At 59.2% G+C, this 57671-nt stretch carries 45 protein-coding genes (2 of these 45 running past the window's edge); 25 read left to right on the top strand and 20 right to left on the bottom strand.

Features of this window, described 5'->3' with window-relative positions:
- From gatC to BK660_RS23420, 6 genes are all read left to right on the top strand, one after another.
- A protein-coding gene (gene gatC, locus BK660_RS23445) for an Asp-tRNA(Asn)/Glu-tRNA(Gln) amidotransferase subunit GatC (protein ID WP_007901429.1) crosses the window boundary here: on the top strand, window positions 1–219 show its 3' portion. It extends 69 nt beyond the left edge of the window; 219 of the gene's 288 nt are visible here — the last part of the coding sequence; its start codon lies beyond the left edge, outside the window; it ends in the stop codon at window positions 217–219.
- Window positions 220–235: 16 nt separating this feature from the next.
- On the top strand, window positions 236–1687 hold the full coding sequence (gatA, locus tag BK660_RS23440; RefSeq protein ID WP_123435304.1) for an Asp-tRNA(Asn)/Glu-tRNA(Gln) amidotransferase subunit GatA: 1452 nt from the start codon (window positions 236–238) through the stop codon (window positions 1685–1687).
- Between the two features lie 10 nt (window positions 1688–1697).
- Window positions 1698–3143, top strand: a complete 1446-nt coding sequence (gene gatB, locus BK660_RS23435; RefSeq protein ID WP_123435303.1) for an Asp-tRNA(Asn)/Glu-tRNA(Gln) amidotransferase subunit GatB — start codon at window positions 1698–1700, stop codon at window positions 3141–3143.
- A gap of 262 nt (window positions 3144–3405) precedes the next feature.
- On the top strand, window positions 3406–3780 hold the full coding sequence (locus BK660_RS23430) for a septal ring lytic transglycosylase RlpA family protein (RefSeq protein ID WP_027924515.1): 375 nt from the start codon (window positions 3406–3408) through the stop codon (window positions 3778–3780).
- Between the two features lie 50 nt (window positions 3781–3830).
- On the top strand, window positions 3831–4892 hold the full coding sequence (locus BK660_RS23425; protein ID WP_123435302.1) for a calcium/sodium antiporter: 1062 nt from the start codon (window positions 3831–3833) through the stop codon (window positions 4890–4892).
- Window positions 4889–5269: a carboxymuconolactone decarboxylase family protein gene (locus tag BK660_RS23420; protein ID WP_123435301.1), complete on the top strand. Its 381-nt coding sequence runs from the start codon at window positions 4889–4891 to the stop codon at window positions 5267–5269. Before BK660_RS23425 ends, BK660_RS23420 begins: the two co-directional genes overlap by 4 nt.
- Window positions 5270–5424: 155 nt before the next feature.
- Here BK660_RS23420 and BK660_RS23415 read toward each other — a convergent pair whose 3' ends face one another.
- The 5 genes from BK660_RS23415 to kdgD form a co-directional block, all read right to left on the bottom strand.
- Window positions 5425–6366 (bottom strand): AEC family transporter, encoded by a 942-nt coding sequence (locus BK660_RS23415; RefSeq protein WP_123435300.1) that lies wholly within the window; start codon window positions 6364–6366, stop codon window positions 5425–5427.
- Between the two features lie 200 nt (window positions 6367–6566).
- Window positions 6567–8120 (bottom strand): galactarate dehydratase, encoded by a 1554-nt coding sequence (garD, locus tag BK660_RS23410; protein WP_123435299.1) that lies wholly within the window; start codon window positions 8118–8120, stop codon window positions 6567–6569.
- Between the two features lie 11 nt (window positions 8121–8131).
- Complete coding sequence (locus tag BK660_RS23405; protein ID WP_123435298.1) at window positions 8132–9511, bottom strand: MFS transporter; 1380 nt, start codon at window positions 9509–9511, stop codon at window positions 8132–8134.
- A gap of 152 nt (window positions 9512–9663) precedes the next feature.
- Complete coding sequence (locus tag BK660_RS23400) at window positions 9664–11109, bottom strand: aldehyde dehydrogenase family protein (RefSeq protein WP_123435297.1); 1446 nt, start codon at window positions 11107–11109, stop codon at window positions 9664–9666.
- Window positions 11110–11169: 60 nt separating this feature from the next.
- Complete coding sequence (gene kdgD, locus BK660_RS23395) at window positions 11170–12081, bottom strand: 5-dehydro-4-deoxyglucarate dehydratase (protein WP_027924508.1); 912 nt, start codon at window positions 12079–12081, stop codon at window positions 11170–11172.
- Between the two features lie 236 nt (window positions 12082–12317).
- Here kdgD and BK660_RS23390 point away from each other — a divergent pair, with 236 nt between their 5' ends.
- Together BK660_RS23390 and BK660_RS23385 are read left to right on the top strand one after the other, a co-directional pair.
- Window positions 12318–13622, top strand: coding sequence for a phospholipase (locus BK660_RS23390; RefSeq protein WP_123435296.1), 1305 nt, complete (start codon window positions 12318–12320; stop codon window positions 13620–13622).
- A 14-nt stretch (window positions 13623–13636) separates the two neighbouring features.
- On the top strand, window positions 13637–13828 hold the full coding sequence (locus tag BK660_RS23385; RefSeq protein WP_123435295.1) for a hypothetical protein: 192 nt from the start codon (window positions 13637–13639) through the stop codon (window positions 13826–13828).
- A 158-nt stretch (window positions 13829–13986) separates the two neighbouring features.
- Here the strand turns inward: BK660_RS23385 and BK660_RS23380 are convergent, their stop codons facing one another.
- The 4 genes from BK660_RS23380 to BK660_RS23365 all read right to left on the bottom strand — a co-directional run bounded on the left by BK660_RS23380 (window position 13987) and on the right by BK660_RS23365 (window position 18479).
- Window positions 13987–14736: a FadR/GntR family transcriptional regulator gene (locus tag BK660_RS23380; protein WP_185045201.1), complete on the bottom strand. Its 750-nt coding sequence runs from the start codon at window positions 14734–14736 to the stop codon at window positions 13987–13989.
- 103 nt (window positions 14737–14839) lie between these two features.
- Window positions 14840–16567, bottom strand: coding sequence for an ABC transporter ATP-binding protein/permease (locus BK660_RS23375; RefSeq protein WP_123435293.1), 1728 nt, complete (start codon window positions 16565–16567; stop codon window positions 14840–14842).
- 96 nt (window positions 16568–16663) lie between these two features.
- Entirely contained in the window at window positions 16664–17224 is a 561-nt protein-coding gene (locus BK660_RS23370; RefSeq protein ID WP_027924503.1) for a response regulator transcription factor, read from the bottom strand.
- On the bottom strand, window positions 17217–18479 hold the full coding sequence (locus tag BK660_RS23365; protein ID WP_027924502.1) for an ATP-binding protein: 1263 nt from the start codon (window positions 18477–18479) through the stop codon (window positions 17217–17219). The genes BK660_RS23370 and BK660_RS23365 overlap by 8 nt, the downstream gene beginning before the upstream one ends.
- Window positions 18480–18740: 261 nt before the next feature.
- Between BK660_RS23365 and BK660_RS23360 the strand changes: the two genes are divergently transcribed.
- Window positions 18741–19457, top strand: coding sequence for an SIMPL domain-containing protein (locus tag BK660_RS23360; protein WP_123435292.1), 717 nt, complete (start codon window positions 18741–18743; stop codon window positions 19455–19457).
- 232 nt (window positions 19458–19689) lie between these two features.
- Here the strand turns inward: BK660_RS23360 and BK660_RS23355 are convergent, their stop codons facing one another.
- Window positions 19690–20061, bottom strand: a complete 372-nt coding sequence (locus BK660_RS23355) for a DUF6124 family protein (RefSeq protein ID WP_123435291.1) — start codon at window positions 20059–20061, stop codon at window positions 19690–19692.
- 1447 nt (window positions 20062–21508) lie between these two features.
- Between BK660_RS23355 and BK660_RS23345 the strand changes: the two genes are divergently transcribed.
- From BK660_RS23345 to BK660_RS23310, 8 genes are all read left to right on the top strand, one after another.
- On the top strand, window positions 21509–23134 hold the full coding sequence (locus BK660_RS23345; RefSeq protein WP_123435290.1) for an ABC transporter substrate-binding protein: 1626 nt from the start codon (window positions 21509–21511) through the stop codon (window positions 23132–23134).
- Window positions 23135–23441: 307 nt separating this feature from the next.
- On the top strand, window positions 23442–25043 hold the full coding sequence (locus BK660_RS23340; RefSeq protein ID WP_123435289.1) for an ABC transporter substrate-binding protein: 1602 nt from the start codon (window positions 23442–23444) through the stop codon (window positions 25041–25043).
- Between the two features lie 172 nt (window positions 25044–25215).
- A complete protein-coding gene (locus BK660_RS23335) occupies window positions 25216–26628 on the top strand; it encodes an OprD family porin (RefSeq protein ID WP_123435288.1) in 1413 nt (470 codons plus the stop codon).
- A 78-nt stretch (window positions 26629–26706) separates the two neighbouring features.
- A complete protein-coding gene (locus BK660_RS23330; RefSeq protein ID WP_123435287.1) occupies window positions 26707–28302 on the top strand; it encodes an ABC transporter substrate-binding protein in 1596 nt (531 codons plus the stop codon).
- Between the two features lie 74 nt (window positions 28303–28376).
- Window positions 28377–29387 (top strand): ABC transporter permease subunit, encoded by a 1011-nt coding sequence (locus BK660_RS23325; RefSeq protein WP_123435286.1) that lies wholly within the window; start codon window positions 28377–28379, stop codon window positions 29385–29387.
- A 10-nt stretch (window positions 29388–29397) separates the two neighbouring features.
- Entirely contained in the window at window positions 29398–30309 is a 912-nt protein-coding gene (locus tag BK660_RS23320) for an ABC transporter permease subunit (protein WP_123435381.1), read from the top strand.
- A gap of 10 nt (window positions 30310–30319) precedes the next feature.
- A complete protein-coding gene (locus BK660_RS23315) occupies window positions 30320–31288 on the top strand; it encodes an ABC transporter ATP-binding protein (protein WP_027924492.1) in 969 nt (322 codons plus the stop codon).
- On the top strand, window positions 31288–32268 hold the full coding sequence (locus tag BK660_RS23310; protein ID WP_123435285.1) for a peptide ABC transporter ATP-binding protein: 981 nt from the start codon (window positions 31288–31290) through the stop codon (window positions 32266–32268). Before BK660_RS23315 ends, BK660_RS23310 begins: the two co-directional genes overlap by 1 nt.
- Before the next feature lie 99 nt (window positions 32269–32367).
- Here the strand turns inward: BK660_RS23310 and BK660_RS23305 are convergent, their stop codons facing one another.
- Both BK660_RS23305 and BK660_RS23295 read right to left on the bottom strand, forming a co-directional pair.
- Entirely contained in the window at window positions 32368–32622 is a 255-nt protein-coding gene (locus BK660_RS23305; RefSeq protein ID WP_123435284.1) for a hypothetical protein, read from the bottom strand.
- 342 nt (window positions 32623–32964) lie between these two features.
- The gene (locus BK660_RS23295) at window positions 32965–34548 is read right to left on the bottom strand and encodes a peptide chain release factor 3 (protein WP_123435283.1); all 1584 of its coding nucleotides are present in this window, start codon (window positions 34546–34548) and stop codon (window positions 32965–32967) included.
- 365 nt (window positions 34549–34913) lie between these two features.
- Here BK660_RS23295 and BK660_RS23290 point away from each other — a divergent pair, with 365 nt between their 5' ends.
- The 5 genes from BK660_RS23290 (at window position 34914) to BK660_RS23270 (ending at window position 40024) form a co-directional block, all read left to right on the top strand.
- Window positions 34914–35630, top strand: a complete 717-nt coding sequence (locus BK660_RS23290; protein WP_123435282.1) for an ABC transporter permease — start codon at window positions 34914–34916, stop codon at window positions 35628–35630.
- 20 nt (window positions 35631–35650) lie between these two features.
- On the top strand, window positions 35651–36544 hold the full coding sequence (locus BK660_RS23285) for a glycine betaine ABC transporter substrate-binding protein (protein ID WP_123435281.1): 894 nt from the start codon (window positions 35651–35653) through the stop codon (window positions 36542–36544).
- A gap of 12 nt (window positions 36545–36556) precedes the next feature.
- Window positions 36557–37210 (top strand): ABC transporter permease, encoded by a 654-nt coding sequence (locus BK660_RS23280; RefSeq protein ID WP_123435280.1) that lies wholly within the window; start codon window positions 36557–36559, stop codon window positions 37208–37210.
- Window positions 37207–38364: an osmoprotectant ABC transporter ATP-binding protein OsmV gene (locus BK660_RS23275; RefSeq protein ID WP_123435279.1), complete on the top strand. Its 1158-nt coding sequence runs from the start codon at window positions 37207–37209 to the stop codon at window positions 38362–38364. The genes BK660_RS23280 and BK660_RS23275 overlap by 4 nt, the downstream gene beginning before the upstream one ends.
- Window positions 38365–38860: 496 nt before the next feature.
- Window positions 38861–40024 carry a type III PLP-dependent enzyme gene (locus tag BK660_RS23270; protein ID WP_027924486.1) on the top strand — a complete coding sequence of 388 codons (1164 nt, stop codon included), beginning with the start codon at window positions 38861–38863 and terminating at the stop codon, window positions 40022–40024.
- Window positions 40025–40068: 44 nt separating this feature from the next.
- Here BK660_RS23270 and BK660_RS23265 read toward each other — a convergent pair whose 3' ends face one another.
- The 4 genes from BK660_RS23265 to BK660_RS23250 all read right to left on the bottom strand — a co-directional run bounded on the left by BK660_RS23265 (window position 40069) and on the right by BK660_RS23250 (window position 44900).
- Window positions 40069–40947 carry a hypothetical protein gene (locus BK660_RS23265; RefSeq protein ID WP_123435278.1) on the bottom strand — a complete coding sequence of 293 codons (879 nt, stop codon included), beginning with the start codon at window positions 40945–40947 and terminating at the stop codon, window positions 40069–40071.
- Window positions 40948–40993: 46 nt separating this feature from the next.
- Window positions 40994–43213, bottom strand: coding sequence for an alpha-xenorhabdolysin family binary toxin subunit A (locus BK660_RS23260; RefSeq protein WP_123435277.1), 2220 nt, complete (start codon window positions 43211–43213; stop codon window positions 40994–40996).
- Between the two features lie 254 nt (window positions 43214–43467).
- Complete coding sequence (locus BK660_RS23255; protein WP_123435276.1) at window positions 43468–44223, bottom strand: tetratricopeptide repeat protein; 756 nt, start codon at window positions 44221–44223, stop codon at window positions 43468–43470.
- Complete coding sequence (locus BK660_RS23250) at window positions 44220–44900, bottom strand: Fe2+-dependent dioxygenase (RefSeq protein ID WP_123435275.1); 681 nt, start codon at window positions 44898–44900, stop codon at window positions 44220–44222. Before BK660_RS23250 ends, BK660_RS23255 begins: the two co-directional genes overlap by 4 nt.
- Window positions 44901–45107: 207 nt before the next feature.
- On the opposite strand from BK660_RS23250, the gene BK660_RS23245 reads away from it, so the two are divergent.
- The gene (locus BK660_RS23245; protein ID WP_123435274.1) at window positions 45108–47426 is read left to right on the top strand and encodes a TonB-dependent receptor; all 2319 of its coding nucleotides are present in this window, start codon (window positions 45108–45110) and stop codon (window positions 47424–47426) included.
- Between the two features lie 129 nt (window positions 47427–47555).
- Window positions 47556–50084, top strand: a complete 2529-nt coding sequence (locus BK660_RS23240) for a PepSY domain-containing protein (protein ID WP_123435273.1) — start codon at window positions 47556–47558, stop codon at window positions 50082–50084.
- 141 nt (window positions 50085–50225) lie between these two features.
- Here BK660_RS23240 and BK660_RS23235 read toward each other — a convergent pair whose 3' ends face one another.
- From BK660_RS23235 to ptsP, 4 genes are all read right to left on the bottom strand, one after another.
- On the bottom strand, window positions 50226–51767 hold the full coding sequence (locus tag BK660_RS23235) for an alkaline phosphatase D family protein (RefSeq protein ID WP_123435272.1): 1542 nt from the start codon (window positions 51765–51767) through the stop codon (window positions 50226–50228).
- 164 nt (window positions 51768–51931) lie between these two features.
- The gene (locus BK660_RS23230; protein WP_123435271.1) at window positions 51932–53671 is read right to left on the bottom strand and encodes a PTS fructose-like transporter subunit IIB; all 1740 of its coding nucleotides are present in this window, start codon (window positions 53669–53671) and stop codon (window positions 51932–51934) included.
- 11 nt (window positions 53672–53682) lie between these two features.
- The gene (gene pfkB, locus BK660_RS23225) at window positions 53683–54624 is read right to left on the bottom strand and encodes a 1-phosphofructokinase (protein ID WP_123435270.1); all 942 of its coding nucleotides are present in this window, start codon (window positions 54622–54624) and stop codon (window positions 53683–53685) included.
- On the bottom strand, window positions 54624–57485 hold the full coding sequence (ptsP, locus tag BK660_RS23220; protein ID WP_123435269.1) for a phosphoenolpyruvate--protein phosphotransferase: 2862 nt from the start codon (window positions 57483–57485) through the stop codon (window positions 54624–54626). Before ptsP ends, pfkB begins: the two co-directional genes overlap by 1 nt.
- Window positions 57486–57529: 44 nt before the next feature.
- Between ptsP and BK660_RS32685 the strand changes: the two genes are divergently transcribed.
- A protein-coding gene (locus tag BK660_RS32685) for a hypothetical protein (RefSeq protein ID WP_185045199.1) crosses the window boundary here: on the top strand, window positions 57530–57671 show its 5' portion. It continues 2 nt past the right edge of the window; the window shows 142 of its 144 coding nt (coding positions 1–142); its start codon is at window positions 57530–57532; its stop codon straddles the right edge of the window (only 1 of its three bases is visible, at window position 57671).

Below are 57671 nucleotides of genomic sequence, written 5' to 3'. Positions count from 1 at the left end.
CTTCCACACATCACTTCGGCCCTGAACAGCATTCTGGGCCTGGTCGACGAAATGCAGGCGGTCAATACCGACGGTATCGAGCCGCTGGCCCACCCATTGGAAGCCAGCCAGCGCCTGCGTGCAGACGTCGTGACCGAGACCAATCATCGCGAGGCCTATCAGTCCATCGCACCAGCGGTCGAAAACGGCCTGTACCTGGTTCCGAAAGTCATCGACTAAAGGGAAAGAGCCTGCAATGCATCAAATGACTCTGGCCGAGATCGCCCGCGGACTCGCCGATAAAAAGTTTTCTTCCGAAGAGCTGACCAAGACCCTGCTGGCGCGTATTGCCCTGCTTGATCCTCAGCTCAACAGTTTCATCAGCCTCACCGAAGACCTGGCGCTCCAGCAGGCGAAAGCCGCTGACGCACGCCGGGCCAATGGTGAGAGCGGCGCCCTGCTCGGCGCGCCGATTGCGCACAAAGACCTGTTCTGCACCCAAGGCATTCGCACCAGCTGCGGCTCGAAGATGCTCGACAACTTTAAAGCGCCGTACGACGCCACCGTCGTCGCCAAGCTGGCCGCTGCCGGCACCGTGACCCTGGGCAAGACCAACATGGACGAATTCGCCATGGGTTCGGCCAACGAGTCGAGCTACTACGGCCCGGTGAAAAACCCGTGGAACCTGGAACACGTGCCTGGCGGTTCGTCGGGCGGTTCGGCGGCCGCGGTTGCCGCGCGCCTGCTGCCTGCGGCCACCGGCACTGACACGGGCGGCTCGATTCGTCAGCCTGCGGCTCTGACCAACCTCACCGGCCTGAAACCGACGTACGGTCGCGTTTCGCGCTGGGGCATGATTGCCTACGCCTCCAGCCTCGATCAGGGCGGCCCGATGGCGCGCACTGCCGAAGACTGCGCGATCCTGCTGCAAGGCATGGCCGGTTTCGACCCGCAAGACTCCACCAGCATCGACGAGCCTGTGCCGGATTACAGCGCCGGCCTCAACGGTTCGCTGCAAGGCCTGCGCATCGGCGTGCCGAAAGAGTATTTCAGCGCCGGTCTCGACCCACGCATTGCCGAGCTGATCCACAACAGCGTCAAGGAGCTGGAAAAGCTCGGCGCGGTGATCAAGGAAATCAGCCTGCCGAACATGCAGCACGCGATTCCTGCGTACTACGTGATCGCTCCGGCAGAAGCCTCGTCCAACCTGTCGCGTTTCGACGGCGTGCGTTTCGGCCATCGCTGCGAGAACCCGAAAGACCTGATCGACCTGTACAAGCGTTCCCGTGGCGAAGGTTTCGGCCCGGAAGTGCAGCGCCGGATCATGGTCGGTGCCTACGCACTTTCGGCCGGTTACTACGACGCCTACTACCTGAAGGCCCAGAAGATTCGTCGCTTGATCAAGAACGACTTCATGGCTGCCTTCAATGAGGTCGACATCATCCTCGGCCCAACCACGCCGAACCCGGCCTGGAAGCTCGGCGCCAAGAACAGCGACCCGGTCGCTGCCTATCTGGAAGACGTCTACACCATCACCGCCAACCTCGCTGGCCTGCCGGGCTTGTCCATGCCCGCCGGTTTCGTCGATGGCCTGCCGGTGGGCGTGCAGCTGCTCGCGCCGTATTTCCAGGAAGGTCGCCTGTTGAACGTTGCCCACCAGTATCAGTTGAACACTGACTGGCACACCCGCACCCCAACCGGCTTCTGAGGAGAAACACATGCAATGGGAAGTCGTGATCGGGCTGGAGATTCATACCCAGCTCACCACCCGGTCGAAAATCTTTTCCGGTAGTTCCACCACCTTCGGTTCCGAGCCGAACACCCAGGCCAGCCTGGTAGACCTGGGCATGCCCGGCGTGCTGCCGGTGCTGAACCAGGAAGCGGTGCGCATGGCGGTGATGTTCGGCCTGGCGATTGACGCCGAGATCGGCCAGCACAACGTGTTCGCCCGTAAAAACTATTTCTACCCGGACTTGCCGAAGGGCTACCAGATCAGCCAGATGGAATTGCCGATCGTCGGCAAGGGCCACCTGGACATCGCCATGGAAGACGGCACGATCAAACGTGTCGGCGTGACCCGTGCACACCTGGAAGAAGACGCTGGCAAAAGCCTGCACGAAGAGTTCAACGGTGCCACCGGCATCGACCTGAACCGTGCCGGCACGCCGCTGCTGGAAATCGTTTCCGAGCCGGACATGCGCAGCGCCAAGGAAGCCGTGGCTTACGTCAAGACCATCCACGCGCTGGTGCGTTACCTGGGCATCTGCGACGGCAACATGGCCGAAGGCTCGCTGCGTTGCGACTGCAACGTGTCGATCCGTCCGAAAGGCCAGGTTGAGTTCGGTACTCGCTGCGAAATCAAGAACGTCAACTCGTTCCGCTTCATCGAGAAGGCGATCAACAGCGAAGTGCAGCGCCAGATCGAGCTGATCGAAGACGGCGGCAAAGTGATCCAGCAAACCCGTCTGTACGATCCGAACAAGGACGAAACCCGTCCGATGCGCAGCAAAGAGGAAGCCAACGACTACCGTTACTTCCCCGATCCGGACCTGCTGCCCGTGGTCATCGAAGACTCGTTCCTCGACGACGTGCGCGCGACCCTGCCGGAATTGCCACCGCAAAAACGCGAGCGCTTCCAGGAACAATTCGGTCTGTCGGTCTACGACGCCAGCGTGCTGGCGACCAGCCGCGAGCAAGCCGATTACTTCGAGAAAGTCGCGAGCATCGGCGGCGACGCCAAACTGGCGGCAAACTGGGTGATGGTCGAGTTGGGCAGCCTGCTCAACAAGCAAGGGCTGGACATCGAAGCCTCGCCGGTGTCGGCCGAGCAACTGGGCGGCATGCTGCTGCGCATCAAGGACAACACCATCTCCGGCAAGATCGCCAAGGTCGTGTTTGAAGCGATGGCCAACGGCGAAGGCAGCGCGGACGAGATCATCGACAAGCGCGGCCTCAAGCAAGTGACCGACACCGGCGCGATCTCGGCGGTGCTGGACGAAATGCTCGCGGCCAATGCCGAACAGGTTGAACAGTACCGCGCAGCAGACGAAGCCAAACGCGGCAAGATGTTCGGCTTCTTCGTCGGCCAGGCCATGAAAGCCTCCAAAGGCAAGGCCAACCCGCAACAGGTCAACGAACTGCTGAAAAGCAAGCTCGAAGGCTGATGAGAATGGAGCCAGTTTCAAAGCCTGGCTCCCCCCCCTGTGGGAGCGGGCTTGTTATGACTGCAGGGCTTCTGTGGCGAGGGGGCTTGCCCCCGTTGGACTGCGCAGCGGTCCCAAATCCTGATAACTCGATGTGTCAGTTGCATCCGGAATTCAGATATTGGGGTCGCTTCGCGCCCCGACGGGGGCAAGCCCCCTCGCCACAAAAAGCCCCGCTATCTACAGCAAGCCCGCTCCCACATTTGTTTGTGGAAACCCTTAAATGAAGCGTCTACTCGGTGCCTGCGCCCTGCTCGCCCTGCTGGCCGGTTGCGCCAGTAACGATGTCATCGATCCACACGGCTACGACAAGACCGGTACGGCGTCCTATTACGGCGCCAAACACCAAGGTAAACGCACCGCCAGTGGCGAACGTTTCGACAAGAATTCCATGACCGCCGCCCACCGCCAGTTGCCCTTCGGCACGCGGGTGAAGGTCACCAACCTGAACAACGACAAGTCCTGCGTGGTCCGCATCAACGACCGTGGGCCGCATACCCGTGGGCGCCTGATTGATCTGTCCCATGCAGCCGCCGAACGCCTGGGCATGATCAGCAGCGGCACCGCCAAGGTTCGCGTGCAAGCCCTCGACGACTGACAGACGGAGCACCGACCATTTTCGGACTTGCCGATTTACCCCTGATCAGCGTGATTGAACTGCTCAGCGGCCTGGTTCTACTGATCATCGGCGCGGAGCTGATGGTGCGTGCCGCCGTGCGCCTGGCGGCGCGGCTGCATGTGCGGCCACTGATCATCGGCCTGACCATCGTCGCCCTCGGCAGCAGTGCGCCGCAGATGGCCGTCAGCCTGCAAGCCACCCTCGCGGAAAACGCCGACATCGCCGTCGGCAGCGTGATCGGCAGCAGCATCTTCAACATTCTCGTCACCCTCGGGCTCTCGGCGCTGATCATTCCGCTGCGGGTTTCACGGCAACTGGTGCGCCTGGATATTCCGCTGATGATCGGCGCCAGCCTGCTGGTGTTCGTCCTGGCCTGGAATGAACAACTGACCCGCAGCGATGGCATGATCCTGCTGGCGGCGCTGGCGCTGTACCTGGGCTTGCTGCTGCGCCAGTCGCGGCACTCCGCCCGTCCGCCGTCGAGCGATCCGCACAGTCAGGCCGCGCCCTGGTTCAGCAGCCTGCTGATGATCGTGGCGGGGCTGGGAATGCTGGTCTACGCGGGACATCTGCTACTGGGGGCGGCCGTGGTGGTGGCAACCGACCTTGGATTGTCGGAGCGAATCATCGGCCTGACCATCGTTGCCATCAGCACCTCCCTGCCGGAACTGGCCACCTCCTTGATCGCCGCCCTGCGTGGTCAGCGTGACATCGCCGTGGGCAACGTGATCGGCAGCAACCTGTTCAACCTGTTGGGCGTGCTCGGCGTGACGGCGTTGATCGCGCCGTCGCCGCTGTCGGTCTCACCCAACGCCCTGGATTTCGACTTGCCGGTGATGCTCGGCGTCGCGGTGTTGTGTCTGCCGCTGTTCTACACCGGCTACCGGGTGACCCGGGCCGAAGGTTTGTTGTGCCTGGGTTTGTACCTGGCGTACGGGCTGCACGTGGTGTCGTTCACCACCGGCATGCCGTTGGCCGGCAAGCTCGAACACCTGATGCTGTTTTTCGTTCTGCCGACGCTGGTGGCGTTTCTGCTGTTCACGTCGCTGCTCGCCTGGCGTCGCCAACACCACAAGAGGGATGTGCCATGACTGACAATAAAAAACCTGGCGTTGAAGTCCGCCGCCAAGTGATGGGCGACGCTTTCGTCGACCGCGCACTGGGCAATGCCACCGAGTTCACCCAGCCGTTGCAGGATTTCGTCAATGAACACGCATGGGGCGCTGTGTGGAACCGCGAGGGTCTGGCGTTGAGAACCCGCAGCCTGATCACCCTCGCCGCACTGACGGCGCTGAAGTGCCCGCAGGAATTGAAAGGCCATGTGCGCGGTGCATTGAACAACGGCTGCACGGTGGAAGAGATTCGTGAAACGCTGCTGCATTGCGCGGTATATGCCGGTGCGCCGGCGGCGATTGATGCGTTTCGGGCGGCGCAGGAAGTGATTGAGAGTTATCAGAAGCCGGAGTAAATCCGGCATTTGTGGTGACTGTTTAGCCGTCTTCGCGAGCAAGCCCGCTCCCACACTGACTCGGCGTAGAACACAAAATAGGGGACGGGTGCCAATCTAATGTGGGAGCGGGCTTGCTCGCGAAGAGGCCCTATAAACCACTGCAGATCTTAAAGTCAGATCCACCCGCCCCACTGCAACAAAAAGATCCCGATGTTGGTGGTCACCGCCGCCATCAGCGTGGTGATGACGATAATTGCCGCCGCCAGCTCATGATTCCCCTCAGCCTGACGGGCCATCACAAAACTCGCCGCCGCCGTCGGGCTGCCGAAGTACAAAAACAGAATCCCCAACTCCGCCCCACGAAAGCCCCACAGCCACGCCCCAAGGGTCGTCAACACCGGCAGGCCGATCATCTTCACCAGGCTGGAACTGAGCGCCATATCGCCGCTCTTGCGCAACGCCGCCAGCGACAGTGTGCCGCCAATACAGATCAGCGCCAGCGGCAACGTGGTCTGCGCCAAGTACTGCCCGGACGTCTCCAGCCATCCCGGCAAGCCGATCTTGAAATAGGCAAACGGCGCCGCCGCGAACACGCTGATGATCAGCGGATTGCCCATCACGCTTTTGCAGATGCTCCACGGATCGGACTTGATCACCGGGCTGTACACCGCCAGCACAATGGTCGACAGCGTGTTGTAGAACAGGATCACCAACGCCGCGAGAATCGCCCCGAGGGAAATCCCGTAGGCGCCGTACATGCTCGCCGCCAGCGCCAGGCCGATGACCCCGTTGTTGCCGCGAAACGCGCCTTGGGTATAAATCCCCCGGTCTTCACGCGGACACTTCCAGATCGCCCAGACCCAGGCGATGGCGAAGCTCACCAGCGTGGCAATCGAGAAGTAGATCAGCAGCGACGGTTGTAGCGCGGCGTGCAGGTCGGCATGCAGGATGCCCAGAAACAGCAACGCCGGCATGGTGACGTTGAACACCAGGGCCGACGCCGTGTGGATGAAGTTGTCGTTGATCCAGCCAATGCGCTTGAGCAACACCCCCAGAAACAGCATGGCAAACACCGGCGCGGTGATGTTCAGGGTTTCGAGGAAGATTGCCAGCATGCCGGGGGGAACCTTGGGTGAGCGTCGTTAGGGGCTAATGATAAGCCACTGGAGACTCTGGCGTCTGGTAGACCGCCTTCGCGAGCAAGTCGAATCGTCGCACCGCCGCTCCCACATTTATCCGGCGTCGATCACAAAATATTTGGCCGACGCCAATCCAGTGTGGGAGCGGGCTTGCTCGCGAAGCAGGCGACTCGGTCTTAAGTGATCGGCGCGGGGTTAAACAGGGTGATGTCGTTATGCAGCTTGTGCTGCTCGGCCCACGTCTGTTTCTTGCCGCTGGCCACGTCCAGGTAGTAGTGGAACAACTCCCAGCCAAGGTCCTCGATCGACGCCCGTCCGGTGGCAATCCGCCCGGCATCGATGTCGATCAGATCCGGCCAGCGCTGCGCCAGTTCCGTACGGGTCGACACCTTGACCACCGGCGCCATCGCCAGGCCATACGGCGTACCACGCCCTGTGGTGAACACATGCAGGTTCATCCCCGCCGCCAATTGCAACGTCCCGCAGACAAAGTCACTGGCCGGGGTCGCGCAGAAGATCAGGCCCTTGCGCTTGAAACGCTCGCCAGGGCCAAGCACCCCGTTGATCGCGCTGCTGCCGGACTTGACGATCGACCCCAGGGATTTCTCGACAATGTTCGACAACCCGCCCTTCTTGTTGCCCGGCGTGGTATTGGCGCTGCGATCCGCTTCGCCCTTGGCCAGGTAGCGGTCGTACCAGTCCATTTCCCGCACCAGTTCCTGAGCGACTTCCTGGGTTTGCGCACGCGACGTCAGCAAGTAGATGGCGTCGCGCACTTCAGTCACTTCGGAAAACATCACCGTCGCACCGGCACGCAGCAACAGGTCCGAGGCGAACCCCAGCGCCGGGTTGGCGGTGATGCCGGAGAACGCATCGCTGCCGCCACACTGCATGCCGAGGATCAGCTCGGACGCCGGCACGGTTTCCCGGCGACGCTGATCGAGCTTCTTCAAACGGGTTTCGGCCAACGCCATGATCTGCTCGATCATCTCGGTGAAACCGTGACTCGAATCCTGCAAGCGGTACAACCACGGCTCGCTCAAATCCACCGAACTGTCGTTCTCGTGCATCACCTGCCCGGCCTGCAATTTCTCGCAGCCCAGGCTGATCACCAACGCTTCGCCACCCAGGTTCGGGTTGCGCGCCAGGTTGCGCACGGTGCGGATCGGGATGTACGCGTCAGCCGCCGTAATCGCCACACCACAGCCGTAGCTGTGAGTCAGCGCGACCACGTCGTCGACGTTCGGGTACTTGGCCAGCAACTCGTCCTTGATGCGCTTGACCGCATGATCCAGCACACCGGTGACGCACTGAACAGTCGTGGTAATCCCCAGAATATTGCGCGTGCCGACGGTGCCGTCGGCGTTGCGATAACCCTCGAAGGTATAGCCATCGAGCGGGGCCTGCGCCGCCGGCACTTCGGTGGACAGCGGCAGGCTGTCCAGCGGTGGCGCGGTGGGCATGCGCAGTTGATCTTCCTTGACCCAGCTGCCGCGCGGAATCGGCTGCAAGGCGTAGCCAATGGTCTGGCCGTAACGAATCACCTGGCCGCCTTCGGGAATGTCTTCCAGCGTGACTTTGTGGCTCTGTGGCACGAAGTCCACGGTCACCAGGCCATCGGGAAACTCGGTGCCGGCCGGCACGCCCTGGTCATTGACCACGATCACTACGTTGTCCCGCTCGTGCAGGCGGATGTAGCGCGGCGAGTCGGAATGTTCAATCAACTGCATGACGCCGCTCCTCAGGAATGCGCTTGTGACAATTTGTTGTTTATTTCAGGACCGCTGACTGGCGGCTCCTTGAGTACCACGCGTTTGATCGGACCGACGATCACCAGGTAGCTGAACACCGCGACCAGTGCGTTGCAACCGACAAACACCAGCGCCCATTTGAACGAGCCGGTGGAGCTGATGATGTAGCCGATCACGATCGGGGTGGTGATCGACGCAATGTTGCCGAACATGTTGAACAGGCCGCCACTCAAACCGGCGATCTGTTTTGGCGAGGTGTCGGACACCACCGCCCAGCCCAACGCGCCCACGCCTTTGCCGAAGAATGCCAAAGCCATGAAGCCCACGACCATCCATTCGATGTCAACGTAGTTGCACGCCACGATGCTGCTGGACACCAGCAAGCCCGCGATGATCGGCGCCTTGCGGGCGAAGGTCAGGGAGTGGCCTTTGCGCAACAGGTAATCGGAAATCACACCGCCCAACACGCCACCGATGAAGCCGCAGATCGCCGGCAACGAGGCAATGAAACCGGCCTTGAGGATGGTCATGCCGCGTTCTTGCACCAGGTACACCGGGAACCAGGTCAGGAAGAAGTAGGTAATGGCGTTGATGCAGTACTGGCTCAGGTAGACACCGAGCATCATGCGATTGGTCAACAGCTGACGCACGTAGTCCCATTTCGGACCTTCAGCCGGTTTGCCGGCGGCTTGCCCTTTGCCTTTGTCCTGGTCCATGTCGACCATGCCGCCGTTCTCGGCGATGTGCTTGAACTCGGCCTCGTTGATCATCGGGTGTTGACGCGGACTGTGGATAACTTTCAGCCAGATCAGCGAGAACACGATGCCGATGCTGCCCATCACTACAAACACATGCTGCCAGCCGAACGTGTAGACGATCCAGCCCATCAGCGGTGCGAACAGCACGGTGGCGAAGTATTGCGCCGAGTTGAAGATCGCAGACGCGGTACCGCGTTCAGCGGTCGGGAACCAGGCCGCCACGATGCGTGCGTTACCGGGGAAGGATGGCGCTTCGGCAAGGCCGACGAGGAAGCGCAGCATGAACAGCGCAACGATCGCCGTGGACATGCCGAACTCACCGACGTAGCCCTGGAGCACGGTGAACAGCGACCAGGTGAAGATGCTCAGTGCGTAGACTTTTTTCGAACCGAAACGGTCCAGCAACCAGCCACCGGGAATTTGCCCGGCCACGTAGGCCCAACCGAATGCAGAGAAGATGTAGCCGAGGGTGACCGCGTCGATGCCGAGGTCTTTTTGCAGGCTGGAGCCCGCGATGGCGATGGTCGCACGGTCGGCGTAGTTGATCGTGGTCACCAGGAAAAGCATGAGCAGGATCAAATAGCGGACATGGGTCGGCTTGGTCGCTTGCATGTAGATGTACTCCCACTGATTATTTTTATGCGGGTAATAACGGTGTCGTTTTTGTGGGAGCTGGCCTGCCAGCGATGCGGGCACCTCGGTATGTCAGTCACACCGCGGTGATGCCATCGCTGGCAGGCCAGCTCCCACAGGTATTGCGTGTATCAGGAACCGATGTAGCTGGTCTTCACGACCGTGTAGAACTCTTGCGCGTAGCGACCTTGCTCGCGGGAGCCATAGGATGAGCCTTTACGCCCGCCGAATGGAACGTGGTAATCCACACCAGCGGTCGGCAGGTTGACCATCACCATCCCGGCCTGGGAGTGGCGCTTGAAGTGGTTGGCGTACTTCAGCGAGGTAGTAGCGATGCCCGCCGACAGACCGAACTCGGTGTCGTTGGCCATGGCCAGTGCCGCTTCGTAATCCGCGACGCGAACCACGTTGGCCACCGGGCCGAAGATCTCTTCGCGGCTGATGCGCATCGCGGCTTCGCTGTCGGCAAACAGGGTTGGCGCGAGGTAGTAGCCTTCAGTGTCGCAAGTCACCAGACCACCGCCGCTGACCAGACGCGCACCTTCGGACTGGCCGATGTCGATGTACTTCATGTCTTGTTCAAGCTGAGCCTGGGAAACCACCGGACCAATGTCGGTGCCGGTTTTCAACGCGTGACCTACCTTGATCGACTTCATACGTTCGGCCACGGCTTCGACGAATTTGTCGTGGATGCCGGCGGTCACGATGAAACGGCTGGAGGCGGTGCAACGCTGACCGGTGGAGTAGAACGCGCTTTGTACCGACAGCTCGACCGCTTGCTTGAGATCAGCGTCGTCGAGAATGATCTGCGGGTTCTTGCCACCCATTTCCAGCTGAACCTTGGCCTGACGCGACACGCAGCTGACGGCGATCTGACGACCGACACCGACGGAACCGGTGAAGCTGATGCCGTCGACTTTCGGGCTCTGCACCAGCGCATCGCCAACCACACGACCGCTGCCCATCACCAGGTTGAACACGCCAGCCGGGAAGCCTGCACGGGAGATGATTTCCGCCAAGGCCCAGGCGCAACCCGGTACCAGATCGGCTGGCTTCAGCACGACGCAGTTACCGTAGGCCAGTGCCGGGGCGATTTTCCACGCCGGGATGGCGATCGGAAAGTTCCACGGGGTGATCAGGCCAACCACGCCCAACGCTTCGCGAGTCACTTCAACGTTTACACCCGGGCGTACCGACGGCAAATAGTCGCCGGACAGACGCAGGGTTTCACCGGCGAAGAACTTGAAAATGTTACCGGCGCGAGTCACTTCGCCGATGGCTTCAGGCAGGGTCTTGCCTTCTTCACGGGCCAGCAAGGTGCCAAGTTCTTCGCGACGGGCGAGGATTTCAGTACCGACTTTATCCAGCGAATCGTGACGCGCCTGAATGCCCGAAGTCGACCAGGCCGGGAACGCGGCGCGAGCGGCGTCAATGGCGGCGTGGACTTGAGCCAGATCGGCTTTGGCGTAGTGACCGATGGTGTCGGTCAGTTCGGACGGGTTGATGTTGGCGCAGTAATCACTGCCCGCCACCCATTCACCGTTGATGTAGTTATCGAAACGCTTTGCATCTGCCACGGAATATCTCCTCACGCAAAAGGCCGCTGATCACTCAGCGGCCTTGTTTAATCGGGTGTGTTACTGCGCACCTTGCTTGTCGATCAGCGCGGCGAGCATTTCGTACTCTTCGGCCGTCAGATCGGTCAGCGGTGCACGCACAGGGCCTGCGTCATAACCGGCAATTTTTGCCCCGGCCTTGACGATGCTCACCGCGTAGCCGGCTTTACGGTTACGGATGTCCAGGTACGGCAGGAAGAAGTCGTCGATGATCTTGCCAACGGTGGCGTGATCTTCGCGGGCGATGGCGTGGTAGAAATCCATCGCGGTTTTCGGGATGAAGTTGAACACCGCCGAGGAGTAAACCGGCACGCCCAGCGCTTTATAAGCAGCGGCGTAGACTTCGGCGGTCGGCAAACCACCCAGGTAGCTGAAGCGATCGCCGAGGCGACGACGGATCGACACCATCAGTTCGATATCGCCCAGGCCATCCTTGTAGCCGATCAGGTTCGGGCAGCGCTCGGCCAGACGTTCCAGCAACGGAGCGGTCAGGCGGCAGACGTTACGGTTGTAGACCACTACGCCGATTTTCACCGATTTGCACACGGCTTCAACGTGGGCGGCAACGCCGTCCTGGCTGGCTTCGGTCAGGTAGTGCGGCAGCAGCAACAGGCCTTTGGCGCCCAGACGCTCGGCTTCCTGTGCGTACTCGATGGCTTGACGGGTCGAACCGCCCACGCCGGCCAGAATCGGCACGCTGGTTTCGCAGGTGTCGACGGCAGTCTTGATGATTTCCGAATATTCGCTGGCCGCCAGAGAGAAGAACTCACCGGTGCCGCCCGCGGCGAACAACGCCGTGGCGCCGTATGGGGCCAGCCATTCGAGACGCTTGATGTAGCCCGCGCGATGGAAATCGCCCTGAGCATTGAAATCGGTAACCGGGAAAGACAGCAGGCCGGAAGAGAGGATGGACTTCAGTTCTTGTGGATTCATTATTCGAACACCCTGGGTAGCAACGTATGTGTGTGAGGAAACCGTTCAGCTTTCGCCGAGTTGTAGGTCATCGTACAACTTAAATAATAACCGTCAACTGCATTTCATCGCCGTCTGCATTTTTATGTAGGAGAGGTTCTTTCCTTGACGTAGGAAATTTCTCGGCTAAGATCGATTTAACTGTATATACATACAGTTAATTTGAAATCCGCCTACGACATATCAAGGAGCTAGAAATGTCAGGTCTACACACTCAATCCCAGGAAAAACCCAAGCAGGTCATTGCCGTTTTTGATGATCTTTTCAGTGAGCACGGCATTGCGATCAGCGGCCATGAATCGCTGGTGCTGCACCTGGGCACACTTCACAACCACGCACCGCAACCGTCCGCCTCCCCTTCCGGCAAAGCCTTGAATGGCATGCCGCAACTGAGGTTCGAGGGTGGTGAACACACCGCTATCGGCGATAGCACGCTGCTGCGTTTCATCAAGGATGCCCCCGCGATCCCGGCCTCACAGGTCGAACTGCATTTGCCCAACGGGCTCGCGCTGACCTATGGCGAGGTCGTTGCACTGGGCGGTGATTTCTACGGGATTCCCGAGCAACCAATCAGCGAAGGCGCCACCGCGCCGGACCGAATCCAGCGCTTCTCCAACGCGTTCAACTCGCTGGCGGTGCTGCCGGCCGCGAATGCCGAGGCCAAGCTGATCCTCGGGGTCATGCAAAAGGAAATCGCCGCCGTGAAGCAGGCGATCCTGGACGGCAAACAGCCCCATGAAGCCTACGACGCCCTCGGAGATACGTTGTCGGAAGAGTGGAACAAGATCACCGGCGGCGGCAGTTTCGTCTCGGCGCTGTTCCCGTTGGGACGTTATCTGAAGCTGGCCGCCAACAATACCGACCACTTTGCCGAAGGGGCCGTGGCGGCCTATATCGCAGGCCACACGGCGGCGGTGCAGCAAGCCGTGCTGGCGAAAAACAGTGGTGATGAAAAACAGCTGGAAATCGCCTACGCGATGAATGCTTTTGCTGATCACTACCTGACTGACCTGTTTTCCGCGGGTCACCTGCGTGTACCGCGCAAGCAGTTGGCAGCCGTGGTCACACCCACCGACCTGGGCTCGTTGATCACCCGCTTCATGCATGACGAAGACAGCAAGTTCGGCCTAAATGTACGTAATGGCATCGGCGATCAATGGCGCGCGTATGGCGACAAACGCTACTTCGACGCGATCGACAGCGCCAATCGGGTGCAGGTCAATCAAGCGGTTCAACTGTCTGCGGATGAAATCTTCGCGGCATACCTCAGCGGAGTCGCTCCATCGCCGAGCAATTTCAGCGCCTTGAAAAAGTTGCCGGACCTGCAAGCCGTGCTGAACCCGGCGGGCAATTTTTCGCCATTGTTCAGGGTCGAGGGCAGCAAGGTGCTGCGACGCAAGGACGTCAATAACCTGAACGACACTGCCACCGTCGACGACTGGTGGGGCTGGAGTACTTACTTGCTGCTCAAGGACTACACACCCACCGGCAACGTTGCCTGATAAGGAGATCGATGATGACTATTAAATTGAAACTGGAACTGGCTTCGGGGCAATCAATGAAGGGGGCGCCGTTGGAGTTGTTGTCCAAGGGTGTGGTGATTGCTCGGGCAGTAGTGGATGGGCGTGGGGATGTTGTGTTTGAGGCCAAGCCTGGGGTGGCTGGATTGGCGGTGAGGGTGGATCGGTCGATACTGCGCTTAGTCTGACCATTTAGTAACAAGGCTACTGGCCCCTTCGCGAGCAAGCCCGCTCCCACATTTGATTGAGGTGAACACCAATAGTGTGTTCGCCGAAGATCCCTTGTGGGAGCGGGCTTGCTCGCGAAGGCATTCCAGCAGGCGGCAGAAAATTCCGAACCGGAAAACTAAACCCGCTGCGCCTCAGCCTCTTCATGCGCATGACGCAACCGCTCGCGGCTGTTGGTCAGGTGCAAGCGCATCGCGGCCCGTGCCGCATCGGAATCCTGGCGGGCGATGGCGTCGTAAATCTCTTCGTGTTCACGACTCAGGCGATTCATGTAGTGCTGCTGGTCGTCATGGGCCAGGCGCGCCGAGTTCAGCCGCGTACGCGGAATGATGCTGGTACCGAGGTGAGTCATGATGTCGGTGAAGTAGCGGTTACCGGTCGCCAGTGCAATTTGCAGGTGGAACTGGAAGTCCGAGGCCACCGCATCGCTGGCATGGGAAGCGCTTTCGTTGAGAGCGTCCAGCGCAGCTCTCATCAAACCAAGTTGCTCGTCGCTGCGACGTTGCGCGGCGAGGCCCGCGGACTCCACTTCGAGGCTGATGCGCAATTCGAGAATCGCCAACACGTCACGCAGAGTGACCACCGTCGCCGGGTCGATGCGGAAACCGCTCGGGCTCGGGGTATCGAGCACGAAGGTGCCGATGCCGTGACGGGTTTCAACCTGCCCTGCCGCCTGCAAACGGGAAATCGCTTCGCGCACCACCGTGCGGCTGACGCCATGGGCATCCATGATCGCCGACTCGGTGGGCAATTTGTCGCCGCGCTTGAGGTGACCGTCGCGGATCTGCTCGGACAGCACCGTCACCAATTCCTGTGCGAGGCTGCGGCGCTTGCGAGGGAGGCGTGGTGTGTCGATCGGGTTTTCCATGGTGAACATCTGTCTCGAAAATTCGGCTGAAACCGCATCATAGCTCAACGCGGTTGTACGATCACCGTCGGGTTGAACACCGCTCCCACAGGGGCGGCGGTGTTTACGCGGTTACTGTCTGGTCCACCAAGTGGCCGTTCTCGATTCGAACATGCCGTGGATGGAAACGTTTCAAGCTACTACGGTGCCCGACGCTGATAATGCTCAGCCCCGGCAACTCATCGATCAACGCTTGATACAGTGACGCTTCGTCCTCTTCATCCATCGCCGAGGTCGCTTCGTCCATGTACAGCCATTGCGGTGCATACAGCAGCGCTCGGGCAAACGCCAACCGTTGCTGCTCACCCGGCGAGAGCATGCGCTGCCAGTGGTTCGCCTCATCCAGACGTGCAACAAGATGCGGCAAACGGCAGGTTTCCAGTACGTGGACGTAGCGTTCCTGCGGGTAGGTATCGCCAGCCTGTGGATAACTCAGCGCCTCACGCAAGGTGCCAATCGGCAAGTACGGCTTTTGCGGCAGGAACAGGTAGCGCGCCGACGGCAGACGGATACTGCCGTGGCCGGCGGGCCAAAGGTGCCCCATCGCGCGCAACAAGGTGGATTTGCCGCTGCCGGAACGACCGCTGAGCATCACGCGATCACCCTCTTCCACCGCCATGTTGGCGTTGGTCAGCAGATGACGACCGTCCGCCAGATCGAGGCCCAAGTTGTGGATGTTCAGTTCATCACCCTGATTCTGTACGTCGATGGCCGGTTGGCGCTCTTCGTTGTCGGTCATGGCCTGGCGGAAGCTCAGCAGACGATCACAGGTAGCACGCCATGCAGCGAGGTCCTGATACGCGCTGATAAACCAGCTGAAACTCTCTTGAACGTTGCCGAACGCCGAGCTGATTTGCATCAGTTCACCGAGTTCGATTTTGCCGGCGAAGTAACGCGGTGCGGCGACCATAAACGGGAAAATAATGGCGATCTGGCTGTAACCGGAAGTAAAGAAGGTCAGGCGCTTGGACACCTTCATGATGTCCCAGAAGTTATGCCAAACCATGCCGAAGCGACTGCTCAGACGACGGTTCTCGTTGGGCTCACCGTTGTACAGCGCGATGCTTTCAGCGTTCTCGCGTACCCGCACCATCGAAAAACGCAAATCAGCTTCAAAGCGTTGTTGTTGGTTGTTCAGGCCAATCAAGCGCCGACCGATCAAATGCGTCAGCCAACTGCCCACCACCGCGTAAAAGAGCGCACACCAGAACATGTACCCTGGAACAGTGAAGCCGAACACCTCAATGCTGCCTGACACCCCCCACAAAATGATCGAAAACGTGACCACATTGACAACGTTGCGCAGCAGCCCGATCCCGAGCGCCAGGGTATTTAAAGTAAAACTGTTAAGGTCTTCGGAAATCCGCTGGTCCGGGTTATCGGTATAACCGCCCTGCTCCAACTGGTAGTAATTTTTGTCTGCGAGCCATCGGGCAAAATGCTTCTCAGTGAGCCAGGCCCGCCAGCGGATGGTCAGCATCTGAGTCAAATACTGTCGATACACCCCGCAGACAATCGCCACGGCGGCAATCGCGCAGAAGTACAGGATCAAACTCCAGAACGACGCCTCGTCCTTTTTTTGCAGGGCGTTGTAGAAATCCTTGTTCCAGTTGTTGAACCACACCGCGATCCAGACGCTGATCAGCGACAAGGCAATCACGGCTATCAGCAACGTCCAGGCCTTGACCTTCTCTTCACTGCGCCAGTAAGGCGTGATCATCGCCCAGACCTTGCGGAAAAACTGCTCGCGCACGGCATCGTTGACCGCGGAATATTCAGCGTTCTGATTCATGGATAAGGCTCGATAGAGAAAAGAACACACACGAACCGATCATAGTAGATCGGCTCGCGTTATCGCGAGGGTTGGCGATGATCGTTCAGCGCCCGTTCAGCGGCGCACAGGACGTTTCTGCAGTTTGCGCTGCAGGGTTCGGCGGTGCATGCCCAGGGCGCGGGCCGTGGCCGAGATGTTGCCTTCGTGCTCGGTCAGCACACGCTGGATGTGCTCCCACTGCAAACGGTCCACCGACATCGGGTTTTCCGGCACCAGGGTGTCGAGGTCGGCGTGTTCGGACAGCAGCGCTGCCAGCACGTCGTCGGCGTCGGCCGGTTTGCACAGGTAATTGCAGGCGCCGCGCTTGATCGCCTCGACGGCGGTGGCGATGCTCGAGTAACCGGTGAGGATCACCACGCGCATTTCCGGGTCCAGCTCCAGCAGCTTGGGCAGCAAGACCAGGCCTGAGTCGCCGTCCATTTTCAGGTCCAGCGCGGCGTAATCCGGCAGGTCGGCCTGGGCGATGGTCAGGCCTTCTTCGGCAGAGCCGGCGGTGCTGACGCGAAAACCACGGCGGGCCATGGCACGGGCCATTACGCGGGTAAAGGTTGCATCGTCGTCGACCAACAGCAAATGCGGCAGTTCTTCGCCTTCAACCTGGATATCGTCACTCATGTTCGTCTCCTCGGGCGACACGGGGCAGGCGCAGCTCGGTGAGCGTGCCGCCTTCCTCATGACTGTAGAGTTTCACTGAGCCGCCGGCGCGTGTCACGCTGGCCTTGCTCAAAAACAGGCCCAGGCCGAAACCTTTGCCCTTGGTGGTAAAAAACGGTTTGCCGATCTGTTCGGCGATGGCCAGCGGCACACCGGCACCGTGGTCGCGGATGCTGATGGTCAGGTCTTCGGCGTTCCAGTCCAGCGTCACTTGCAGCCCTTCGGGGCACGCATCGGCGGCGTTGTTCAGCAAATTCAGCAGCGCCTGGGTCAGGTCCGGAGGCGGCGCCATGCGCGGCACGGTACCTTGGCCCAGGCGTTGAAAGCGGTAACTGGCTTCCGGGCGCATCAGGTGCCAGCGGTTCAGCGCTTCGTCGAGCCAGTCGGTGACGTCCTGCATCTCCACCGCCAAACGGCGATTGGCCTCGGCGGCGCGCACCAGTTGCTGCAAGGTTTCCTTGCACAGCTTGACCTGATCCTGCAGCACGCTCAAATCGTCCTGCAACAACGGGTCGTGATGGTCCTGGCGCATTTCCTTGAGCAACACGCTCATGGTCGCCAGCGGCGTGCCCAATTCATGCGCCGCGCCGGCCGCTTGCGTCGCTACCGCCAGCAATTGCTGGTCACGCAGGCCTTCTTCACGCCGAATCGCCCGCAGCTCTTCCTGACGGCGCAGCTCTTCGGCCATGCGCGCGGCAAAAAAGGTAATCACCGCCGCCGCCAGCGCGAAGCTCAGCCACATGCCATAGACCTGCAGGTTTTCCCGGGCGATCGGGAAAGTTTGCAGCGGGTAGAACCGCGCGAGCAGCAAGGTGTACATCGTCAACGCGATACCCGAGAGGATCACCGAATAACGCCATGGCAACGTCACCGCGGCGATAGTCAGCGGCACCAGGTAATAAGAGACGAACGGGTTGGTCGAGCCGCCGGAGAAATACAACAGGGCACTGTGGATAAACAGGTCACAGGCCAATTGCAACGCATATTCCAGCTCGGTGACCGGCCACGTCGTGCGCAGTCGTACCGCGGTGAATGCGCACAGCAGCGTCGAGCAACCGAGGGTCATTGCCAGTTGCACCCACGGCAGCGGCAGCAGGTCGAGCCAATAGGCCAACCCGACGGAACCGGCCTGAGCGGCGAGCACTAACGTGCGGATGAACGTCAGCCGCCAGAGGTTCTGGCGAGTGGCAGAAGTGATTTGAACGGGGGCGAGCATGAGCTCTCCTGATGAGCGCTCCAGGCGGATCGCACGGAGTATAACCAAGCACGGGGGCTGACAGGCAAAAGTGCGGCAAAGCGCCACAGCCTGGGCACCCTGTATTTCCCTGTGGCGAGGGGGCTTGCCCCCTCGCCACAGGGTCACCTTCCTTCTATCTGTATAGAAGTTGTAACTGTGCGAACCGGATCATTAAAGCTAGAGTCTGATGGTTTCACGCAGGCTCGGACCTGACACCTGCGCATCGCCCAAGGAGCTTTCATGCACACATTGCGCCGCTGCACCGCCCTCCTCGCCCTGAGTGCCGGCACCCTCGCCAGCCTCCCGGCCCTGGCCGCCGACGAGCTGCATTACAACCAGATTTCCCTGCGCGCCGAAGTCAGCCAGGAAGTGGCTCGCGACCTGATGATCGTGACCCTTTACACCGAAGACCAAAACACCGACCCGGCCAAACTCGCCGCCGACGTCAGCACCACCATGAACAAAGCACTGGCCCAGGCCAAACAGGTCAAAGACATCACCCTGCGCCAGGGCAGCCGCAACAGCTACCCGATCTACGACACCAAGGGCCAGAAAATCACCGGCTGGCGTGAACGCGCCGAACTGCGCCTGGAAAGCCCGGACTTCGCCGCCCTGTCGAAACTGACCGGCGAACTGCTCACCGACCTGAAAATGGGCGGCATGGACTTCGCCATCGCCACACCAACCCGCAAGGCCAGCGAAGATGCACTGCTTAAAGAAGCGGTGACCGCCTTCAAGGCGCGCGCACAACTGGCGACCGATGCGCTGGGTGGCAAGAGCTACAAGATTGTTAACCTGAACCTGAACAGCAATGGTTATCCACAACCGTACATGCGCGGCCCGATGATGATGAAAGCTGCCGCAATGGATGCCGCGCCGGTGACACCGGATGTTGAAGCGGGCACCAGTCAGGTCAGCATGACGGCGGATGGGGCGATTGAAGTGTTGATGCCTTGATTCGATAGTCCGTACATAAAAACGGCGATCACTGGAGTGATCGCCGTTTTTTGTTGCCTGCCAAAAGTCGGGGTGGACCCTTCAGGTTATGTAGTGACTGGCCCACCGCCTTCGCGAGCAGGCTCGCTCCCACATTCGACCGCCTTCTTATGCAGGATCTCGGTTAAATGTGGGAGCGGCGGTGCGACGATTCGACTTGCTCGCGAAGGACGATAACGCGGTCTTTGAACTACTACGCCGGATCGACGTTATCCAAGGCGCGATTCACCGCCAACTCCGCCAGCATGATGATCTGCTGAATCGCCAACACCGTATTACGCTGCGGGCCGATCAGGTTGGCGGCGAAATCACTGGTCATGACGCTGGCAGAGGCCAATGACTCGCAGGCCTGGGCCAGCAGGCTTTCGGTGTCCATGTTCGGGGCGATCATATACATCGTGCTGGGGCGGCGGGGTTTTTCGGTGTATTGGTCGGGGGGATCGAGGTAGTAATCGAGGGCGCGTTTTATGGCTTCGCGGTCTTTTAGTAGCGTCTCGGCGCGTAAGTCTTCGGCTTCGGTTTCAGCTTCGGGGGTGATGGGTGGATCGGGAATTAACTTATCCATGGAATGCTCCTACTTATAAATGGGAGCCATCCAATGTCGTTTCCACACGACAATTAGGTGGCGGCTGCACGCAGGGTGGAAATACCGGTTAGTAGGACCCGGCCAGACCGAAGTCTGCCCACGCACAGCCGCCATGACGCAGTTTGCAGACGAAAGAAGACGTCGGCAACGATTACGATGGTCCAGCTATGCGGCTACTAAAAGATCCAGGTTTCCACACCCGGTCGCTGAAATCGCAGCGACAGCCAGAGGTTAGGGGCACTGCTTCCTACCCGGCAACCTGAAAAATGCGTGGGAAAGCTCTGTGTTTTTTACACATCGTTCAACACAAAACGGAACGCGGAGCGTCCCTGGCGGCATTCCCACACGGGAGCGTGGGAATGAGCAGTGGGGGGGTGGCAGAAAGAAATTTAGCTGTTGTGAGGCCGTCTTCGCGAGCAGGCTCGCTCCCACATTTTGATCTACGTACATCAGATAGAGATTGGTCGGCTTTCAGGCCGCCATCGCGAGCAGGCTCACTCCTTCAGTAAATCGTCGTACAGCCGTTGCTCCTCACCACTCATCAGGCCGAGCGTTAGCTCGCCTGCAGCTTTTGATCTGCCCGCCCCTTCGGGAGGCTGAGTGGAGGTGTTCATCCGGGGAGTGGCGCGCAGCGCCGTTCGACGCAGTCGAACACGCTGCATGTAGGTCGTAGCGAAGCAGACCGGAGGGCAGTGTCCCCGGATGGATACCGGAGCGAAGGAACGCCGAGCCTAGGCGAGGGGCCGGACGCTCGGGGCGAGCCTTTTTTTGCTTACTTTTTTTTGGCGTTTGAAAAAAAAGTGAGTCGCCGTAAGGGCGAAACCCTAAGTGGCCGTAACCGCAGGAATGGATATGTACACCGCCATCGACAAAGGCGCCACCAACAAAAAGCCAAGGTTGCACCCAGTACCACCTATAAATGCATAGCCCACGACCGTGCGCCAACCGTCGCCACAAATGTACTGATTAGATCAACAACCAAGATGTCCACTGACAAACACCTGCCAGTCAAACTGCACCCACCGCCACAACAAATCCTTTAAACAACAAATACCTACCACACGCCCCCAAACTCAACAGCAACCCACCGCGGCGCAAAACATTCTCAATCCCAAACAGTCCCCCCACCCAACACATTCAGCCCCCAAAGCGTGGGTATAAATAAGTAACACCACGCTCCAACCGGGTGCGCAAGCCCCGCCAACTGCCCCGCTGCGGTGCGCCGGTTGCACCGAAAAAAACCCGCGCAAACGGTCAAATGCGCGTGAATTTATACAAATGCGACATTAAGGTACGTACGTGCCACTGTTTAACGCCTGTGGTCGCTCTGCATCTTGCATTGGGTACGGCCCCTGCATAAGTATCCGCAGGTCGACTCACGAGGTCGTCCTCTAATTCCAAAAATGACAACAAACATGAGGCCACCATGCTTAAAAACGCGGTCATTCCGTTTTTACTCGGCGCCAGCTTGTTAGCTAGCGCACCCTTCGCCCAAGCCGCGACTAACCTGGTGTTCTGCTCCGAAGGGAGCCCGGCCGGTTTCGATCCGGGTCAATACACCACCGGAACCGACTTCGACGCCTCTGCAGAAACCATGTTCAACCGCCTGACCCAGTTCGAGCGCGGCGGCACCGCCGTGATTCCTGGCCTGGCGACCAGCTGGGACATTACCCCGGACGGCCTGACGTACACCTTCCACCTGCGTGATGGCGTCAAGTTCCACACCACCCCGTACTTCAAGCCGACTCGTGACTTCAATGCCGATGACGTGCTGTTCACCTTTAATCGCATGATTAACAAGGATGACCCGTTCCGTAAGGCGTACCCGACTGAATTCCCGTACTTCACCGACATGGGGATGGACACCAACATCACCAAGATCGATAAAGTCGACGACAAAACCGTCAAGTTCACTTTGAAAGAAGTGGATGCCGCGTTCATCCAGAACATGGCCATGAGCTTCGCCTCGGTGCAGTCCGCCGAGTACGCAGCCCAGCTGCTGAAAGAAGGCAAAGCGGCGGACATCAACCAGAAGCCGGTCGGCACTGGTCCGTTCGTGTTCAAGAGCTATCAGAAAGACTCCAACATCCGCTACACCGGGAACAAAGACTACTGGAAGCCTGACGACGTCAAGATCGACAACCTGATCTTCGCCATCACCACCGACCCGTCGGTGCGTATCCAGAAGCTGAAGAAGGGCGAGTGCCAGATCACTCTGTTCCCGCGTCCAGCCGACTTGAAGGCGCTCAAAGAAGACAAGACCCTGAAAGTGCCTGATCAGGCAGGTTTCAACCTGGGTTACATCGCCTACAACGTGATGCCTAAAGTCAAAGGGCAAACGGATGCAAACCCGTTGGCCGAACTGAAGGTTCGCCAGGCACTGGACATGGCCGTCAACAAGCAACAGATCATTGACTCCGTGTACCAAGGCGCCGGCCAACTGGCCGTCAACGCCATGCCTCCGACCCAGTGGTCCTACGACACCACCATCAAGGATGCGCCGTACAACCCTGAGAAAGCCAAAGAGCTGCTCAAGGAAGCCGGCGTGAAAGAGGGCACCGAAATCGTTCTCTGGGCGATGCCGGTACAGCGTCCATACAACCCGAACGCCAAGCTGATGGCAGAAATGCTGCAGTCTGACTGGTCCAAGATCGGCCTCAAGGTCAAGATCCAGAGCTACGAGTGGGGCGAGTACATCAAGCGCTCCAAAGGTGGCGAGAACCAGGCCATGCTGATTGGCTGGAGCGGCGACAATGGTGATCCGGACAACTGGCTGAACGTGCTGTTCGGCTGTGATTCGCTGGAAGGCAACAACTTCTCCAAGTGGTGCGACAAGAAGTTCGACGGCATCGTAAAAGAAGCCAAGCGCACGACCGACCAGGCCAAGCGCACCGAACTGTACAAACAGGCGCAACACGTCCTCAAAGATGCAGTTCCAATGACACCTATCGCTCACTCGACGGTGTTCCAACCAATGCGCAACGAAGTGCAGGATTTCAAGATCAGCCCGTTTGGCTTGAACTCCTTCTACGGCGTCAGCGTCAGCAAATAAGGTTTTGCAACGGCGACGTTTTTGACGTCGCCGTTGCTTTATCTGCCGAGAAAGTAGGAAAACTCTTACATCCAATTCCGCCACGTACTACGGCCGCGGGGTCGGACGTGTTGCCATTTCCTACGAGTCTTTAGGACTCTACGCATTTACTGCCAGATCCACGGGTCATACCGTCGGGTTCTGACCAGCTCATGTGTGGGCACTCGGTTATTGCTGAAAAGCATGGTTTGAAGTCAATGATCCTCCACGTTCCAGGACGGGACGGCGGCTCATTGTCAAAACACTCGTGATTACAAGAGGGAGCGTCATGCGCCATTCCTTGGTTTTATCCGCATTACTGGGCACCGGCCTGTTGGCCGCCACTTCCATCAGCCAGGCCGCCAATAACAGCCTGGTGTTCTGCTCTGAAGGCAGCCCCGCCGGTTTCGATACGGCGCAGTACACCACTGCGACCGATAACGACGCCGCCGAGCCGCTGTACAACCGTTTGGCAGAGTTTGAAAAAGGCGCGACCAATGTCGTACCGGGCCTGGCCACCAGTTGGGATATTTCCGAAGACGGCCTCAAGTACACCTTTCACCTGCGCGAAGGGGTGAAGTTTCATACCACTCCCTACTTCACGCCGACCCGTGACTTCAACGCCGATGACGTGCTGTTCACGTTTAATCGCATGCTCGATCCGCAACTTCCTTTCCGTAAGGCTTATCCGACCGAGTTCCCGTATTTCAACGGGATGAGCCTGAACAAGAACATCGCCAAGGTCGAAAAGACCGGGCCGCTGACCGTGGTCATGACGCTCAACAGCGTCGACGCCGCGTTCATCCAGAACATCGCCATGAGCTTTGCCGCCATCCTGTCCGCCGAATACGCCGACAAGCTGCTGGCGGGCGGCAAACCGAGCGACATCAACCAGAAGCCGATCGGCACTGGGCCGTTTGTGTTCAAGAGTTATCAGAAAGACTCCAACATCCGTTACACCGGCAACAAGCAGTACTGGGACCCGAGCCGGGTCAAGCTCGACAACCTGATTTTCGCCATCAACACCGACGCTTCGGTGCGAGTACAGAAACTCAAGGCCAACGAGTGCCAGATCACCCTGCACCCTCGCCCTGCCGATGTAACTGCGCTGAAGAACGACGAAAAACTCAAGCTCATCGAGAAGCCTGGTTTCAACCTCGGTTACATCGCCTACAACGTTCGGCACAAGCCTTTCGACCAGCTCGAAGTGCGTCAGGCGCTGGACATGGCGGTGAACAAGCAAAGCATTCTCAACGCCGTCTACCAAGGCGCCGGGCAGTTGGCCGTCAACGCCATGCCGCCGACCCAATGGTCGTACGACGAAACGATCAAGGACGCCGCCTACAACCCGGAAAAAGCCAAGGAATTGCTCAAGGCTGCCGGCGTGAAGGAAGGCACCGAAATCACCCTGTGGGCGATGCCCGTTCAGCGCCCTTACAACCCGAACGCCAAGTTGATGGCCGAAATGCTCCAGGCTGACTGGGCAAAAATCGGTCTCAAAGTGAAGATCGTCAGCTATGAATGGGGCGAGTACATCAAGCGCACCAAGAATGGCGAACACGACATCAGCCTGATCGGCTGGACCGGGGACAATGGAGACCCGGACAACTGGCTCGGCACGCTTTACAGCTGCGACGCCATTGGCGGCAACAACTACTCCATGTGGTGTGATCCGGCTTACGACAAGCTGGTCAAGCAGGCCAAGGTCGTCACCGACCGCGACCAACGCACCGTGCTGTACAAACAGGCGCAGCAGTACCTCAAACAGCAGGTGCCAATCACGCCAGTCGCCCACTCGACGGTTAACCAGCCGTTAAGCGCCAAAGTCGAAGGGTTCAAAGTCAGCCCCTTCGGCCGCAACGTGTTCTCGGGCGTCAGTATCGACCAATAACCGATTAGCCAGAACGCTGGGGGCGTAGCACGCCCTCACGCAAGCGTATTGCCGTAATTCGTCAATTCGGCTTACAGCAAACGTTTGCGATGCCATGTATGAGTTCTAAACCAAATAGCCGGATCACCCAATAAGACCGGCATCAAAAAAAAGAAAGTAAGGAGCTTCACCCATGAAACTGAGCAGCACCGCGTTATTGGCCTTGGCCATCAGCAGCGTAACCGCCTCGGCGTACGCAGAAACCCAGAGCCAGGAATTCACCCCGGTGACGGTCAACACCAAAAGTGCACAAGCTGATGCAACGGGCTTCGTCGAAGGTCAATCCATCTCCGGCACCACACGCAACTGGTACGCCAACGAACAACTGAAACGTGGCAGCAAGTTCACTTACCGCAAAGACGGTGTAGCCACCCCGACTGATCGTCGTATCAACTGGGTTCAAGGCACCATCGTCAAGTACAACTCCGGCTTCACCGAAGGCACTGTAGGTTTCAGCACCGAAGTGGCCGCCTACAACGCTGTTGCTCTGGAACGCGATCGCGAGAACCTGGCTTCCAACAACGGTGGCGCACCGGGCTCCCGTCCAGGCGCGGGCAACAACCGTACCCTGACCAAAGAAGGCGGCGACGCTCAAGGTCAGTGGAGCAAGCTAGGCCTGGCCAACGTCAAGGCGCGCATCTCCAACACCACCCTGACCGCCGGCCGCATGAACTTCAGCAGCCCGCAGGTCGATGTGATCGGTAACCGTCCACTGCCTTCGAGCTTCCAGGGCGTCGCGGTCCACAGCGAAGAGCTGAACAACCTGGCTTTCGACCTGGGGACCTTTGACCGCGTTTCGCCGCGTACCGAAGAAAGCCTGAGCAAGTTCCGCTCCGAATACCAAAACATTACGGCTGAAACCGATCACGTCAATACGGCAGGTCTCACCTATACCCCTTTCGCCAGCCTGACCACCAGCCTGTGGGCGACCCAGGCCGAAGACTTCTGGAACCAGTACTACTTTGGCGCCAGCCACGTGTTGGGTGACAGTTCGGTACTGAGCCTGACCACCGGTCTGAACTACTACAAGACCGTCGACGAAGGTAAAAGACTGCTGGGCGGAATCGACAACCAGGCTGGCTCCCTGTCGTTCGGCCTGACTCACCAGGCTCACACCCTGACCTTCTCGTACCAGGAAATTAACGGTAACGAGTACTTCGACTACCTGCACGAAACCAACGGCATCTACCTGGCCAACTCCCTGCTGTCGGACTTCAACGGCCCGAACGAGAAATCCTTCCAGGTTGCCTACGGTCTGAACATGGCTGAATACGGCGTGCCAGGCCTGAAGTTCAACATCTATCAGGCTCGCGGCTGGGGCATCGACGGTACTCACTACACCGGCACTGCCTACGACGTTAAGAACATGGACGGCGAGCATCATTACGAATACGGCATCGGTTCTACGTACGCCATTCAGAGCGGCCCGCTCAAGGCCACCACTGTTCGCGCGACCTACACCGCTCACCGCGCCAGTGAAAACCAGGGTGATGGCAGCATCAACGAGTTCCGCCTCGTGACCACCATTCCTTTCAACATCCTGTAATGCACCTGCCCAACGGCTGATTCAGTGACGAATCAACCGTTGGGCATTAGTCCTTTAACTGATTGCAGAGGGTTCTTGATGAAAATGCTTCCCCTACGTGCGGCCATCGCTGCCGCGTTGCTGAGTGTCGCTGTTGGCGTCGCCGCCAAACCCCTGGTGGTCTGCACCGAAGCCAGTCCGGAAGGCTTCGATATGGTCCAGTACACGACTGCAGTCACAGCCGACGCCGTGGCTGAAACGATCTTCAACCGTCTGGCGGACTTCAAGCCGGGCACCACGGAAGTGATTCCGGCACTGGCCGATTCCTGGGACATCAGCGAAGACGGTCTGAGCTACACGTTCCACCTGCGCAAAGGCGTCAAGTTTCACACCACCGATTACTTCAAGCCGACGCGCGACATGAACGCCGACGACGTGGTCTGGAGCTTCCAGCGTCAGCTGGACCCGAACCACCCATGGCACAAACTGTCGAGCGTGGGTTTCCCGTACTTTGAAAGCATGGGCTTCAAGGAACTGCTCAAAAGCGTCGAGAAAGTCGACGACAACACGGTCAAGTTCACCCTGACCCGTCGTGAAGCGCCGTTCCTGGCCGACATCGCCATGGCCTTCTCCTCGATCTACTCGGCCGAATACGCCGACCAGTTGCTCAAGGCGAACAAGGCCGGCGACCTGAACAACAAGCCGATCGGCACCGGCCCGTTCGTGTTCCAGCGCTACAACAAGGACGCTCAGGTTCGCTTCAAGGCCAACCCGGAGTACTTCCGTGGCAAGCCACCGGCTGACGCGTTGATCCTGGCGATTGCCACTGACAACAATGTGCGCCTGCAAAAGCTCAAGGCCAACGAGTGCCAGATCGCGCTGTACCCGAAACCGGATGACATCCCGAGCATCAAGAAAGACACCAACCTCAAGGTTGATGAGCTGAACGCGATGACCGTTTCCTACATCGCGATGAACACCTCGCACAAATACATGAGCGATGTGCGCGTGCGCAAAGCCATCGACATCGCGTTCGACAAGGCCGCTTATGTCAACGCGCTGTTCGGCAAAGGCAATGCGACGGTGGCGGTCAACCCGTACCCGGACACCCTGCTGGGCTACAACCACAAACTGACCAACCCGCCGCGTGACCTCGACAAGGCCCGCGCCTTGCTCAAGGAAGCAGGCGTACCGGAAGGCACAACGTTTACACTGTTCACCCGTAACGGCGGCGGGCCGACCAACCCGAACCCGATGCTCGGTGCGCAGATGATGCAGGCTGACCTGGCCAAGGTCGGCATCAAGATCGACATTCGCGTCATGGAATGGGGCGAAATGCTCAAACGTGCGAAAAACGGCGAGCACGACATGGTTTCCGCCGGATGGGCGGGTGATAACGGCGATCCGGATAACTTCCTGACGCCTATGCTGAGTTGCGAAGCAGCCAAGAACGGCGAAAACTACGCGCGCTGGTGCAACGAGAAATTCCAGACGCTGATCGATGAAGCCCGAGCTAAAGTGAACCCGACGGAACGTGCAGCGCTCTACGAGCAAGCCCAGGAGGTTTTCAATCAGGACCAGCCATGGATCAGCATGGCGCACACCCGTATGTTTACTGCAATGCGCAACAACGTAGAGGGCTATCACATTAGCCCGCTTACCACGAATAACTTCGCCACCACCCAGGTGAAGTAAATAAGAAAACTCCCGGTGTCCCTGACTCCAGGGACACCAGGCACGCCTAACCGGCTGATGAGGTACACCACAAGATGTTTAGTTTTATTGCCCGCCGATTGGGGTTATTGATCCCCACGTTCTTCGGCATCACCTTGCTGACTTTCGCGTTGATTCGCATGATTCCAGGCGACCCCGTGGAAGTAATGATGGGCGAACGTCGAGTCGACCCCGAAATGCATGCTCAGGCAATGGAACGCCTTGGTCTGAACAAGCCGTTGTATGCCCAATACATTGACTACATCGGCAAACTGGCTCACGGCGACCTCGGCGAATCGCTGCGTACCCGTGAAAGCGTGTGGAGCGAATTCACCTCTCTATTCCCCGCGACCCTGGAACTGTCCATGGCCGCCCTGCTGTTCGCCGGCATCCTGGGCCTCTTGGCCGGGGTGATTGCGGCACTCAAGCGAGGATCCCTGTTCGACCATGGGGTGATGGGCATCTCCCTGGCGGGATATTCGATGCCGATCTTCTGGTGGGGCCTGATCCTGATCATGTTCTTCTCGGTGAGCCTGGGCTGGACCCCGGTGTCCGGGCGGATCGACCTGCTCTATGACATCGAGCCGCGCACCGGCTTCATGCTCATCGACACGCTGCTGGCCGATGACGTCGGTGCGTTCCTCGATGCCCTGCATCACCTGATCCTGCCGGCCATCGTGCTGGGTACCATCCCGCTGGCCGTTATTGCGCGGATGACCCGTTCTTCGATGCTGGAAGTGCTGCGTGAAGACTACATCCGTACCGCCCGCGCCAAAGGCCTGTCGCCTTCTCGCGTGGTGTTCGTGCACGGCCTGCGCAACGCGCTGATTCCGGTCCTGACCGTGGTCGGCCTGCAAGTCGGTACATTGCTGGCCGGTGCGGTCCTGACCGAAACCATCTTCTCGTGGCCCGGCATCGGCAAATGGCTGATCGAAGCCATTGGCGCCCGAGACTATCCAGTCGTGCAAAACGGCATCCTGTTAATCGCCTGCCTGGTGATTGTGGTCAACTTCGTAGTGGACATCCTCTACGGCTTTGCCAACCCACGCATCCGTCACCAGCGCTGAGATCATGACCATGACCACTCCAATTCCAGCGGCCGCAGTCGATCAAAGTCTGCTGTATCCGTCCCCGTACAAAGAATTCTGGCACGCGTTTTCCCGCAACAAGGGCGCCGTCGCCGGCCTGATGTTCATGTTGCTGGTGATTTTCTGCGCGATCTTCGCGCCGTGGGTTGCCCCGCATAACCCGAGCGAGCAATACCGTGACTTCCTGCTGACCCCGCCAGCCTGGCTGGAAGGTGGGCAGATCCAGTTCCTGCTCGGCACCGATGAACTGGGTCGCGACCTGCTGTCGCGCCTGATCACCGGTTCGCGCCTGTCCTTGATGATCGGCTTGTCGTCGGTGGTGATGTCGCTGATTCCGGGGATCCTCCTGGGCCTGTTCGCCGGTTTCTTCCCGCGCCTGCTCGGCCCGACCATCATGCGTCTGATGGACATCATGCTGGCCCTGCCGTCCCTGCTGCTGGCCGTGGCGATTGTCGCCATCCTCGGCCCTGGCCTGATCAACACCGTGATCGCGATCGCCGTGGTGTCCCTTCCGTCCTATGTTCGTCTGACCCGCGCCGCGGTGATGGGCGAGCTGAACCGCGACTACGTGACCGCTGCGCGCCTGGCCGGTGCCACGCTGCCGCGCCTGATGTTCATCACCGTGCTGCCAAACTGCATGGCGCCGCTGATCGTTCAGGCCACCTTGAGCTTCTCCTCGGCGATTCTCGATGCCGCCGCACTGGGCTTCCTCGGCCTTGGCGTTCAACCGCCAACCCCTGAGTGGGGCACCATGCTGGCTTCGGCTCGCGACTACATCGAACGCGCCTGGTGGGTGGTAAGCCTGCCTGGTTTGACCATTTTGCTCAGCGTGCTGGCAATCAACTTGATGGGCGACGGCCTGCGCGATGCGCTGGACCCGAAACTCAAGAACGCCGCCTGAGGAGATTCAAATGTCACTGTTAGAAATCAAGAATCTCAACGTTCGCTTCGGCGACAAGAACGCCGTTCCGGTGGTCGACGGGCTCGACATTACCGTGGAAAAAGGCGAAGTCCTGGCCATCGTTGGCGAGTCGGGCTCGGGTAAATCCGTGACCATGATGGCGCTGATGGGCCTGATCGAACATCCGGGGATCGTCACTGCCGACGCCCTGAATTTCGACGGCAAGAACATGCTCAAGCTCAGCAACCGTCAGCGTCGACAAATCGTCGGCAAAGACCTGGCCATGGTCTTCCAGGACCCGATGACCGCGCTGAACCCGAGCTACACCGTCGGTTTCCAGATCGAAGAAGTGCTGCGCCTGCACCTGAAAATGTCCGGCAAGCAAGCGCGCAAGCGTGCCATCGAGCTGCTGGAAAAAGTCGAAATCCCGGGCGCCGCGAGCCGTATGGACGCCTACCCGCACCAACTGTCCGGCGGTATGAGCCAGCGTGTTGCGATCGCCATGGCGATTGCCGGCGAACCGAAACTGCTGATCGCTGACGAACCGACCACGGCACTGGACGTAACGATTCAGGCGCAGATCATGGACCTGCTGCTGGCGTTGCAGAAAGAGCAGAACATGGGCCTGGTGCTGATCACTCACGACCTCGCGGTCGTGGCTGAAACCGCCCAGCGCGTGTGCGTGATGTACGCCGGTCAAGCGGTTGAAGTCGGTCAGGTGCCGCAGCTGTTCGACATTCCGGCGCACCCGTACAGCGAAGCATTGCTCAAGGCGATCCCGGAACACAGCCTGGGCGCCACACGCCTGTCGACCCTGCCGGGCATCGTTCCCGGTCGCTACGACCGTCCGCAGGGTTGCCTGCTGTCGCCGCGTTGCCCGTATGTGCAAGACAGCTGCCGCGCCACGCGCCCGGCCCTGGACCCGAAAAGCCACAGCCTCGCCCGCTGCTTCTACCCGCTTAATCAGGAGGTGGCGTAATGGCCGTCGTACTTACCGCCCGCGACCTGACTCGTCACTACGAAGTGTCCCGCGGCCTGTTCAAGGGTCACGCGACCGTGCGTGCCCTCAACGGTGTGTCGTTTGAACTGCACGCCGGCAAGACCCTCGCCGTCGTCGGTGAATCGGGCTGCGGCAAATCCACCCTGGCCCGTGCGTTGACCCTGATCGAAGAGCCGTCCTCGGGCTCCTTGAAAATCGCCGGCCAGGAAGTCGCCGGTGCCGACAAGGCCCAGCGCAAGCAACTGCGCAAAGACGTGCAGATGGTGTTCCAGAGCCCGTACGCTTCGCTCAACCCTCGGCAGAAAGTCGGTGATCAGCTCGGCGAACCGCTGCTGATCAACACCAATCTGTCGGCGGCCGAACGTCGCGAGAAAGTCCAGGCGATGATGAAGCAGGTGGGCTTGCGTCCCGAGCACTACCAGCGTTATCCGCACATGTTCTCCGGCGGTCAGCGCCAGCGGATCGCTTTGGCTCGCGCGATGATGCTGCAGCCTAAAGTGTTGGTAGCGGACGAACCGACCTCGGCGCTGGACGTGTCGATTCAGGCGCAGGTGCTGAACCTGTTCATGGATTTGCAGCAAGAGTTCAACACCGCCTACGTGTTCATCTCGCACAACCTGGCAGTGGTTCAACACGTTGCCGATGACGTGATGGTGATGTACCTCGGTCGCCCGGTGGAAATGGGTCCGAAGAACGACATCTACGAGCGTCCGCTGCACCCGTACACCCAGGCACTGCTGTCGGCCACACCGACCATTCACCCGGACCCGAACAAGCCGAAAATCAAGATCGTCGGCGAGTTGCCTAACCCGTTGAACCCGCCGTCGGGTTGCGCTTTCCACAAGCGCTGCCCATACGCCACCGAGCGCTGCAGCACCGAAGAGCCAGCCCTGCGCCCTCTCGATATCCGCCAGGTGGCTTGCCACTACGCCGAGCAATTCCTCGACGGCGCGGCGTAAAGAAATGTGGGAGCAGATTTGCTCCCACATTAATACCGGACCTCTTCTACGACGACTGCGCATCTGTTGGAGTAGAAGGGGTTTTCTTTTGCCTGCCGATCAAGTCTGGCTGTCCCCTTCATCCTCATCGGTGTCAGGCTCTTCAGTGGTCGAATCGTCATCGTCCTTGCTACCGCCCTGATCTTCGTCCCCAGGCTCTGATTCGGATTTGGCGATCATCATTGCGGCATGTACAACCTGCCCGCTCGACACCTGCTCGCCATGCTCGGGGCACTCCGCCCACGCCGCTGACATGCCCACGGACAACATCACTAAAACCTTAAGCAACAGCACAATGCGTTGAAAAATGCTCATAGCCGAATCCATCCTTTTTGGGTGACGCTTGGGTGCCTGACTGGCGCTGAATGAAATCTAGTTCCGATCAGCGTGGTTCACCAGATAGGACGCTAACGGTGGGCCGGAAATGCCCGTGTTCGGCAGATTGGTTTTGAATAACAGTTATGGCGAACAGTTATTTAGAATCTTGACTCGGTCCAGTGTGGGAGCGGGCTTGCTCGCGAAGGCGTCAGGTCAGTCAAAATCCATAATGAATGAACTTCCGCCTTCGCGAGCAAGCCCGCTCCCACACTAGACCGAGTCAGCAATAAAAAACCCCGCAGCTTTCGCAACGGGGTTTTGGGTGTTTCTACTCAGCGCTTAGTGATGCTCACGTGTCGCACGGAATTTCACGTCCGGCCAGCGCTCTTCCATCAGTGCCAGGTTGACCCGGGTCGGGGCCAGGTAGGTCAGGTGACCACCGCCGTCGATCGCGAGGTTTTCCACGGCCTTGTTGGAGAATTCCTCAAGCTTCTTCTTGTCGCTGCAATCGATCCAGCGCGCGGAATAAACGGTGATCGGCTCGTACGAGCACTCAACCTTGTATTCCTCTTTCAAGCGGCTGGCGACCACATCGAACTGCAGCACCCCGACGGCGCCGAGGATGATGTCGTTGCTGCGCTCGGGAAAGAACACCTGGGTCGCGCCCTCTTCCGCCAACTGCTGCAACCCTTGACGCAGTTGCTTGGATTTCAGCGGATCACGCAGGCGTACGCGACGGAACAGTTCCGGGGCGAAGTGCGGGATGCCGGTGAAGCCCAAGGTTTCGCCTTCGGTGAAGGTGTCGCCGATCTGGATGGTGCCGTGGTTGTGCAAACCGATGATGTCGCCGGCAAACGCTTCTTCCAGCTGCTCACGCTCGGAGGAGAAGAAGGTCAGCGCGTCGCCGATCCGTACGTCCTTGCCGGTGCGCACGTGGCGCATCTTCATGCCTTTTTCGTACTTGCCGGAGCAGATACGCATGAAGGCGATACGGTCGCGGTGTTTCGGGTCCATGTTCGCCTGGATCTTGAACACGAAACCGGCAAATTTCTCTTCAACCGGTTCCACGGTGCGCTCGTTGGCCACACGGGCCAGCGGTTTCGGCGCCCAGTTGACCACGGCGTCGAGCACGTGATCGACACCGAAGTTACCCAATGCAGTACCGAAGAACACCGGCGTCAGTTGGCCGTCGAGGAATTCCTGCTGGTTGAACTCGTGGCAGGCCCCCTGCACCAGCTCCAGCTGATCGACGAAGCGATCGTATTCATCGCCCAAATGCGCGCGCGCTTCATCGGAATCGAGCTTCTCGATGATCTTCACATCGGTACGTTCGTGGCCGTGACCGGCGGTGTACACGATGATGTAGTCGTCGGCGAGGTGGTACACGCCCTTGAAGTCGCGATAGCAACCGATCGGCCAGGTGATCGGCGCTGCCTTGATCTTCAGGACCGCTTCGATCTCGTCGAGCAGTTCGATCGGGTCGCGGATGTCACGGTCGAGTTTGTTGATGAAGCTGACAATCGGCGTGTCACGCAGACGGCAAACGTCCATCAGCGCGATGGTCCGCGGCTCTACACCCTTACCGCCGTCGAGAACCATCAAGGCCGAGTCCACCGCCGTCAGGGTGCGGTAGGTGTCTTCGGAGAAGTCTTCGTGGCCCGGGGTGTCGAGCAGGTTGATCATGTGGTCGCGATACGGGAACTGCATGACCGACGTGGTAATCGAGATACCACGCTGCTTTTCCATTTCCATCCAGTCGGAGGTGGCATGGCGGTCGGACTTGCGAGACTTCACCGTGCCCGCAATCGCAATCGCCTTGCCCATCAGCAAGAGCTTCTCGGTGATGGTGGTTTTACCGGCATCGGGGTGGGAAATAATGGCGAAAGTGCGGCGTTTCGCGACTTCGGCGGCCTGTTTGGTCATGGGAAATCGCCTGGCAGGTGATTCAAAAAAGGGCGGCGAGTATAGCGCAAACCGAGCCTTACGGACCACCGCTCGCCCTGTCGCCAACGACGATTGACCAACTCGCAGGGACATCAAGGGTGGCTAAATGCTGTTAATTATGGAACCTTTTAAAAGGTGCAGACGTCCACTCCCCTGTTACGGCACTCGTACCAGGGGCTGAAAAATCAGCAAGTTGGCCTGACGAGGCTGCGCTTATGGCTCGATCTCATGCGGTTTCATCAGCATGAAGAGCTGCTTCTCGCGAACGTTGATAATCCCGGCAGCCAGCAATGGCATTGCCACTCGGGACTGCGTTCGCCGACAAAGAAAAAAGGAGTCCGCCTGTGGCTATTCGCTATGGCAAGGGGCTGATAGGAGGTGCGGTTGTCGTCGCCCTCCTGGCCCTGCTGGTCCATTGGATTGGCATCAACACGATCGAACATTACCGCGACGATTTGTTGTTTTACCTGCAAGCTCATCTGATTCTCGTCCTTGTTTCCATGCTGGCCGCCCTTGTTGTGGGCATCCCCGCCGGTATCTTCCTCAGCCGTCCGTCCATGGTGGACCGAGCTGAGCGCTTCATGCAGATCTTCAACATCGGCAACACCGTGCCGCCTCTCGCCGTACTGGCCATCGCCCTGGGGATTCTGGGCATCGGCAGCGGCCCTGCGATCTTCGCCCTGTTCCTCGCCTCGCTGTTGCCGATTGTGCGCAACACCTATGAAGGCCTGAAAAACGTTCAGGGTTCACTGAAAGAAGCCGCCGTCGGCATCGGCATGACCCCGACTCAGGTGCTGTGGCGGGTTGAACTGCCGAACGCGGTACCGATCATCGTCGGTGGCGTGCGCGTGGCGCTGGCGATCAACGTCGGGACGGCTCCGCTGGCATTCCTCATCGGCGCCAACAGCCTGGGCAGCCTGATTTTCCCCGGCATCGCCCTGAACAATCAGCCGCAACTGCTGCTCGGCGCGGCCTGCACCGCCCTGCTGGCCTTGCTGCTCGACGGTCTGGTGACACTCGCCAGCCGCCTCTGGCTCGAACGCGGCTTGCGCCCGTCTTAAGCCTCGGCAAAGGAATCAAAATGAAAAAAGTATGCTTATTTCTAGGCTGCGCCCTGCTGTTCGCAGGATTTGCCCAAGCCGCTGAAAAACCGGTAATCCGCATCGGCGCCCGGGTGTTCACCGAACAAACCCTGCTCGCGGAAATCACCTCCCAATACCTGCGCACCAAGGGTTATGACACCCAGGTGACCGGCGGCCTGGGCAGCAACCTCGCTCGCAGCGCCCACGAAAGTGGCCAGCTGGATTTGATGTGGGAATACACCGGCGTGTCGCTGGTGGCTTACAACCACATCACGGAAAAACTCGACAGCGCCCAGTCCTACGCCAAGGTGAAAGAACTCGACGCGAAAAAAGGCCTCGTCTGGCTGACCCCGTCGAAATTCAGCAACACCTACGCCCTGGCCCTGCCGGAAAAAACCGCGAAAGCCTATCCGCAAATCAACAGCATCAGCGAGCTGAACACGGTGTTGCAGGCTGAGCAAAAGGACAATCATCTGGTGGCACTGGACACCGAATTCGCCAACCGTTCCGACGGTCTGGACGGCATGGTCGACCTGTACGGCATGAACCTGACGCGCAAAAACATCCGGCAGATGGATGCTGGTTTGGTCTACACCGCCCTGCGCAATGGCCAGGTGTTTGCCGGTCTGGTCTACACCACTGACGGTCGATTGAACGCCTTCAAGCTCAAACTGCTCGAAGACGACAAGCACTACTTCCCCGACTACACCGCCGCGCCGGTAGTGCGTCAGGTTTACCTCGACGCCCATCCGAAACTCGCCGAAGAACTCAAGCCGCTGGCCGAACTGTTCGACGACGAAACCATGCGCCAGCTCAACGCGCGGGTCGATGTCGATCACGAAAGTCCGTCATCCGTTGCCGCCGATTTCCTGCGCCAACATCCCATCAAATAAGGAGGAAAAGACATGGAATTTCTGAACGCCTTTTCCCATCTCGACTGGCCATTGGTGCTGCACCTGACCTGGCAACACATCACCCTCGTCGGCATCGCCGTGACGTTGGCAATCGTGGTCGGCGTGCCGTTGGGCATCCTGATGACGCGTTTCCCGACGCTCGCCGGTCCCTTGCAGGCCAGCGCCACCGTGCTGCTGACCGTGCCGTCGATTGCGTTGTTCGGCCTGCTGCTGCCGTTCTACTCCAAATTCGGCCAGGGCCTCGGTCCGATGCCGGCGATCACGGCAGTGTTTCTGTACTCGCTGCTGCCGATCATGCGTAACACCTACCTCGCCCTCACCGGCGTCGAACCCGGTATTCGCGAAGCCGCGCGCGGCATCGGCATGACCTTCGGCCAGCGCCTGCGCATGGTTGAACTGCCGATTGCAGTGCCGGTGATCCTCGCCGGCGTGCGCACGGCCGTGGTCATGAACATTGGTGTCATGACCATCGCCGCGACCATCGGCGCCGGTGGCCTCGGGGTACTCATTCTCGCTTCCATCAGCCGCAGCGACATGTCGATGCTGATCGTCGGCGCCGTGCTGGTCAGTCTCCTGGCCATCTTCGCCGACCTGCTTCTGCAATGGCTGCAACGCACGCTGACTCCAAAAGGACTCCTGAAATGATCGAACTTCAAAACCTCAGCAAGACCTTCCAAAGCAACGGCAAAGATGTGAAAGCCGTGGACTCGGTAAGCCTGACCGTCAATGAAGGCGAAATCTGTGTGTTCCTCGGGCCATCGGGCTGCGGCAAAAGCACCACGCTGAAGATGATCAACCGCCTGATCAAGCCGACCTCCGGCAAGATCCTGATCAACGGCGAAGACACCACCGACCTCGATGCAGTAACCCTGCGTCGCAACATCGGTTATGTGATCCAGCAGATCGGTCTGTTCCCGAACATGACCATCGAGGAAAACATCACCATCGTTCCGCGCCTGCTGGGCTGGGACAAACAGAAATGCCACGACCGCGCCCGCGAGTTGATGAGCATGATCAAGCTCGAACCCAAGCAGTACCTCAATCGTTATCCGCGCGAGTTGTCGGGCGGTCAGCAGCAGCGGATCGGCGTGATTCGTGCGCTGGCGGCGGATGCGCCGTTGTTGTTGATGGATGAACCGTTCGGCGCGGTCGACCCGATCAACCGCGAGATGATCCAGAACGAGTTCTTCGAGATGCAGCGTGCGCTGAACAAGACCGTGATCATGGTCAGCCATGACATCGACGAAGCGATCAAGCTGGGCGACAAGATTGCGATTTTCCGCGCCGGCAAGCTGCTGCAGATCGATCACCCGGACACGCTGCTGGCGCACCCGGCGGATGAGTTCGTCAGCAACTTCGTCGGCCAGGACAGCACGCTCAAGCGCCTGTTGCTGGTGAAAGCCGAGGACGCGGCGGACAACGCACCATCGGTGAGCCCGGAAACGCCGGTGGCTGAAGCGCTGGAGTTGATGGATGAACTCGACCGTCGTTATGTCGTGGTCACCTGTGCGGACAACAAGGCTCTGGGCTACGTGCGTCGGCGCGACCTGCACCGTCAAACCGGGACTTGCGCGCAGTATCTGCGTGAGTTCAACGCTACGGCGGCGTTTGACGAGCATTTGCGCATCCTGCTGTCGCGCATGTACGAGTTCAACCGTTCTTGGCTGCCGGTGATGGATGCCGAGCGGGTGTTCCTTGGGGAAGTGACTCAAGAGTCGATTGCCGAGTATTTGAGCTCCGGCAAGTCACGTGGGGGCAAGACCAGCATTGTTTCGCCAGCCGAGACTGCTGTCGCCTGATCTGATCCTGTGGCGAGGGAGCTTGCTCCCGTTGGGGCGCGAAGCGGTCCTGAAACCAGAGCACGCGGTTGTTCTGATAAACCGCATGTTCTGATTTTACGACTGCTGCGCAGCCGAACGGGGGCAAGCCCCCTCGCCACAAAAGCTATGCCTATCCCTCCAAAAGTCCCCATTCGGGGAACATCACACTGTCATGCAGGTCGGTTACATCAGTAGCTGTCCGGGACCGCACGACGGAAGCGTGCAAAAACGCGACATTTTTTGTTGATCTCAAGCCCCTCACGCCCTAAAGTTCGCGCCGAACGTCCATGCTGGAAACGATCCATCCGGCTCAAGTACTGACGACGAGACAGCAAGGCCAAGGGAAAGCACCGCTTCCCATGGCCTTTTTGCTTTCGGCGACATGCCTTGGGAAGTAGGCGAACCAAAGTGGGGATACGGAGGACGTTCATTTGCACCCATTGATAATTATTGTTTGCCAGTAGGAGTTCCCAGCATGTCGATCAACGTCGAAGACTATTTCGCGCGCGATACCTTCAACAAAATGAAGGCCTTCGCCGACAAACAAGAAACCCCGTTCGTGGTGATCGACACCGCGATGATCAGCCAGGCCTATGACGACCTGCGCGCCGGTTTCGAATTCGCCAAGGTCTACTACGCGGTCAAGGCCAACCCGGCCGTCGAAATCATCGACCTGCTCAAAGAGAAAGGTTCGAACTTCGACATCGCGTCGATCTACGAGCTCGACAAAGTGATGAACCAGGGCGTCGGCCCGGATCGCATCAGCTACGGCAACACCATCAAGAAATCCAAGGACATTCGCTACTTCTACGAGAAGGGTGTGCGTCTGTACGCCACCGATTCCGAAGCCGACCTGCGCAACATCGCCAAGGCTGCACCGGGTTCGAAAGTCTACGTGCGCATCCTCACCGAAGGCTCGACCACGGCTGACTGGCCTTTGTCGCGCAAATTCGGCTGCCAGACCGACATGGCCATGGACCTGCTGATCCTCGCCCGCGACCTGGGCCTGGTGCCTTACGGCATCTCGTTCCACGTCGGCTCGCAACAGCGCGACATCAGCGTCTGGGACGCCGCGATCGCCAAGGTCAAAGTGATCTTCGAACGCCTGAAAGAAGAAGACGGCATCCACCTCAAGCTGATCAACATGGGCGGCGGCTTCCCGGCCAACTACATCACCCGCACCAACAGCCTGGAAACCTACGCTGAAGAAATCATCCGCTTCCTCAAGGAAGACTTCGGTGACGACCTGCCGGAAATCATCCTCGAGCCTGGCCGTTCGCTGATCGCCAACGCCGGCATCCTGGTCAGCGAAGTGGTACTGGTTGCGCGTAAATCCCGCACGGCGGTAGAGCGCTGGGTGTACACGGATGTGGGCAAGTTCTCCGGCCTGATCGAAACCATGGACGAAGCCATCAAGTTCCCGATCTGGACCGAGAAGAAAGGCGAGATGGAAGAAGTGGTCATCGCCGGCCCTACCTGCGACAGTGCCGACATCATGTACGAAAACTACAAGTACGGTTTGCCGCTGAACCTGGCGATCGGTGATCGTTTGTACTGGCTGTCGACCGGTGCGTACACCACCAGCTACAGCGCGGTTGAATTCAATGGCTTCCCGCCGCTGAAGTCGTTTTACGTGTAAGTGATCTCATGACGTAAAAGGCCCATGTAAAAATGGGCCTTTTTTTATTTCCGTAGCCATTCTTCAAAATGGTTCATCATCGCCATACATTCATGGACGCCCTCGACAGTCGCACCCAGTTTGAAATTCAACTCGCTGAGTTTCGACGTATTCTTTGCTCTCAAGAGTTCGTTCATCGTTTCATTCACGCGCTGATAAATTTCTTCAATAAACAGGCCCATTTTCGAGTTCACAGAAACGAACCCATCAAATAACAGTGCAATATCAGCCTTATACGCGGCGGCCCTGACTGAAGCGTCTCTGGAAGGGTAAGTGATATCCCAGACTGGTGTAGTTCCAGCCTCGCGAAACAACTCCTCTGCCACAGTCGGCAGGGAATGGCAAAGACAGGATTGATAGTTCATCGCCCGGATGAACACCGACTTCAGTCCAAATGACTCGTTATACAGTTCTGTGATCGTGTATTTCAGTTGTCGTACCGCAGCTCTCAGTTCATCAAATCGAAGAAACAACTCATGAAGCAGATCCTTTACATTACGTGGTGGAAATAACTTCCAAGTCGGAGAGCGGGATAAACTGTACAACCTGAAGTCCACCTGACCAATAGGTTCGTTCCTGGACGTCTGCCTGGTTATTTCCAAGGACTCGCGGGAAAACGTGTTGAGATCGCCTAAATAAGCACTGCATAAAAGCCGGGTTTCTTCGGTTCGTCCCCAAAACGCCTGCAGATATCGCTCATTAAACGGGGCATTGCTCAAGCGAGAATCCCTGGCGAGAACCGCCAGTTGGTGACCACTGTTTCTTCGGCGTTCAAACACAACCGGTATTGTGTTGAAAGTAGGATGAAGCGTACTCAAGAACTGGGTGTAACGATCTAACACGCGCCGCTGCGCCGCGATAAACTCATAGACAAGTGTGCTCATCTTCCATGTTGGAGGAGGTGGGTATACAACCCACCTTCTCCACTCCTTACGCCTGATGAATAGTTTTCATATAGTTAACAACATCTGCAATCCGGGCAATCGCGGTATCAGTTCGAGATTCAACGGGCAGGGATTTATCTTGATTAAAGTCTCGGGAGAACCGTTCAAAATCGGCAACCAGATCCGCCAGTTCATTCACATATGCCACCCGGCTATCGTCCAGCTTGTCCAGCGTTCTTACCAATTGAATCTTGCCATCAATCTGGATTAGATCTTTGGCGTATTTTTGCGACTGCACTCGTAGATCGGCTGCTCTCTCCTTGAGCCGGTTGTACGCCTCCAACATGTTGAGATAGGAAATAGCCTTACCGATACCGGAAATCAGTTTTTTTAATGTATCAATGGCCAATAATGCGACTTGAACCTGTGGCGGTGCCAGACCCAGCGCTTGCAGATTATCCAGCGACAGCTGCACCTCTTGGCCGATTTTTTCAATTCCGGCTTTCCCGATCAAGTCGATCGCTTCGGAAACAGACTTCATCTGCCCTGTCAGTTCAGCAAGTTTTTCTTCGGCGTACGTTTTGCGTTCCTCAGCAAATGTCCGATCCTGCTGCAGCGTAGTAACCCACTTTTCAGAGGCCGCTCTGTCGTAAGGAGAGCTGATGCTCTTGTGGACAACTTTTAGATCTTCGGAGTGTGCGGACATTGTGTTGAATACAATTTTGAGTTCCGCCTCCATATCTTCATGAACCTCTTCCACGTCGTCCGGATACTCAAGCTCTGCCTGATAGTCCTTCAGCTTTTTCCCCGAACGCTCCAGCTTGATGGTGGTTGTCTGGGCCTGGCTCCGCAGGTCGGACGTTGTTCTGTTGATAGTGATCGCCAAATTGTTCATCGCCCGGACAGTGCCAGGCAAATAATCGTATTGTTCGACGAGCATCAGTGCAGTGGTGCAAGATTCTTGCACCGCAGCATTATGCCCACGCAGATCCGCCATATTGAAACCTGGAGTTTCCGAAACATTAAATAGCGAATACATGCGTGCCCTACCCTTAACAATCAAACGATCACTTTCATATTCCTTATCCGCCTGCGCGAACACTCCCAACAACTGATCCGAACTTGCTTTTATCTGTTCCCATGGATCAATGACACTCAGTATCTGATTTTTAAAGCGCCTCAAGGAAGTCGCTTCCTCCAGCTGATCGATCTCTTGCACTGAGGCGGCGATGTAGGTACTCAACGCATTCCACACCAGCATCAGATTTTGAGTCGCTACTTCAGCCTCGATCGCAACGTAGCTCAGGTTCTGAAGATCATCACGCACCTTATTCAACGAGCTCAATGTCTGGTTTTTACTGGCCATGAGTTGATTAGAGACGAGTTGCGCCTCCTTGAGTCTATTGCGTTCAACGCGTATGTTTTCAGCCTTGACGCCCTGATAAATTCCAAGAATCAAACCTGCAATATTGAGAGTGGCAGCCGCCGCGATCGCCTCTTGAACCAATTGATCGTATTGCTTATTGAGTACATCGATCTCTTTCGAGCGCTGATCAATTTCACCTTGTAAAATTTTAATATCAGCCTGATACGTATTTTTGGAAACAAACTCCAGGCGCAATTTTATTTCTGGCAGCACTTGCGTACGCATATCAGTGCCAAAGCTGTCCAGCTCTGTTCTTACACTCTCGGCCTTATCATGGCATAACCTGATTTTTGTCAGCAGGTCATTGAGGTAAGCCTTGATGTCCGGAACATCTCCTTCAGGCAAGCCAAGATCAGGAAGATTTGGAATCTTTAGTTTAAGTTTCTGATACTCCTCTGGCGTGTTGATATTGTGCTCTTCCAGGTACTTTGATGACTTGAGATCCTCATAGACCTCTACAATGCCGTTGCCAGTCCTGATAATGCTGCCACCGAATATTTTAAGGTCCGTGCCTGTCAGCATTATTTTCTCGCGCAAGGGCGCCCAGCGCTTGGCATGGTCATACGTCATTGTGAATGTGCGCAGAAAATCTCTCGCGGCAAGTCCCACACCGCCGTTATCTCCTGCGCCATAATTCAGGTACGCATTAACATCCTGGAGCCGGACAGGAAGCGACAACCCCAGGGTTTCATACTTCCTCAGGCTGACAATCTGCTTTGCCGTCAATTGAATCCCGGTCTCCCGGTTAAAATCCTCTCCATCGCCAATCGATGCATCCACAAATACTTTCGGCGCCTTGGCTGCGGCTTGAACGATCTTGTCGTCTATATTGAATTCCATCAGAGACTCCTTGTCTTCTTAGGCTATTTATAAGAATAAGTTACCGTCGATATTGATGAGTTACTTACCCCACTCAATGTCAGATATCGCGTAAAAAGACTCTAATGCAACTCAACACTTAGCCACCAGTATTCATATATATAAAATTAAGACAACTCCATAACAAGATAGCACCACACACAGACGGACCAAGGCAATAAGCCTTGTTGTGCGGTGTTCTTTATTTTTAAGAAGATAACAGTAACGATAGAACGTTACTGTTCAGTCAATTGAGAAAGTCGCAACCGGTACGCATCCGCCATGTCACGGATGTGCGGATGATGCGCGCCCGACAATGATTCAATGCCCACCCGCAGGAAATTCACATTTCCCCCAGCCAGTGCCTTGCGCAACCAGCCCAGTGCATCATCGATATTCCCTTCATCGGCCAGCACCGCGGCATAGCTGAATTGCCCGCGAAAGTCCCCGCCCTTGGCCGAGCGTCGATACCATGCTCGAGCCGAAGAGAGATCCTGCGGGCAATGACGTCCTTCTTCGAGATAGCGCCCCAACAGGTTCATGGATTTTGCGTGGCCCAACTCGGCGGCTCGGCGATACAACGCCAATGCTTGCGCCTGATCTTCGACGACGCCGCGACCGGTCGCCAGCAGGTTGGCGTAGTTGTACATCGCCCAATCCAGCCCGGCCTCTGCTGCGATTCGGTAATGCCGCGCGGCAACCGAGGCATCCGCCGCACAACCCCAGCCGTGTTCGTGACAACGGCCGAGCATGTTGCACGCCATCAGGTGCCCGCCACGAGCGGCAATCTCGAACCAGCGCAATGCCAACGGCTGATCCAGCGCGATGCCGTTGCCGTCCAGCAGGATTTGCCCAAGCAATGCCTGAGCATCGAGTACGCCTTCACGAGCCGCGATCAAAACGGCCTGGGCTGCGCGCGCCGGACTTTGCGCCAGCATGGCCTTGAGCGAATCACCGTCGAGAACTTCCTCGCGGCGCAGTTGATAACTCATACCTCGACCCAGCGGCGCAGCAGGTTGTGATAGGTGCCGGTGAGGCGGATCAGCGAGGGGTGATCAGGCATGTCCTGGGTCAACTGCTGGATCGCGCCGTCCATCTCGAACAGCAAGGCGCGCTGACTGTCTTCGCGCACCAGGCTTTGCGTCCAGAAGAACGAGGCGTAACGCGTGCCACGGGTGACCGCGTTGACCTTATGCAGGCTGGTGCCGGGATACAGAACCATGTCGCCGGCGGGCAACTTCACCCGTTGCGTGCCGAAGGTGTCCTGGATTTCCAGCTCACCGCCGTCGTAGTCCTCAGGCTCGCTGAAAAACAGCGTGGCCGACAGATCAGTGCGCACTCGCTCGATGCTGTTTTTGGGCTGGCGCACCGCGTTATCGATATGAAAATCGAAACTGCCGCCGGCCGTGTAACAGTTAAGCAACGGTGGAAAAACCTTGTGCGGTAACGCGGCGGACATGAACAGCGGATTTTTCCACAGCCGTTCCAGCATCGCCGCGCCGACTTCCTTGGCCAGTGGATGGCCTTCGGGCAGCTGCAAATTGTGCTTGGCCTTGGCCGACTGAAAACCGGCGGTGATTTTGCCGTCCGCCCAATCAGCCTGTTCCAGAGCCTCGCGGATGCGCTGCACTTCTTCTTTCGCGAACAAGCCGGGAATGTGCAGCAACATGACAAAGGCACCTGGAACCAAAGGGGCGCTAATGGTATTGATTCTTATTGCCCGTGTAAAACCCTTGCGACGGACGAAACAGCAAAAACCGTAAGGTTAAATTGTAAAGAATGTAAATTCTTCGCGAATAATAACGTTTCGCAATTGATACAAATACGCGTCTACCCTATATTCCGCGGCCTCAAATCCTTGGGGAGGGGAATTCAAATGTCACGTCAACAACCACACGTACCGGTCAGTTCACCACGTTTGCTCGCATCGGCCATTGGCATGGCGATTACTGCCGGCTCCGCGGGCCACATGGTTTTCGCGGCAGAAAAAGCCGACGAAAAAGCACCGAGTAATGTGATTTCGCTGGGCGCTACCGCCATCACTGGCGAGGCCCAGGACGAGACTTCCTACAACGTCGAAAAAGCCTCCTCGCCCAAGTACACCGCGCCGTTGGTGGACACACCGCGCTCGATCACCGTCATTCCGCAACAAGTCCTCAAGGACACCGGCGCCCTCAACATGCAGGATGCGCTGCGCACCGTTCCGGGCATCACCTTTGGTGCCGGTGAAGGTGGCAACCCGCAAGGCGACCGTCCGTTCATTCGTGGTTTCGACGCCCAGGGCGACACTTACCTGGACGGCGTGCGCGACACCGGTTCGCAGAGCCGCGAGATCTTTGGCGTCGAATCGATTGAAGTCAGCAAAGGCCCGAACTCGGCCATTGGCGGCCGTGGCGCGGCTGGCGGCAGCATCAACCTGGTGAGCAAAAAAGCCCACCTGGGCGACTCGAACGATGCAGGTTTTACCTGGGGTTCGGACCAGACCCAGCGTTTCACCCTGGACAGCAACTATCAGTTCACCGACACCGCTGCCGGCCGTCTGAACCTGATGAGCCACGAGAGCAACGTCGCCGGCCGTGACAGCGTCGACTACGACCGCTGGGGCATCGCGCCTTCGCTGGCCTTCGGCCTGGGCACCGACACCCGCGTCAACCTCGATTACTACCATCTGGAAAGTAACGACACCCCGGACTCGGGCATTCCGTACACCATCCCGGTGGCCGGTTCGGCTGCGCGCACCAAGTCCAATCCGGACAAGCCAAACGATGGCGGCGACAGCTCAAACTTCTACGGCCTGAACGACCGTGACTTCCGCAAGGGCCGCACCGACACCGCGACCTTCGCCATCGAGCACGACCTGAACGACGCGCTGACCGTCAAGAACACCCTGCGTCACGGCACCAGCATGCAGGATTACATCCTGACCCAGCCGGACGACAGCAAGGGCAACGTCAACAACGGCAGCGTCTGGCGCCGCGCGAATACCCGTGTCAGCAACACCGAGACCACAACCAACCAGACCGATCTGTTTGGTGACATGTACATCGCCGGGTTCAAGAACAGCTTCGCCACCGGTATCGAGTTCACCCACGAGGAAAACCAGAAATCCTCGTACAACGTCAACACCGACACCACCCCGCGAACAGCCGCAGCCACCACCAACTGCTCCCCGGCTTTGATCGGCGCACCAAGCGGTTACAACTGCACCTCGCTGTCCAACCCGAACCCGAAAGATCCTTGGAACGGTGCGATCTCGCGCAACTACGCCGGCACCGACACCAAGGCCAACACCTACGCGTTGTATGTGTTCGACACCCTGGAATTGTCCCAGCAGTGGCTGGTGAACATGGGCCTGCGCTACGACCATTTCGACACCGACTACAAAACCTTCAACGGTTCCAGCGTGACCACGTCCAAGGGCGATGACACCAGCGAGTTCGTTACCGGTCAGTTCGGTGTGGTGTACAAACCGGCGGAAAACGGCAGCATCTATGCGTCCTTCGCGACGTCGGCCACGCCACCGGGCAACACCCTGGGCGAAGGTTCGGAAGGCAACCCGCTGGGTGGCACGCCGGACCGCAACGGCAACCTGCTGAAAAGCGACCTGGAGCCGGAAACCACCAAGAACTACGAAGTCGGTACCAAGTGGGACTTGATGAATGATCGCCTGTCCCTGACCGCCGACATCTTCCGCACCGAGAAAGACAACGCCCGCGTCCAGGTCGACACCACGACTTATGAAAACGCCGGCAAAACCCGCGTTCAGGGTGTCGAACTGTCGGCCACCGGCAAGCTCACCGACAAATGGCAAGTCTTCGCCGGTTACGCCTACATGGACAGCGAGCAAGTCGACGGCGGTCCGCTGGGCGCAGCCAACGATGGCAACGAACTGCCTAACACACCGAAAAACAGCGCCAGCCTGTGGACGACCTACCAGGTCACGCCAAAGCTGACCATCGGTGGCGGTGCGTTCTATGTCGACGATGTCTTCGGCAGCGTGGCCAACACCACCATGGTGGAGTCCTACGTTCGTTACGACGCGATGGCAGCCTACAAGCTGAGCAAAAACGTCGACCTGCAACTGAACGTGCAGAACCTGACCGACGAAACGTACTACGACAAGGCCTTCTCGACCCACTTCGCCAACCAGGCGGCGGGCCGTACGGCATTGCTGAGCACCAACTTCCACTTCTGATAGAAGCGGGACGAAGAAGCCCTGCTCATTCGTGAGTGGGGCTTTTGTGCGTAAAAAAGAATGTTTCTCGACAACCCACGGCATAATGCGCGCCGTGATGATAATTTTTGAACGAACAAGGCGAGTGACGTGTTGAAGAAAACCCTGTTCCAGTTGCACTGGTTTTTCGGCATCAGCGCCGGGCTGGTCCTGGCCCTGATGGGCATCACCGGGGCGACGGTGTCGTTTCAGGATGAAATCCTGAACGTGCTCAACCCCTCCGTGTTGCAGGTCGAGAAGCAGGTCGCCGGCGTCCTGCCGCCCGTCGAACTGGTCGAGCGCATCGAAGCCGCGTCCGGCAAAAAAGTCTCGATGCTTTCCGTCGAGACCGACAGCGGCCATGCGGCCAAAGTATTTTTCACCCCGCCGCCGGGCCAACGCCGTGGCGAGATGCGCTATTTCGACCCGTATACCGCCGAGCTCATGGGCGATGCCACCGGCCAGGACTTCTTCGGCTTCGTGCTGCAACTGCATCGTTTCCTCGCCATGGGCGACACCGGTCGCAACATCACCGGCGCGTGCACGCTGATCCTGGTGTTCTTCTGCCTCTCCGGCCTGTACCTGCGCTGGCCGCGCCAGTGGAACAAATGGCGTGCCTGGCTGACCCTGGACTGGAAGAAAAAGGGTCGCAGCTTCAACTGGGATTTGCACTCGGTCGCCGGCACCTGGTGCCTGGTGTTTTACCTCCTGGCGGCACTGACCGGGTTGTCCTGGTCGTATGAGTGGTACAACAAAGGCCTGACCCGCTTGCTCTCCGACGCGCCACAAAACGAGCGCGTGCGCGGTGGTCGTGGCCCGGCCCCCAGTGGTCCGGCGCCAACCGCCGACTACGCGGCCATATGGAGCAGCGTCTACAGCGCCGCAGGCCCGGCACTCAGCGCCTACAACATCCGTATGCCGCCCGTGGCCGGTCAGCCGGCGACCGTGTACTACCTGCTGAACACCTCACCCCACGACCGCGCCCTGAACCAGATCACCCTCGATCCGGCGACCGGCATCGTCAAGCAACATGATCGCTACAGCGACAAGAGCCTCAAGGCGCAATGGCTGACCAGCATTTATGCACTGCACGTCGGCAGCTACTTCGGCATTGTCGGGCGCATCATCCTGACCATTACCGCGCTGACCATGCCGTTGTTTTTCGTCACCGGCTGGATGCTGTACCTCGATCGTCGGCGCAAGAAAAAGCAGATCAAGGACGCACGCAAAAGTCTCGAACAATCGGACAGCGATGCACCGGCATGGTTGATCGGCTTCGCCAGCCAGAGTGGATTTGCCGAACAATTGGCGTGGCAGACCGCCAGCCAATTGCAGGCCGCCGGCGTGCCGGTGAACGTGCAGCCGCTGGCGAGCGTCAGTGAACAGGATCTGCTGGATTCCACCAACGCGCTGTTCGTAGTCAGTACGTTCGGCGACGGTGAAGCGCCCGATAGTGCGCGCGGGTTCGAACGCAAGGTGTTGGGTCGGTCGTCGAGCCTTGAGCGCTTGAACTACGCGGTGCTCGGCCTCGGTGATCGCCAGTATCAACACTTCTGCGGCTTCGCCCGACGTTTGCACACCTGGCTGGGCGAGCACGGCGGCAAGACCTTGTTCGCCCCGGTGGAAGTCGACAGCGGCGACCCGTACGCCTTGCGTCACTGGCAGCAACAACTGGGCCTGTTGACCGGGCAAACACCGGTCGACACCTGGCAAGCGCCAAGCTACGACAATTGGACGCTGACCCGCCGCGAACTGATGAACCCGGACAGCATTGGCGCGCCGGTGTACTTGTTGGGCCTCGCCGCCCCGTCCACCAGCAGTTGGCTGGCGGGTGATCTGGTGGAAGTGCTGCCTCGTAACTGCCCGTGGGCCATCGAGCATTTTCTCGACGGTTTGGGCATCGACGGGCGCGCTGCGGTTGCAGTCGATGGCTGGTCACAACCGCTGGAGCAAGCCCTCGCCACGCGCCAGTTGCCGGAAAACAGAGCCCATCTGGTCGGCCTGCACGCTCAGGCACTGATTGATGCGCTGGTGCCGTTGGCCATGCGCGAATACTCCATTGCTTCGATTGCGGCCGACGGCATTCTGGAACTGATCGTGCGTCAGGAAATGCACGCCGATGGCAGCCTGGGCATCGGCTCCGGCTGGCTGACCGAACACGCTCCCGTGGGGGGCACCATCAGTCTGCGAGTGCGGCGCAACAGCGGGTTCCATCTGCCGGTCGAGCCGGTACCGATGATCCTGCTGGGCAACGGCACCGGTCTGGCCGGGCTGCGCAGTTTGCTCAAGGCACGCATTGCCGACGGGCAACAACGCCACTGGCTGCTGTTTGGCGAGCGCCATCGGGAACACGATTACCTGTGCCGCGATGAGCTGGAGGAGTGGTTGATTTCAGGTGACCTGGAGCGCCTGGACCTGGCGTTCTCGCGCGATCAGGCCGAGAAGATTTATGTGCAGGATCGCCTGCGTGAGTCGGCGGACGAGTTGAAGAAATGGTTGGCTGATGGCGCCGTCATCTACATCTGCGGCAGCTTGCAAGGGATGGCGTCAGGGGTGGATCACGTGCTCAATGAAGTGCTCGGGATTGCAGAGGTCGATCGCCTGATCGAACAAGGCCGCTACCGCCGCGACGTCTACTGACACCCCACCAAAAATGTGGGAGCGGGCTTGCTCGCGAATGCGATCTGACAGTCAACATTTCTGTTGAATGTCATGCCCCCTTCGCGAGCAAGCCCGCTCCCACATTGGTTCTGTGGCGGATCAAAAATGTGCGCAGCCCTCTCAGACCGGCTGCACTTTCTGCTCAAACACCGCCACCCCATCCAGATCCCGCAACACCACGCTCATCTCCCCCGTTTGCCCATCAATATTCACTTCGCCAAAAAACTGAAACCCGGCAAACGGTGAAGTGTTTTGTGCCGCCGGTGCCTTCTCGAATACCACCTCAGGTCCGAAGGTCTTATCCAGCGGATTCGGCCCAAAGCTCCCTGCGTTCAGCGGTCCGGCGACAAACTCCCAGAACGGTTCAAAGTCCTGAAACGCGGCACGATCCGGGTGGTAGCGATGCGCTGCGCAGTAATGCACATCCGCCGTCAAAAACACGAAGTTACGCACCTGCTGTGCCCGCAGGAAACCCAGCAACTCGGCGATTTCCAGTTCCCGCCCCTGAGCCGGTCCCGGATCACCGTTGGCGACCGCTTCCCAGCGCGCCACTCCCGGGCTGACCTCACCGTCGGGCACGCCCAAACCAATCGGCATGTCAGCGGCAATGACTTTCCACTGGGCGTGCGAGCCTTTCAGTTCCTGCTTGAGCCAGTCCAGTTGCTCGCGCCCGAGAAAGGGCTTGGCCGCGCCGAGGTTGTCGTCGTTGGCGCCGCGGTAACTGCGCATGTCGAGCACAAACACATCGAGCATCGGCCCATAGCTGAGCTTGCGATAAATCCGCCCGCCGTTGTCGGCGCTCTGCAAACGCATCGGCGCATATTCGAGCCAGGCCTGTCGTGCGGGGCCGACCAGGTTGTGGATATCTTTCTCCTGATAGCGCACATCGAGTTGCTTGCCCGGCGACCAGTTGTTCACCACTTCGTGGTCGTCCCATTGCCAGATCTGCGGGACCTCGGCGTTGAAACGGCGGATGTTTTCGTCCATCAGGTTGTAGCGGTAGTTACCGCGAAAATCGTCGAGGTTTTGCGCGACCTTGCTCTTGGCTTCAGTGGTGATGTTGCGCCACACCCGACCGCTTTCGGTGGGCAGTTGCGCGGGCACCGGGCCGTCGGCGTAGATGGTGTCGCCGCTGTGGATAAAGAAGTCCGGCAGGCGCAAACGCATGGCTTCGTAGATACGCATGCCACCGATGTCCGGGTTGATACCGAAGCCTTGGCCGACGGTGTCGCCACTCCAGACAAAACGAATATCGCGACGGGTTTGCGGCACGCTGCGCAAATGGCCAAACCAGGGTTCGCTGGCGACGCCGGTTTGGGCATCTTCGAAGGTCACGCGATAGAAAATCGCCTGATCGGCGGGCAGGCCGGTGAGTTCGACCCGCGCAGTGAAATCGGTGCGCGCATCGGCCAGCGGCGAGACAAATCGGCGCGGGTTGCTGAACAGGCTGCGAGTGTCCCATTCCACGACCATTCGCGCGGGGCGGTCGCTGCGGCTCCAGACCATCGCCCGGTCGCCCAGCAGGTCGCCGGACTGCACGCCGTCGGTGAGTAGCGGACGATCCTTGACCGAAGCGATCACGGCCGGCGCCAACCCCGGCAACAACAGCCCGGCGCCCACCGCTTGCAGGACCCGACGGCGACCGAGGTCGAATTCGCTCATGGTGTTCTCCCTGAAAAGGAAAACTAAAGCACATGCCCATGAAACCGGTGTGACACCGCCCCCTGTAGGAGTGAGCCTGCTCGCGATGGCGGTGTAACAGTCAACTTATCTATTGAATGTTATGCAGCCATCGCGAGCAGGCTCACTCCAGGGGGTTGGTGGTGTCAGGCGTTGGCGGGTTCCAGCGCCAGCTCGGCCGCTTCAGGCCGTTTGAGCAGCGCATACGCCACAGCCGTCAGCAAGCTCCCGGCGACAATCGCCAGCAAGTACAACAACGCATGGTTGATCGCATTCGGGATCGCCAGCACAAACAAACCACCGTGCGGCGCCATCAGCTTGCAGCCGAAATACATCGACAACGCCCCGGTCAGCGCACCACCGGCAATACTCGCCGGGATCACCCGCAACGGGTCTTTCGCGGCAAACGGAATCGCGCCTTCAGAGATGAAGCACAACCCCAACACCAGCGCCGCTTTACCGGCCTCGCGCTCGGTCTGGGCAAACTTGCGCCGTGCAATGAACGTGGCGATGCCCAGGCCAATCGGCGGCACCATGCCGGCGGCCATGGTCGCGGCCATCGGTGCATAACTCTGCGACGCCAGCAGCCCCACCGAGAACGCGTAAGCCGCTTTGTTGATCGGCCCGCCAAGGTCGACGCACATCATGCCGCCCAGCAACACGCCGAGCAGAATCGCGTTGGTGGTGCCCATGCTGTCGAGGAAGTGGGTGAGCCCTTCGAGCATTCCGGCCACCGGTTTGCCGACCACATAAATCATCACCAGGCCGGTGAACAGACTCGCCAGCAACGGAATGATCAGGATCGGTTTCAGCGCCTCGAGACTCTGCGGCAAACGCGCATAACGGTTGATCGCCTGCGCCGCATATCCGGCGATGAAACCGGCAATGATCCCGCCGATAAAACCGGCTCCCAGGGTGCTCGCCAACATTCCGCCGATCATCCCGGGCGCCAGCCCCGGCCGGTCGGCAATCGAGTAGGCGATGTAACCCGCCAGCAGCGGCACCATCAACTTGAACGCCGTCTCGCCGCCGATCTGCATCAGCGCGGCCGCCAATGTGCCCTGCTCCTTGAAGGCGGTGATGCCGAACACAAAGGACAACGCGATCATCAAGCCGCCCGCCACCACCATCGGCAACATGAACGACACACCGGTCAGCAGGTGCTTGTAGACGCCGGTTTTTTCTTGCTTGGCCGGGCCGCTGGAGCCGCTCGTAGCGGTTTCCTGCCGGCCTTCGGCCAGCGCTTTGTTCAGTGTCGCTTCGGCCTGTTTCAGCGCAATGCCGGTGCCGCAGCGGTAAATCTTCTTGCCGGCGAAACGCTCGGTGGCGACTTCGATATCACAGGCCAGCAGCACCACATCGGCATCGGCAATCGCCGCCGCGCTCAACGGATTGCGCGCGCCGACCGAGCCCTGGGTTTCCACTTGCAGGTCGTAACCCAGACGCTTGGCGGCTTGCTGCAAGGCTTCGGCGGCCATGAACGTGTGCGCGACGCCGGTCGGGCACGCGGTGATCGCGACCAGTCGTGGCGCGTTTTTTGTGGAGGTCGCAGGCTCGGCGACCGCTTCAGGGGCTACGTACACCTGAGCTTCTTCAGCACCGCGCCGCAGCACCGCTTCAACATCTTGCAGGGCTTGCGCCGGGGTGCTCTGGAACACGCGTTTGCCGACGAATCGCGTCATGTCCACCGGCACGCTGGTCACCAGCAACACCCACTCGGCGCCTTCGATCGTGGTCGCCGACAACTGACGCTCCGGATGCGTCGCATCCACCACTTCAACGCACGTCATCCAACCCTGACGCTGAGCCGCCGCATCGAGCAAACGGGCGCACAGCACACTGGTGACCATGCCGTTCGGGCAGGCCGTAACAATGGCTAACTTCATCACAATCCCTCTTATTGTTCTGTCAGGGGGCGCACGCGCACGCCCTGTTCGAGCTGCGCCAATTGCGCGGCATCGCCGATGCCGAAACCGATCTGGGTGACCGCCATCGCGGCAATCGCCGTGGCGGTGCGCAGGGTCTGTTCCGGGGTGTCGGCGCTGAGCAGACCATGGAGCATGCCGGCCAGTAACGAGTCGCCCGCACCGACCGTGCTGGCGACGCTGACCTTGGGCGGCGTGGCATGCAGCGCCGAGCCGACACTGAACCAGTTCACGCCATCGGCACCGTGAGAGATCACCACATGCTCGATACCTTGAGCGTGCAAACGGCTCGCCGCCTCGGCTTGTGCCGTGACCGAAACAACCTCGCAACCGAGTGCATCGGCCAGCTCTTCGGTGTTCGGTTTGATCAGCCACGGCCCGGCCTTGAGCGCGGCACGCAGCGCTTCGCCGCTGGTGTCGAGGGCGACGTTCAGACCGAGTTTTTTCAAGCGCACAATCAACGCCTGCAACCAACGCGCACTGACGCCCAGCGGCAAGCTTCCGGCGACGACCACGGCGTCATGACCCGGTGCAATCTGCTCCAGGCGTTCGAGCAATTCCTGCTGCGCCGCTTCACTCACTCGCGGCCCCGGACCGTTGACGTCGGTGATGCGCCCATCGCTTTCCGCGAGTTTGATATTGCTGCGAATCTCGCCGGGAACGCGGATGAACGCGTCGACAAAACCGCGCTTGGCGAACAGGGTTTCGAACGCCTGCAAATTATCTTCCCCGAGGAAGCCGCTGACGGTCAGTTGATGACCAAGGTCCGCCAACACTTGCGCCACGTTGATGCCTTTACCGGCAGCGTGGGTGTGCATGGCGTCGCTGCGGTTGACCTGACCGGGTTCAAGGCGCGGCAACTGGACGGTCAGGTCCAATGCCGGGTTGAGGGTCAGGGTTAAAATCCGGGCCATTACAGAGCCTCCACTAATGCGCGCACTTCATTGGCGCTGCCCACGGCCAAGGCCTCTTGGGCGAGAATTTGCGTCTGGGCGAGGCTGAGTTCGCGAATGCGCGCCTTGACCTCGGCGATGCTGCGCCCCGACACGCTGAGTTCGTCCACGCCCAGCCCGACCAGCACCGGCACCGCCAGCGGGTCCGCCGCCAGTTCACCGCAGACGCCGACCCATTTGCCATGGGCATGCGCCGCACGCACGGTGATGTCGATCAGTTGCAGCACCGCCGGGTGCAAGCCGTCGGCCTGGGCGGACAAGGTCGGATGACCACGATCGATGGCCAGGGTGTATTGGGTCAGGTCATTGGTGCCGACGCTAAAGAAGTCGACCTCTTTGGCCAGCACCGGCGCCAGCAAGGCAGCCGACGGCACTTCGATCATGATCCCCAGTTGCAGGTCGGCAACCGGGATTTCCAGGCGCAAGCGCTCGGTCATGTCCCGCGCTTGGCGCCATTCATCGACGCTGCCGACCATTGGAAACATGATCCGCAGCGGACGGTTATCGGCGGCCCGCAGCAAGGCGCGCAATTGCGCTTCCATGATTTTCGGACGTTGCAGGGTCAGGCGAATACCGCGCACGCCGAGGAACGGGTTTTCTTCTTTGGCGATCGGCCAATACGGCAGCGGTTTGTCGCCACCGACGTCGAGGGTGCGCACCACCAGCGGCCGACCGGCCAGGCCGTCGAGGACGCGGCGGTATTCAACTTCCTGAGTGGCCTCGTCCGGCGCTTGCGTATGGGCCATGAAAATCAGTTCGGTGCGCATCAAGCCGATGCCTTCGGCGCCCTGCTCTACCGCACTGACTACACCAGCGCTCTCGCCAATGTTGGCGAACACTTCAACCGCGTGACCGTCGGTGGTCAGCGCCGGTTGATGACGTTGTTCAGCGGCCACTTTCAGGCGCTGTTCGCGGGTGTCGCGTTCTTCGGTGGCGCGCTGCAACGTCAGCGCATCGGCGTCCACATGCAGGCGCCCGCGCTGGCCATCAATCAGCAACGGCGTGCCCGGCGCCAACAGCAACACCGCCGCGCCAGCACCGACCAGCGCCGGAATACCCAGCGCCCGGGCGACGATCGCGCTGTGCGCCGTGGCGCCGCCGCGAGCCGTGAGAATGCCGGCGACGCGGGCCGGATCGAGACGCGCGACGTCGGACGGACCGACTTCGTCCATCACCAGAATGTAAGGCTGGTCCGGCTCGCTCGGCGTTTCGACGCCGCTCAGTTGCGCCAGCACGCGCCGGCCGATGTCGCGCAAGTCTGCCGCACGCTCGGCGAGCAACGCGTCCTGCAACGATTCCTGTTGTTTGGCCGCCGCTTCGATCACCGCCATCCACGCCGCTTCGGCGCTTTCGCCTTGCTTGAGGCGAGTGTCGACTTCATCGGTCAGTTCCGGGTCGTCGAGCATTTCCTGATGGGTGATGAAGATCTCGCGGATCGCCTTGGACGTGCTGCGCTCGATAAGGCCTTCGATGTCGCGACGTACCTGCGCCAGCGCCTGTTTGAGACGCTCGCGCTCGATGGCGGCGGACTCACCACGCAGCGGGTATTCGATGGTTTGCAGCACTTGAATATGCGCCGGGCCGATAGCAATGCCCGGTGCCGCCGCGATGGCTTGAATCAGGCTGCCGGACGCCGGGGCGAGCAGCACTTCGGCGATATCTGCGAGCTCTTCGCGTTGTTGACTCACGGCTGGCAAAGGCTCGATTTCTTCGCCGAGGCCTTCTTCGATGGCAGCCAGCAAGGCCGGCAAGGCGTCGGCGGCAATGCTCGGTTCGGCGATGAATTCCAGCAGCTGACCCCGACGGGCGCCGAGGCTGAGCAGTTTGCTCAAGCTTTTCACCGACACCGCGCTGTCCTGGCCGTCGATGATGCGTACGCGAATTTCGCCTTCAAAACTTTTCGCTAACTGGGCGAGGATCTTCGCCGGGCGCGCGTGCAAGCCGTGGGCGTTGGCCAATGCGATGCGCGCGCTCGGCCAGTCCGCCGGCAGTTCGCCGCCAAGGACTTCGAGCACTTTGCGGCTGCTGGTGGCGCGGCCCAGTTCATGGCCACGGCCTTCAATCAGCAACGCACACAGACGTTCGAGCAAGGCCTGATGGGCTTCACCGAGGCTGGCCAGGCAGAACAGGCCGCTGAGCGGCTGGCCGAGGTAGCGAATCGGTTTGTCCGGGGTGACGAAGGCCAGGCCCGGGCGCTTGACCGTTTGTTCGCTGTGTAACCACCACAAGCCATCGCCCAGCGGCAGCGCTTCTACTTGTTGCAACACCGCGGAGAAACCGTTGCTCACGCAATCAGCCTGGCGCAGCAATCGCGCGCCGCGCCAGACCAGTTCCTCGAAGTCATCGGCCGACACACCCAAGCCGATCATCTGCGCATCCAGCGCCAATTCCTGCGGCGCGCCTTGCAGCAGTTTCAACAAGGCTTCGGCGGAGCTTGCACGACGCAAGGCCTGGCCCAGGTCGGTTTCGCCGAGGGCGCGGGTCAACAGTTGCAGCAAACGCAAATGTTCGTCGGACTTGGCCGCGATGCCGATCGCGAGATACACAATCTGACCGTCGCCCCAATCCACGCCATCGGGGAACTGCATCAGCCGCACGCCGGTGGAAAACACCAGGTCGCGGGTTTGCGGTGTACCGTGGGGGATGGCAATACCTTGACCGAGAAAGGTCGAGCCCTGAGCCTCGCGCGCCTGCAAACCTGCCAGGTACCCGTCGGCGACCAGGCCATCGGCGACCAGATGCTCGGCCAGTAGCTGCAACGCAGCGGACTTATCCACAGCCGATTGGCCCATGGATATCTGCTCTAGAGTGAGCTCGAGCATGCTTTCTCCTTTTTGGCGTCTGAGGGCGCCAGGTATTGTTTTGAATGAATCAGCTTAAGCGTTTAACCGTCACTTTTGGCGGTTTCACGGCAGAACCGGCCAAGGGTGCGTATAACCCTGAAAATACGCTTGCTGAAACGTTTAATCTAGAACACTTGGCACGTTACTCGATAATGTCGCATCCTT

The organism is Pseudomonas brassicacearum, from assembly GCF_003732265.1.
Taxonomy (GTDB): Bacteria; Pseudomonadota; Gammaproteobacteria; order Pseudomonadales; family Pseudomonadaceae; genus Aquipseudomonas; species Aquipseudomonas brassicacearum_D.
The sequence above is the reverse complement of the archived record's forward strand: the minus strand, read 5'-3'. Positions and strand labels throughout refer to the sequence as shown.

Bases quoted from the DNA above. Each gene is read 5' to 3' on its own strand.
- BK660_RS23325 (WP_123435286.1), top strand. From the start codon at position 28,377: ATGTTTAGTTTTATTGCCCGCCGATTGGGGTTATTGATCCCCACGTTC.
- BK660_RS23270 (WP_027924486.1), top strand. From the start codon at position 38,861: ATGTCGATCAACGTCGAAGACTATTTCGCGCGCGATACCTTCAACAAA.
- BK660_RS23360 (WP_123435292.1), top strand. From the start codon at position 18,741: ATGCACACATTGCGCCGCTGCACCGCCCTCCTCGCCCTGAGTGCCGGC.
- pfkB (WP_123435270.1), bottom strand. From the start codon at position 54,624: ATGGCCCGGATTTTAACCCTGACCCTCAACCCGGCATTGGACCTGACC.
- BK660_RS23390 (WP_123435296.1), top strand. From the start codon at position 12,318: ATGTCAGGTCTACACACTCAATCCCAGGAAAAACCCAAGCAGGTCATT.
- BK660_RS23310 (WP_123435285.1), top strand. From the start codon at position 31,288: ATGGCCGTCGTACTTACCGCCCGCGACCTGACTCGTCACTACGAAGTG.
- BK660_RS23380 (WP_185045201.1), bottom strand. From the start codon at position 14,736: ATGGAAAACCCGATCGACACACCACGCCTCCCTCGCAAGCGCCGCAGC.
- BK660_RS23370 (WP_027924503.1), bottom strand. From the start codon at position 17,224: ATGAGTGACGATATCCAGGTTGAAGGCGAAGAACTGCCGCATTTGCTG.
- ptsP (WP_123435269.1), bottom strand. From the start codon at position 57,485: ATGCTCGAGCTCACTCTAGAGCAGATATCCATGGGCCAATCGGCTGTG.
- gatA (WP_123435304.1), top strand. From the start codon at position 236: ATGCATCAAATGACTCTGGCCGAGATCGCCCGCGGACTCGCCGATAAA.
- gatB (WP_123435303.1), top strand. From the start codon at position 1,698: ATGCAATGGGAAGTCGTGATCGGGCTGGAGATTCATACCCAGCTCACC.
- BK660_RS23340 (WP_123435289.1), top strand. From the start codon at position 23,442: ATGCGCCATTCCTTGGTTTTATCCGCATTACTGGGCACCGGCCTGTTG.
- BK660_RS23365 (WP_027924502.1), bottom strand. From the start codon at position 18,479: ATGCTCGCCCCCGTTCAAATCACTTCTGCCACTCGCCAGAACCTCTGG.
- BK660_RS23245 (WP_123435274.1), top strand. From the start codon at position 45,108: ATGTCACGTCAACAACCACACGTACCGGTCAGTTCACCACGTTTGCTC.
- BK660_RS23330 (WP_123435287.1), top strand. From the start codon at position 26,707: ATGAAAATGCTTCCCCTACGTGCGGCCATCGCTGCCGCGTTGCTGAGT.
- garD (WP_123435299.1), bottom strand. From the start codon at position 8,120: ATGCAGTTGATTGAACATTCCGACTCGCCGCGCTACATCCGCCTGCAC.
- BK660_RS23315 (WP_027924492.1), top strand. From the start codon at position 30,320: ATGTCACTGTTAGAAATCAAGAATCTCAACGTTCGCTTCGGCGACAAG.
- BK660_RS23260 (WP_123435277.1), bottom strand. From the start codon at position 43,213: ATGGAATTCAATATAGACGACAAGATCGTTCAAGCCGCAGCCAAGGCG.
- BK660_RS23305 (WP_123435284.1), bottom strand. From the start codon at position 32,622: ATGAGCATTTTTCAACGCATTGTGCTGTTGCTTAAGGTTTTAGTGATG.
- BK660_RS23375 (WP_123435293.1), bottom strand. From the start codon at position 16,567: ATGAATCAGAACGCTGAATATTCCGCGGTCAACGATGCCGTGCGCGAG.
- kdgD (WP_027924508.1), bottom strand. From the start codon at position 12,081: ATGAATCCACAAGAACTGAAGTCCATCCTCTCTTCCGGCCTGCTGTCT.
- BK660_RS23415 (WP_123435300.1), bottom strand. From the start codon at position 6,366: ATGCTGGCAATCTTCCTCGAAACCCTGAACATCACCGCGCCGGTGTTT.
- BK660_RS23335 (WP_123435288.1), top strand. From the start codon at position 25,216: ATGAAACTGAGCAGCACCGCGTTATTGGCCTTGGCCATCAGCAGCGTA.
- BK660_RS23275 (WP_123435279.1), top strand. From the start codon at position 37,207: ATGATCGAACTTCAAAACCTCAGCAAGACCTTCCAAAGCAACGGCAAA.
- BK660_RS23385 (WP_123435295.1), top strand. From the start codon at position 13,637: ATGACTATTAAATTGAAACTGGAACTGGCTTCGGGGCAATCAATGAAG.
- BK660_RS23255 (WP_123435276.1), bottom strand. From the start codon at position 44,223: ATGAGTTATCAACTGCGCCGCGAGGAAGTTCTCGACGGTGATTCGCTC.
- BK660_RS23420 (WP_123435301.1), top strand. From the start codon at position 4,889: ATGACTGACAATAAAAAACCTGGCGTTGAAGTCCGCCGCCAAGTGATG.
- BK660_RS23285 (WP_123435281.1), top strand. From the start codon at position 35,651: ATGAAAAAAGTATGCTTATTTCTAGGCTGCGCCCTGCTGTTCGCAGGA.
- BK660_RS23265 (WP_123435278.1), bottom strand. From the start codon at position 40,947: ATGAGCACACTTGTCTATGAGTTTATCGCGGCGCAGCGGCGCGTGTTA.
- BK660_RS23230 (WP_123435271.1), bottom strand. From the start codon at position 53,671: ATGAAGTTAGCCATTGTTACGGCCTGCCCGAACGGCATGGTCACCAGT.
- BK660_RS23235 (WP_123435272.1), bottom strand. From the start codon at position 51,767: ATGAGCGAATTCGACCTCGGTCGCCGTCGGGTCCTGCAAGCGGTGGGC.
- BK660_RS23405 (WP_123435298.1), bottom strand. From the start codon at position 9,511: ATGCAAGCGACCAAGCCGACCCATGTCCGCTATTTGATCCTGCTCATG.
- BK660_RS23295 (WP_123435283.1), bottom strand. From the start codon at position 34,548: ATGACCAAACAGGCCGCCGAAGTCGCGAAACGCCGCACTTTCGCCATT.
- BK660_RS23320 (WP_123435381.1), top strand. From the start codon at position 29,398: ATGACCACTCCAATTCCAGCGGCCGCAGTCGATCAAAGTCTGCTGTAT.
- BK660_RS23345 (WP_123435290.1), top strand. From the start codon at position 21,509: ATGCTTAAAAACGCGGTCATTCCGTTTTTACTCGGCGCCAGCTTGTTA.
- BK660_RS23250 (WP_123435275.1), bottom strand. From the start codon at position 44,900: ATGTTGCTGCACATTCCCGGCTTGTTCGCGAAAGAAGAAGTGCAGCGC.
- BK660_RS23355 (WP_123435291.1), bottom strand. From the start codon at position 20,061: ATGGATAAGTTAATTCCCGATCCACCCATCACCCCCGAAGCTGAAACC.
- BK660_RS23280 (WP_123435280.1), top strand. From the start codon at position 36,557: ATGGAATTTCTGAACGCCTTTTCCCATCTCGACTGGCCATTGGTGCTG.
- BK660_RS23430 (WP_027924515.1), top strand. From the start codon at position 3,406: ATGAAGCGTCTACTCGGTGCCTGCGCCCTGCTCGCCCTGCTGGCCGGT.